Origin of the sequence: Vannielia litorea, from assembly GCF_018424695.1 — a bacterium.
Lineage (GTDB): Bacteria > Pseudomonadota > Alphaproteobacteria > Rhodobacterales > Rhodobacteraceae > Vannielia > Vannielia litorea_A.
The window spans coordinates 1-56,281 of sequence record NZ_QTNQ01000015.1; the positions used below are offsets into that span (position 1 = coordinate 1).

The following is a 56,281-nucleotide window of genomic DNA, read 5'->3' on the forward strand; positions in this document are numbered from 1 at the left end:
GGGCGGCACGCAAACGCGCAAAACGGCCCCGGCGAGGATGTCCGTGAAGACGGGCCGGGGCCGTTCACCCAGGGGGAGGTCCGGGCGCTGCTCGGCGGGGGTTCCGCCTTGCCCCTGCGCCCCATGGGATGACGGCGCAGGGGATCTCAGGGGTGTTACTGCGAGAGGCTCTGGGCCAGCCGCATCAGGTTGACGGCCTCGGCGCGGTAGCCGAACTCGTCAGCGCCCTTCGCGCCGTTGGCCAGTTCGATGGCGTCGGCATAGCTCCAGTCGCCAAGGTAAGCGGAGCCCTGGAGCAGTTGGGCAAAACCGGCGATGGCGGCGGCGAAGCGGGTTTCTTCACTGGCCTCGCCCATGCCTTCGGTGATCGGGAACTCGAGCAGCTCACTCTCGCTCTCGCCCGGCTCTTTCCAGCGCATCCGAAGGAAGGCCAGCTCGGGGTTGTCCTGCTCGGCCTGGGCCGGGGCGACGGAGGCATCGGCGGAGCCGTAGCGCAGCGGGTCGTTCAGCACGGCGGGGCTGCCGACCGGCGTCACCTCGTAGATCGCCGTCACCGAATGGCCTGCGCCGATCTCGCCCGCGTCGACCTTATCGTTGTTGAAATCCTCACGCTTCAGCGCGCGGGTTTCATAGCCGATCAGGCGATATTCGGCGACCTGCGCCGGGTTGAACTCCACCTGGATCTTCACGTCCGACGCAATCGGAAAGAGCGCGCCGGTGAGCTGATCGACCAGCACCTTGCGGGCCTCGTTCAGCGTGTCGATATAGGCGGCCTGGCCGTTGCCGTTTTGCGCCAGCGACTGCATCAGCGCGTCGTTCAGATTGCCCCGCCCGAAGCCCAGCACCGAGAGGTAGGTGCCGCTCTCGCGCTTGGCCTCGATGAACTCTTTCATCTGGTCGGGCGAGGAAAGACCAACGTTGAAATCGCCGTCCGTCGCCAGCAGCACGCGGGAGATTTCGCCCTCCCCGGTCATCTCCTCGGCCACGGCATAGGCCTGCTGGAGGCCCGCCGCGCCTGCGGTGGAGCCGCCTGCGCCGATGTTGTCGAGCGCGTTCAGGATCTTGGCGCGTTCGCCTGCGGGGGTGGGCTCCAGCACCAGGCCGGACGAACCCGCATAGGCAACAATGGCCACCTGGTCCTCGGGGCGCAGCTCGGGGAGCATCAGGCGCAGGCTTTGTTTCAGCAGCGGCAGCTTGTTGGCCTGGTTCATCGAGCCTGAGCTGTCGATGAGGAAGACGAGGTTGAGCGGCGGGCGATCTTCGACCACGGGCATCTCGCCTTGGATCGCCACCGTCACAAGCTGGGTGTCAGGGTTCCACGGGGTTTCGGACACCACCACGGTGGGCTTGAACGGCGCCGGGTCATCCGCCTCGGGGGCGGCGTAGGCATAGGGGAAGTAGTTGACCATCTCCTCCACCCGCACGGCGTCACGCGGGGGCATCCGGCCCGTGTTCAGCGAGGAGCGGACGACGGAATAGCTCGCGGTATCCACGTCGATCGAGAAGGTCGAGACGGGCTCTTCGGAGGCCACTTTCACCGGGTTCTGCTCGGCCTCGGGGAAAGCCTCGGTGTCGGGCTCGGGCTGGGCGACATAGCCATCGGACGCAGGCGGCGCGACAGGCATGTATTGGGTACCCCCCGCGATGCGGCCGAGGGCACCGGTGGCCTCCTTGCGGGCGCGGGCGGGGGCAATGCCGGAGGCCGACTCGGGCGCGGCATCGGCCATGGCGTCAGCCTCCATCGGGGCTTCCGCTGCCGGCTCGGCCTCGGCCACCTCTTCCTGCGCCACCTTCGGCGCGGCCTCGGTCTGTGCCACCTTCGGCGCGGCCTCGGTCTGTGCCACTTCGGGCGCGGGGACCGTTGCGGCGGCTTCATCATCGGCGCGGGTTTCACCGGCGTCGGCCAGTTGCTCGCGCTCCGCCGCCTCGGTGCCATCCCGATCCGCCCCGCCGGGCGTTTCGTTGACAGTGATGACCCCGGGGGTGCCCGGCTCGCGCATCTGCGGGATGATGACGACGGCAGCAAGGCCAGCGGCGACGATCCCGGTGGTGGCGGCGAGGCCCGCCTTTGTGCTCAGCTTCGAAAACATATCTCTCACTCCTTGCATCAGCCCCGCCTTTCGGGGGCCTTCAGGGGTGAGACGTGCGCCCTTTTCCAATCCTTGGCGGGTGGCTGCATTTTCTTCGCGCTGGTCGTCGAAGGCCTGCATGGCAAGAGCCATGGCCGCCTTCTTCGCCTCCGGGTCGGGGGCGGGCGGGGCGGATTTCATCGCCGCTTTCAGCTTGTCGAACTCGTCGGTCATTCTGCCGCTTCCTCGCTGGCCCGGGCGCGGAGGCGCTTTTTTACCTCCGACATGCGCCAGGCGATTGTGCCCTCGCTCACGCCCAGCACCTCGCCGGCCTGGGATTGTGTCATCTCTTCGCCCAGCACCAGCGCGCAGGTGTCGCGCAGCTCTGGCGGCAGGCTGCGCAGGGTGGCGGTGAGCCAGTCCACCGCCTCTGCGGTTTCGGCCAGTTCGGCCTGGCGGGCCTGCTCCCAGTCGCCCCAGCCCTCTGCGGCCCTGGTCTGCGTGGCCGCCCTGCGCCGACGGTCGTGCGCGGCGTTCACCGCCACCCGGTAGAGCCAGGTGGTGAAGGCGGCGCGGCCCTCGTAGCGGGCCAGCTTGGCGGGCAGGGCAAGGCAGATGTCCTGCGTCAGATCCTCGGCCTCGGGGCGCGTGCCGGTGAGGCGGTAGGCGAAGGCAAACAGCCTGTCGTAGTGCCGGGAAAGCAGGCTGGCAAAGGCCTCCCGGTCGCCGCCGGCGGCGGCGAGGGCGAGGGAGTGGTCTGACACCGTCATGCGCATCACGTTGGTTGGACGGGCCCGGGGCGTCAATCCTTGGGCGCGGCGCCGGAAATTTTTCCTGCCGGTTTCACGGCGGGCCTGCGGCGGCGTCCGGTGGCGAGCGCGATGAGGCCGGCGGCGACGATGATAGCGGACCCGACGAGCGTGGCGCTGTCAGGGCGTTCGCCGAAGACGAGGGCCGCCAGCCCCATCGCCACCACCAGCCGGGTGTAGCGGAACGGGGCCACCACGCCCACGTCGCCGGTGCGCATGGCGTTGGTCAGGGCGAAATAGGCCGCCGAGCCCGCCAGCGCGGCGGCGAGGATGCGCAGGGCGTCGGGGCCCGAGGGCATCACGGGCGCGCCCTCGAAGGCGAGGATCACCAGCCCCGCCGGGATCAGGATGGCGCAGCCGTAGAGGCTGAGCTGCATGTGCGAGAGCGCGGGCGGCGCGGCGCGGGTGGCCAGGTCGCGCCCCGCGAAGCCGACCATGCCCAGCACCGAGAGGATCGCCAGCGTATCGAACCCGTCGAGCCCCGGGCGCAACACCAGCAGCACCCCCGCGAAGCCTACGAAGATGGCCAGCCAGCGCGCCGGGCTCACCGGCTCGCGCAGCACCACCATCGCCCCGAGTGCGACCACCAACGGCGCGGCCTGAAGGATCGCCGAAGCGGTGGAAAGCGGGGTGAGCGCGATGGCAAGCGTGTAAAACACCCGACCCAGCATCTCGAAGCTGCAGCGCGCCGCCATTGGCCGCGAGAAAAGCGCCGGGTGCACCAGCCGCTCGCCGCGTCGCAGGCAGAGCATGGCGAATATCAGCGTGCCGATCACCCCGAAACTCGCCAGCACCTGCCCCACCGGCACCGCCCCCGCTGCCGACTTGATGAAGGTATCCTCCACGGCGAACCCCGCCATGGAGGCTGTCATCCAGAGCGCGCCCTGGGCATTTGGGGAGAGGGACATGGGAAGCCTCGCGGGAAGGGTCAGCGCAACTTGCCCGCGTGCAGAGCGAGGTCAACCCCCTGCCCTGCTTCTCATTGCTCGGTAAATATCCCGGGGGGTCTGGGGGGCTGCCCCCCCAGCGACGCCTCGGCCTGGGGCTCTGCGCCCACAGTCATGGCTCGGTGTGAGGGGCTGGTCCGAGCTGCTGCCAGCCCGGCCCCACCTTCGATTGGGGGATCGACCCCATACGAATGGCGCGCCCGACAGGTCATTTTCCTCTCATCCGGTCGGCAAAGACCAACACCAAACCTGAAAGGAACTGAAAAGATGAAACTCACCAAGATCATGGCCCTCCCCGCCCTTCTCGTCGCCACCGCCCTCTCGGGCTGCATCGAGATCGACCCCGGCCTCGTGGAGGACGGCCCGGGCGGCCCTACTGGCCCGCAGAAGAAACCGCTGAATGCGGCCTACCTGAACAACGGCGACACCGTCACCGTGAATGTCACCAAGGATGGCTCGGGCCGCGGCGGGCTGCTGCAGCTCTGCCTGCAAAACCGCGCCACTTGGGACAAGCGCTTCAGCGTGAACGGCGGCGGCTGGGTGACGGCCAAGCGCAACTCCACCCGCTGCACGCAGGTTCAGGCGGCGCCGGGCCAGCGGGTGAACTTCTCGCGGCACACCATCAGCGGATGGATCGACTCGGGCGGCAAGACCTACGACATGACCGACCGGGGCGGCTCGCGGATCGAGCTGATCTGGCTCCAGTAACACGTTGGGCAAGGCGCGCCGGGGGAGACATCGCCCCGGCCGCCCGAGCCCGGTCCCGAGCCGATCGGGGCGCGTCGGCCCGGCTCCCCTGCCGGGCCGGCGGTTTTCGTGGGGACGGGCGGGCTAATCCGCCCTTCGAGGCGTCTTCGCCCGGAGCTGCTGCGAAGAATGGCCGGAGGCCTTGATGAGCTGCCCCGGTGGGCGGCTCAGTGGCGTTTGGGGTCTGCGGGGTAGACGCCGAGGATCTTCACCTCTTCGGTGAAGTGATCCAGCTCATCCATCGCCAGCTGCACGTTGGCGTCGTCGGGGTGGCCTTCGATGTCGGAATAGAACTGGGTGGCCGTGAAGCTGCCGCCGACCATGTAGCTTTCCAGCTTGGTCATGTTCACCCCGTTGGTCGCAAACCCGCCCATCGCCTTGTAGAGCGCCGCCGGAATATTGCGCACCCGGAAGACGAAGGTTGTCATCATGTCATCCGCGCGCCGCGCGCGCTGGGCCTCGGGGGCCATGATGAGGAAGCGGGTGGTGTTGTGGGCGTGGTCCTCGATGTGGCGGGCGAGGATGTTGAGCCCGTAGATCTCGGCGGCGAGGTCGGAGGCGAGCACGCCCTCGTCCCGCGCACCGGAGGCTTGCAGCTCGGCTGCCGCGCCTGCGCTGTCGGCGGCGGCCTCACCGGCAATCCCGTTGGCGGAGAGGAAGCTGGCGCATTGCGGCAGGAGCACGAGGTGGGCGCGCACCTTCTTCACCTCCTCCAGTGTCACTCCCGGCAGGGCCATCAGCGAGATATGCACCCGCACGAAGGCCTCATCGACGATGTGCAGCCCGCTTTCGGGCAGCAGGCGGTGAATGTCGGCGACCCGGCCATAGGTGGAATTCTCCACCGGCAGCATGGCCTGATCCGCGGCCCCGCTGCGCACGGCCTCGATCACATCTTCGAAGCTGCGGCAGGGGATGGCCTCCATATCCGGGCGCGCCTCGGCGCAGGCCTGGTGCGAATAGGCCCCCAGTTCTCCCTGAAATGCGATCCGGCCCGCCATTGCCGCCTCTCCCCTGACACTTCACACAATTTTTGCGCCCTCGGGCGTTTGGTCGCGCCTGATACGTCTTGCAGCGCGGGGTGGGAAGCGCGTAGAAGGCGCCGAGACCCACACCACGGACAGGATGCGACATGTTCGACACAATGACGATGGTCAAGGCATTTGGCTGGCTTTGCGGCGCGCTGCTGATCTACCTGCTCATCAATTGGGCCGGGGAATCGCTTTATGCGATGGATGCCGGAGGCCATGGCGAAGAGAACGCGATGGGCTATGCCATCGAGGTTGCCGAGAGCGGTGACGGCGGCGAGGCCGAGGAAGACACCGGCCCCTCCTTCGAAGAGGTTTTTGCCAGCGCCGACGCTGCATCGGGCGAGCGCGTGTTTGGCAAGTGCAAGGCCTGCCACAAGCTGGACGGCACCGACGGCACCGGCCCGCATCTGAACGGCGTGGTGAACCGCGCCATCGGCGGCGTCGACGGATTTGCCTATTCCGACGGCATGGCGAGCCACGGCGGCGAGTGGACCCCGGAAGCGCTGAGCGCCTTCCTGGAGAACCCGAAGGGCTTCATCAGCGGCACCAAGATGAGCTTCGCCGGCCTGCGCAAGATCGAGGACCGGGCTGACGTGATTGCCTATCTGCAGGCGCAGCAATAAGCGCCGCACCATAATCATCAGGGGCCGCCGCCGGGCAACCGGGGCGGCCCTTTTCGTTGCAGAAGGCTTGGCTGGAACGGAGCGCTGCCCCCATTGGCAGACCCGACGCCGGCGCGCTGGCCTTTGATGGTGCGAAAAGGATCGCACTTTGACCAAACGGGGCAGCGCGGGCGCAAGGCGTTTTGCGTCGAACGGGGCCGCTCGCGCCCTGCTCACGAGGTTTCAACTTGCAAGCCGGGACCGTGGGCATTTAGCTAAAATTAACGATGTTTTGGTGAGCTGCCCAGCGCGGGCGGCCGCCCTGCCCTGCATGAGAGGAGCCACGACTTGCGCCAGAGACCGTTGCCGCCCCGTTCCGCCACCGCCGCCCCGCTTGCCGCCACTGCCGTCAGGGCTCGCCGGCGAGACCTGCTGGCCTGGGGCGCGGGGCTGGCGCTGGCGCTGGTGCTGGCGGCCCTGCCCGCGCTGGCGCAGGAGACCGTGACGCGCCATGGCATCCCGACCTTTCCGGGCGGCGAGCTGAAATACGGGCCCGACTTCGAGCATCTCGACTACGTGAACCCCGAGGCTCCCAAGGGGGGCGAAATGTCGGAATGGGCGTTTGGCGGCTTCGACAACTGGAACCCCTACACCATCAACGGCCGCGCCGGCGCCCTTTCGAGCGCGCCGCTGGAGAGCCTGCTGACCACGACCGCCGACGAGATCGGCGCGGAATACGGGCTTCTGGCGGAAAGCCTGGAATTCCCCGAGGACCGCTCTTGGGTGATTTTCACCCTGCGCGAGGGCATCGCGTTTTCCGACGGCACCCCGCTGACCACCGAGGACGTGATGTTCACCTACGAGGTGTTCCGCGAGAAGGGCCTGCCGAGTTTCCGCAAGGTGCTGGCCGATACGGTGGAAAGCGCCGAGGTGCTGGATGCGCGGCGCATCCGCTTCGACTTCGAGGAAGAGACCGAGAAGCGCGATGCGATCCAGAAGGTGGGTGGCCTGCCGGTCCTCTCGAAGGCGCAATACGAGAGCGGCAACATGGACCTCGAGGCGCCGCAGAACACCCCCTGGATCGGCTCGGGCCCCTATGTGGTGGACCTCGATCGCTCGGAACTGGGCAAGACCGTGGTTGTCACCCGCAACCCGGATTACTGGGGCGAAGACCTGCCCATCAACATCGGGCGCAACAACTTCGATGCGCTGCGGGTGGAGTACTTCGCCGATTACGCGGTGGCGCTGGAGGGGCTGAAAGGCGGGGCCTACATGTTCCGCAACGAGGCCAGCTCGAAGGATTGGGCGACGGCCTACAACTTTCCGGCCGTCGAAAACGGCTGGGTGGTCAAGCGCGAGCTGGCTCACAACGTGATCTCGAACGGCCAGAGTTTTGTTTTCAACACCCGCCACGAGCAGTTGAAAGACCCGCGCGTGCGGGAGGCGATTGGCCTGATGTTCAACTTCGAATGGTCGAACGAGAAGCTGTTTTACGGGCTTTATGACCGGGTCGACAGCTTCTGGCAGAACACCGATCTTGCGGCCACGGGCCTGCCGAGCGAGGCCGAGCTGGAGCTGCTGGAGCCGCTGCGCGCCGACATCCCCGAAGAGGTCTTCACCGAAGAGCCCTACATGCAACCGCGCTCGGATGCTGGCAGCGCGACCGACCGGCGCAACCTGCGCAAGGCCAACAAGCTGCTGGACGAGGCCGGGTGGGACGAGTTCAACAACCGGGGCCTGCGGGTGAAGGACGGGAAGACGCTGCGGATCGAGTTTTTGAACGACAGCCAGACCTTTGACCGGGTCATCAACCCCTTTGTCGAAAATCTGCGCTCTGCGGGCATCGACGCCCAGCACCAGCGGGTGGACAACGCCAGCGCCACCGAGCGCGAGCGCCCGCCGAACTACGATTTCGACATCGTCACCGCCTTCCTGCCCACCGGCTACATCCCCGGCGACTCGATGAAGCAGTATTTCGGCAGCGAGACCGCCGATACCTCGACCTTCAACAAGATGGGGCTGAAGAACCCGGCGGTGGATGCGCTGATCGAGCATGTGAAGGCGGCGCAGAACGAGGAAGAGCTGCGGATTGCCATTTCGGCGCTGGACCGGGTGCTGCGGTCGCTCAAGTTCCGGATCGGCCAGTGGAACAAGTCGGCCTATACGGTGGCCTATTACGATATCTACGAGCACCCCGATGAGCTGCCGCCCTATGCCCTCGGCAACATGGATTTCTGGTGGTATAACGCCGAGAAGGCCGAGAAGCTGAAAGCGGCCGGCGCGTTCTGAGCGGGGCGCGACAAGAAGAAGAATGCAGGCGAAAAGGCTCTAGATGAGCGCATATATCCTCAGGCGACTGTTGCTCATTATCCCGACGTTGTTCGGGATAATGCTGGTCAACTTCGTGCTCACCCAGTTTGTCCCCGGCGGCCCGATCGAGTCCGTCATCGCCCGGATCGAGCAGGGGGACAACGCAAGCGAGAACGTGACCGGCGGGGCCGACGCGGGCCAGCAGCAGAGCGAAAGCGTCGACGAGCGCTATCAGGGCGCGCGGGGGCTTTCGCCCGAGTTCCTCGCGCAGCTTGAAGTGCAGATGGGCTTTGCCCGCGTGGTCTGCGAAGAGGGCTATACGCCCCGCGATGGCGTGGAGATCACCCACCGCGACCTCGACGCAGAGGCCTGCACCAAGGAAGAAATCGGCATTGCCGAGCGCTTCTTCATCATGATGGGGCAATACATCACCTTCGATTTCGGCGAGAGCTACTTCAAGTCGAAGTCGGTGGTGAGCCTGGTGATCGAGAAGATGCCGGTTTCGATCACGCTGGGGCTCTGGTCCACCCTGATCGCCTATCTCATCTCGATCCCGCTGGGCATCCGCAAGGCGGTGCGCGACGGCTCGCGGTTTGACACCTGGTCATCCGGTATCATCGTCGCGGCCTATGCCATCCCGGGCTTCATCTTCGCCATCCTGCTGCTGGTGCTCTTCGCGGGGGGCTCCTACTGGAAGATCTTCCCGCTGCGCGGCCTCACCTCGCCCAACGCGATCTGGGAGCAGCTTACCCTCTGGGGCAAGATCCTCGACTACCTGTGGCACATCTTCCTGCCGGTCCTGGCCAGCTCCATCGCCGGGTTTGCCTCGCTCACGCTGCTGACGAAGAACAGCTTCCTTGACGAGATCAAGAAGCAATACGTGATCACCGCGCGGGCCAAGGGGCTGAGCGAGAAGAAGGTGCTTTATGGCCATGTCTTCCGCAACGCGATGCTGATTGTGATCGCGGGCTTTCCCGGCGCCTTCCTCGGCGTGTTCTTCGGCTCGTCGCTCGTGATCGAGTGGCTGTTCTCGCTCGACGGGCTGGGGCGGCTTGGCTTCGAGGCGGTGGTGGACAGGGATTACCCCGTGGTCTTCGGCACGCTCTTCGTCTTCGGCCTCATCGGCCTTCTGGTGAACATCCTGAGTGACCTCATGTACGTGTTTGTCGATCCGCGGATCGACTTCGAGCGGAGGGCGGGCTGATGGCATTGATCAAGCTGGGGCCGCTCGGCAAGCGCCGGTGGCGGAACTTCAAGAAGAACCGCCGCGCCTACTGGTCGCTGATCCTGTTCAGCCTGCTTTTCGGGTTGAGCTTGATGGCCGAGTTCATCGCCAACGACAAGCCGATCCTTGTGCAGTATCGCGGCGAATACTTCATGCCGATCAAGTCCTTCTACTCGGAACAGGACTTCGGCGGGGACTTCAGGACAGAGGCGAAATACCGCGACATCGAGGTGCGCTGCCTCATTCGCTCGGGCGGGCTGGACGCCTGTTTCGACGATCCGGAGGCGGTTTACGAGGATGCCGCCGACGGGGTGGTGGATGGCGAGCAGATCGAGAAGGGCTGGGCGCTTTGGCCGCCGATCCCCTATTCGTTCAACACGCCGAACGACGATATTGAAGGCGCCGCCCCCTCGGCCCCTGACCGCAACCACTGGCTTGGCACCGATGACGGCAGCCGCGACGTGCTGGCGCGGGTGATCTACGGCTTCCGGCTTTCGGTGCTGTTCACCCTCATCGTTACAGCCGTCGCCAGCATCATCGGCATCGCCGCAGGCGCGGCCATGGGCTACTTCGGCGGCTGGGTGGACCTGTTCTTCCAGCGGATGCTGGAGATCTGGGGCGGGATACCGGGGCTTTACGTGATCATCATCATGTTCGCCATTTTCGGGCGAAGTTTCTGGTTGCTGGTGTTCCTGACCGTGCTCTTCGGCTGGCCCGCCCTCACCGGGGTGGTGCGCGCCGAGTTTCTTCGGGCCCGCAACTTCGAATATGTGCGCGCGGCCAAGGCGTTGGGGGTGAGCGACGGCAAGATCATGTTCCGCCATATCCTGCCCAACGCGATGGTGGCCACGCTGACGCTGATGCCCTTCATCATCACCGGCACCATCGGCGGCCTCGCCACGCTGGATTTTCTGGGCTACGGCCTGCCCTCTTCGGCGCCGTCGCTGGGGGAGCTGACATTGCAGGCCAAGCAGAACCTACAGGCGCCGTGGCTCGCCTTCACCGCCTTCTTCACCTTCGCCATCATGCTTTCACTTCTGGTCTTCGTCTTCGAGGGCGTGCGCGATGCCTTCGACCCGCGGAAGGTGTTCTCGTGAGCGCGGTGCTTGAGGTCAACGGGCTGAAGGTGTCGTTCAACCAGGATGGTGAGACGACCCATGCGGTGAAGGGCGTTTCCTTCACCGTGGGCCGGGGCGAGACGGTGGCGCTGGTGGGGGAGAGCGGCTCGGGCAAATCCGTGACCGCACTTTCCACCGTGAGCCTCCTTGGCGAGAGCGCGCGGGTGGAAGGCTCGGTGCGCTACCAGGGCGCCGAGATGGTGGGCGCGGACGAGCAGAAGCTGATGGAGGTGCGCGGCAACGACATTTCCTTCATCTTCCAGGAGCCCATGACCTCGCTCAACCCGCTGCACACGCTGGAAAAGCAGCTAGCGGAAAGCCTTGAGCTGCACCAGGGGATCAAGCGCAGCGAGGCGCGCGGGCGGATCATCGAGCTGCTGGAGGATGTGGGCATCCGCGATCCGGAGACGCGGCTTGGGGCCCATCCGCACCAGCTTTCGGGCGGGCAGCGGCAACGGGTGATGATTGCCATGGCGCTGGCCAACAATCCCGACCTGCTGATCGCAGACGAGCCGACGACGGCGCTCGACGTGACCATTCAGGCGCAGATCCTCGACCTGCTGGCGGAGCTGAAAGAGAAGCGCAAGATGAGCCTGCTCTTCATCACCCATGACCTCGGGATCGTGCGCGCCATTGCCGACCGGGTCTGCGTGATGAAGGACGGCGAGATCGTCGAGACCGGGCCGACGGCGGAAATTTTCGGCGCGCCGAAGCATGAGTACACCCGCAAGCTGCTGGGCGCCGCGCCGCGGGGCACCCCGCCGGAGGTGCCCGCCGATGCCGAGGAGATCGTGCGCACCGAGGATTTGCGTATCTGGTTTCCGATCCAGCGCGGGCTGCTGAAGCGCACCGTGGGCCATGTGAAGGCGGTGAACGCCGCAAGCCTCTCTGTGCGCGCGGGCGAGACCATGGGGATCGTTGGCGAGAGTGGCTCGGGCAAGACGACGCTGGCGCTGGCGATCATGCGGCTGATCAACTCCGAGGGGCCGATCTGGTATCGGGGCGAGGACATTCAGGGCTGGAAGACGAAGGCCATGCGCGAGCTGCGTCGGCATATGCAGATCGTGTTCCAGGACCCGTTCGGCAGCCTCAGCCCGCGCCTCACGGTGGCGCAGATCGTGGCCGAGGGGCTCGGCGTGCACGGGGTGGAAAAGGGCCAGGACCCGCGCGCGCTGGTGGCGCAGATGCTCACCGAGGTGGGCCTCGACCCGGCGGTGATGGACCGTTACCCGCATGAGTTTTCAGGCGGCCAGCGCCAGAGGATCGCCATTGCGCGCGCCATGATCCTGCGGCCAAGGCTGATGGTGCTCGACGAGCCCACCAGCGCGCTCGACATGACGGTGCAGGTGCAGATCGTGGACCTGCTGCGCGATCTGCAAAAGAAATACGGGCTGGCCTACCTCTTCATCAGTCACGACCTGCGGGTGGTGCGCGCCCTCAGCCACAAGGTGATGGTGATGAAGCAGGGCGACGTTGTGGAGGCGGGTCCGGCGGAAGAGGTGTTTGACGCGCCGAAGACGGATTACACCCGGACACTGATGAACGCCGCCTTCGACCTGCCGGGCACGGTCGAGGCGTGACCGCAGCCGCAGTGCGGCTGGTGGTGATGCCCGGGCTGGATGGCACCGGGCTGCTGCTGAAGGACTTCGCCGAGGCGATGGGCAAGCGTTGCCCGGTCGAGGTGCTGCGCTACCCGCCGGAGATGACCGGCTATGACGCGCTGGCCCCATGGGTGCTGGCGCGGCTGCCCGAGGGGCCGCATGTGCTGCTGGCCGAAAGCTTTTCCGGCCCGCTGGCGGTTGAGGTGGCCAAGGCCCGGCCCGGGGGGCTGAAGGGCGTGATCTTCCTTGCCAGTTTCATCCGCGCGCCGATGCCGGTGCCCGGCGTGGCCGCCGACGTGCTGAAGACCATGCCGCTGAATGCGCCGGTGATGCAGGCGCTGTTGCGGCCCTTCACCACTGGCATCGGGGTGGGCGCGGCGGTGACGGAGGCGTTTCGGGCCGCGCTGGAAGAGGTGCCGCCCGCCACCATCGCCGGGCGGCTGCGGCAGGTGCTCGACACCGATCTGCGCGATGATCTCGCCGCCCTGCATGTGCCCCATGCCTGCATTTCCGCCCGCAACGACAGGCTGGTGCCGCCGGGCCGCGCGAACGAGCTGTGCCGTGGCGCCTGCCACGTGGCGCGGCTGGAGGGCCCGCATTTTCTGGCGCAGGTGCACCCGGAAGAGGTGGCGCAGGCCGTGGTGGCCTGTCTGGAGGCGATGCAGGCGTGGTGAGCCAGACGGGGCCCCGGGATACGGCGAGGCCGCACTGGCAGGACGGGCCCCGCGCTAGGAGAAGGTTGCGTTGAAGGCGAGAGTGACGCGCTCGTCTTTCGTGTCGTTGGGGTAGACCCAATGAGTGAGGTAGGACGGGAAGAGGACGATCTGCCCGGCCTCGGGGCGGATCTTCTTTTTCAGCCGGAAGGGCGGGGCCTTGAGGATGCGCCAGTTGGGCAGGTCCGAGCGGGGATCGAGAAACTCGATCATCCCGGAGTTGCCCGCCTCGACCTCGGGCTGAGACACGTAATACACCCCCGACCAATGGGCGCCGGGGTGGGTGTGGGGCGCGTTGAAGCCGCCGGGCGGGTTCACGTTCATCCAGCCGAAGAGCTTGAATTTCAGTGCCGCGACATCGGCCTTGGCCCCGATCGTGCGGCTCGCCTCCAGCACGGACTCGCGGGCGAGGTCCGCGACTTCGGCAAAGCAGGGCGCCTCCTGGTCGAAGATGTTGCCGGAGGAGTGCCAGCCGCCACGGTTGGACTTGTTGGCCCCCGCATCGGCTTTGCGCAGGGCCTCGGCCTCGGTGAGCAGCGCCGCATTCAGCAGGGCGGCGTCGGGCACGTTGAAGCGCAGGAGCGGGGTGGAAAACAACTTTTCGCTGCGACTGGGCTTGAGCATTGGCGGGGCCTTTCGAGGGTTGGCCTTGGCGCGGGGCCGGTGAAGTTGCGCCCGCCGGGGTGACCGGGCGGGCGCGACGGGGCCTCAGGGGAAGGCCCCGTATGTGATAGACGAGCGATCAGTCTTCGTCATCTTCTCCGTCGTCGTCGCCCTCGTCGGAATCGTCGTCTTCAGAGTCGTCGTCTTCGTCGCTGTCATCATCCTCGTCGTCGTCTTCCTCGTCGTCGTCATCGGATTCGTCGCTGTCATCCTCGTCGTCGTCGGACTCGTCGCTTTCGTCATCACCGTCGCGCTCGTCGTCGTCATCCTCGTCGTCATCGTCCTCGTCGTCGGACTCGTCATCGTCGCTGGCGCGGCGGGCCTCGTCACGGCTCACGGCCCCGTCGCCGTTGGAATCGGAGTGCTCGATGACGCGGGCGGCACCCTCGTCGCCAAAGGCGACGGCCAGCTCTGCCTCGGAGAGCACGCCGTCGCCATTGGTGTCGATGTCACTGAAGCTCTTGCCGGAGGCGGCGGCGGGCAGCGCGAAGGCGGCGGTGAGGGACGTGGTGAGCAGAAGGCGGATGAGTGATTTCTGGGGGGTCATGGTCAGGGCTCCTAGTGCCGGGTTTCGATGACCGGACCCTGCCCCTGCCTGCACCGCAGCCACAATAAACCGGGGGCCAAGGTGGATAAACCTGAGGCCTAAGAGGCGCCAGAAGACCTTACTTTCAGGGGTTTGGCCGCGCGGCTCCCGCTGCGCGGTGCGCGATGTCAGATGGCCGAGCTGTGCCCGGCGCGGGAGAGATCGTAGGCGTCGATCGCGCGGGCGATGACCCGGGTGAGCGGGCGCGCGGCGGGCGGAATTGCGAGGCCGGTCGGGGTGAGGCTCACCACGCCGTCGAACCGGGCGGCGAGGCCGGAGAGCACGGAGCGCACCCAGTCGGGGCGGGCGCCGGTGGCCACGATCTGATCGACGTCGCAGCGGAATTCGCACATCAGCTGCTCGATCATCCGCCCGCGCCAGAGATCTTCCTTCGAGAAGCTGTGGCCGCGCGCGGTGGCGAAGCGGCCCTCGCGCACGTCGCGGATATAGGCGGAGGTTGCAGAGGCGTTTTGCGCGTAGCCCTGCGGGAAGCGCGAGATCGAGGAGGCGCCGAGGCCGACGAGCGCGGTGGCGGTATCGTCGGTGTAGCCCTGGAAATTGCGTCGAAGGCGGCCCTCGGCCAGCGCACGGGCGAGGCCATCGCCGGGGCGGGCGAAATGATCGATCCCGATTTCGTCGTAGCCGTCCCAGCGGAACAGGCGGCGGGCAGTTTCGAACAGGGCGAGGCGTTGCTCGGGGGTGGGCAGCGCATCGGTCGGCAGGAGCGACTGGCGCTTGGCCATCCAGGGCACGTGGGCATATCCGTAAAGCGCCACCCGGTCGGGCGAGAGCGACATGAGTTTTTGCACCGAGGAGGCCATGCGCGCGTCGGTCTGATGCGGCAAGCCGAAGAGGATATCGGCGTTCAGGCTTTCAATGCCGCGCGCGCGGATCATCTCGACGGCCCAGGCTGTCAGCTCGTAGCTCTGGTCGCGGCCGATCACCTTCTGGATCTCGGGGTCGAAATCCTGCACGCCGATGGAGGCGCGGGTCATGCCGGCCGCCGCGAGCGCATCGAGCCGGGCCTCGTCAATCTCGTTCGGGTCGATCTCGACGGAGAACTCGGCGCCGGGGGCCATGGGCACCACGGCCTCGACCGCCGCCGCCAGCTCTTCCATCATCGGGGCTTCCATCAGCGTGGGCGTGCCGCCGCCCCAGTGCATCCGCGACAGGCGGACACCGGGGGCGAGATTTTGGGCCAGCAGCGCGATTTCGGCTTTCAGCACGTCGAGGTAGGCGCGCACCGGCTCGCCCGAGGAGGTGCCCTGGGTGCGGCAGGCGCAGAACCAGCAGAGCCTACGGCAGAAGGGCACGTGGATGTAGAGCGAGATCTTTCCGTTTTCGGGGATCGCGCGCAGCCATTGGGCAAAACGCCCCACATCGACGCCGCCCGCGAAGTGCGGTGCGGTGGGGTAGCTGGTGTAGCGGGGCACACGTGCGTCAAAGAGGCCGTGGCGGGCAAGTTGTGCAGTGGTTTCCATTGGCCTAGATTACGCGGCATGGGCACGGGGGTGCCTTGACCCAGATCAACAGGTAAAAGATGGCCGTCCTCGACATCCAGTTCACGTCACATGACTGCGGCTCCTGCCCGATCCGCCACCGCGCGGTCTGCGCGCGTTGCGACGACGATGAGCTCTCGCGGCTGGAAGAGATCAAGTATTACCGCAGCTTCGAGCCCGGGCAGACGGTGATCTGGTCGGGCGACCAGATGGATTTTCTCGGCTCGATCGTCAGCGGCGTGGCCACGCTGAGCCAGACGATGGAAGACGGGCGGACGCAGATGGTGGGCCTGCTGCTGCCGAGCGATTTTGTCGGGCGTCCGGGGCGGGGCGCGGCGGCCTATGACGTGACGGCGGTGACCGATCTCACGATGTGCTGCTTCCGGCGCAAGCCTTTCGAGCAGATGATGGAGACCACGCCGCACATTGCCCAGCGCCTGTTGCAGATGACGCTGGACGAGCTGGATGCGGCGCGGGAGTGGATGCTGATTCTGGGCCGCAAGACGGCGCGGGAGAAGATTGCCAGCCTTCTGGCCATCCTGGGCCGACGCGATGCTTCGCTGGGCCTTGGGGGGCCGGTGGGCGACGAGATTGCGTTTGACCTGCCGCTGACCCGGGAGGCGATGGCCGATTACCTCGGGCTGACGCTGGAAACGGTGAGCCGCCAGGTTTCGGCGCTGAAGAAGGACGGGATCATCGCGCTGGAGGGCAAGCGCCGGGTGCGTGTGCCGAGCTACGATGCCCTGCTGGCAGAGACCGGCGACGACTCGGATGGTGGCGCCCTGATCTAGGCCGGGCGGCGGGCTTCTTCGCGATGTCATCCTCGGGCCTGCCCCGAGGATCTCCTGGCCGACTGGCAGACCCGGTGGAAAGAGATGCCCGGCTCAAGGCCGAGGATGACGGTTTTGCTCCGGTGCGGCGGTGCGTTCGATTTCAGCGCGCCATGAACACCGGCACCGGGGGCTGCTCCAGCACATCACGGGTTGCCCCGCCGAGGATGGCTTCGCGGAAGCGGGAGTGGCCGTAGGCGCCCATCACCAGCATGTCGGCGCCGAAATCGGCGGCGTGGCGGGCCAGCACATCGGACACTTTGGGCATGGTGCGCGACAGCACCGAGATTTCGCAACGCAACCCGTGGCGGGTGAGCATCTGGCTCAGCGCACCGCCGGGATCTGAGCGTTCGGGGCCGTGGCGGGGCGGATCGATGATGGCGATGTTCACCAGCTCGGACCCGGCCAGAAGGGGCAGCGCCCTGCGGATGGCCGCCAGCGCCTCGGGGCTCTGGTTCCACGCCAGGACGGCGCGGCGCGGGCGGACGGGCGCAGCCGCCCCCTCGGGCATGACCATCACCGGTGCATGGCTGTCGAACAGCGCCGCCTCCAGCGTGACCTCGTATTCCGTTCCCCGCCCCGCACCATAGGGGGCGGGCATGACGACCAGATCGGCGAAGCGGGCGCGGGATGTGACCAGCCCGGCGAGGCTGGCCATCTGGCCCACCGCCGTTTCGACCGACCAGCGCAGGGTGGAGGCCTTCAGGTGCTCGCGCACGCTGGCCTCGATCGCCTGCGCCGTCTCGCGGGCCTCGTTGTAGGTTTCCTGCTGCACCACCGCCGTGGCACCGGCGTAGTAGTAACCGATCTGCGTGCGATCACAGCCGATGCCGATGACTTCGAGGTGCGCATCAAAGGTGTCGGCCAGAGCCTCGGCGTGATTCAGGGCCAGCGCATGGGCACTGCCCGCCGTGAGCGGCTCGAGCAGGGGGGCGAGTATCGTCTTGGGCTCCATCATGGTCATTCCTCGCTGCATTAGGGGCAGGCCGGGCTGCCGTTTCGCCGCTCAGGATGATGTATTCCGGTTCATAAGAAATTGACCTGAATCAAGGACGCTCACGCCGATAACGAAGAGTTTGCGGGCAATTCGGAGGCCGTTCGCGGGGGGATTCCCGCTGCGGCCTCCGTGGGGACACAGAAGGAAAGAGTCATGTGGGACTATGTGAAGATCGTGCTTTTCGGCCTGATCGCGCTGCTCGCGGCCATCGCCGCGAACTACGCACGCGATCTGGCCTATATGGTGCACGCGCTCCTCATCTTCGCCATCGCGGCGGGGATGTTCATCTGGGCGGTGCGCACCACCTGGGAGGAAAAACCGGCCATTGAGGTCAACGCCGAGGGCTACATGGACGGTGTCGTGCGCTACGGCGTTGTGGCCACGGCCTTCTGGGGCGTAGTCGGCTTTCTGGTGGGCACGTTCATTGCCTTCCAGCTGGCCTTCCCGCAACTCAACTTCCAGCTTCTGGGCGACGGCATCGGCAACTTCGGGCGGCTGCGCCCGCTGCACACCAGCGCCGTGATCTTTGCCTTCGGGGGCAACGCGCTGATCGCCACCAGCTTCTACATCGTGCAGCGCACCAGCGCGGCCCGGCTCTGGGGCGGCAACCTCGCGTGGTTCGTCTTCTGGGGTTACAACCTGTTCATCATCCTCGCCGCCACCGGCTACCTGCTGGGCGCGACCCAGTCGAAGGAATACGCCGAGCCGGAATGGTATGTTGACTGGTGGCTGACGGTCGTCTGGGTGGCCTACCTGCTCGTCTTCCTGGGCACGATCATGACCCGGAAGGAAAAGCACATCTACGTGGCCAACTGGTTCTTCCTGAGCTTCATCGTGACGGTTGCGATGCTGCACGTGGTCAACAACCTCTCCATCCCGGTGAGCCTCTTCGGCTCCAAATCGGTGCAGGTGTTCGCGGGCGTGCAGGACGCGATGACGCAGTGGTGGTATGGCCACAACGCGGTGGGCTTCTTCCTGACCGCCGGCTTCCTGGGGATGATGTACTACTTCGTGCCGAAGCAGGCCGAACGGCCCGTCTACTCCTACAAGCTGTCGATCATCCACTTCTGGGCGCTGATCTTCCTCTACATCTGGGCCGGTCCGCACCACCTGCACTACACCGCGCTGCCTGACTGGGCCTCGACCCTTGGCATGGTGTTTTCCATCGTGCTGTGGATGCCCAGCTGGGGTGGAATGATCAACGGCCTGATGACGCTGAGCGGCGCATGGGACAAGCTGCGCACCGATCCGATCATCCGGATGATGATCGTCTCCATCGGCTTCTACGGCATGTCGACCTTCGAGGGCCCGATGATGTCGATCCGCGCGGTCAACAGCCTCAGCCACTACACCGACTGGACCATTGGCCACGTGCACTCCGGTGCGCTCGGCTGGAACGGGATGATCACCTTCGGGGCGCTCTACTTCCTGGTGCCGCGCCTGTGGAACCGGGCCAAGCTTTACAGCCTGCCCGCGGTCAACTGGCACTTCTGGCTCGCCACCATCGGGATCGTACTTTACGCCTCCTCGATGTGGGTCACCGGGATCATGGAAGGCCTGATGTGGCGCGAGGTGGATGCCAACGGCTTCCTCGTGAACGCCTTCGCCGACACGGTGAGCGCGAAATTCCCGATGTACGTGGTCCGGGCTCTGGGCGGGGTACTCTACCTTGCCGGTGCGCTGATCATGGCCTGGAACCTGTGGATGACAGTGCGGAAGGGTGAGGCACGTGTGCCTGCCACTGCCGCTGCTGTCGCCGCTGAATAAGGGGGGCCGGAAGAATGGCACTTCTCGACAAGCACAAGATCCTTGAAACCAACGCCACGCTTCTGCTGGTGGGCTCCTTCCTCGTTGTCACCATTGGCGGCATCGTGGAGATCGCCCCGCTCTTCTACCTCGACAACACGATCGAGGATGTGGAGGGGGTGCGGCCCTACAGCCCGCTGGAGCTGACCGGGCGCGACATCTACATCCGCGAGGGCTGCTATGTGTGCCATAGCCAGATGATCCGCCCGATGCGCGACGAGGTGGAGCGCTATGGCCACTACAGCCTCGCGGCGGAGAGCAAATACGACCACCCGTTCCAGTGGGGCTCCAAGCGCACCGGGCCCGACCTGGCCCGCGTGGGCGGGCGCTACTCGGACGAGTGGCACGTGGATCACCTGATCGACCCGCAGAGCGTGGTGCCCGAGAGCGTGATGCCGAGCTACGGCTTTCTGCTCGACCGGCCGATCGAGGGTGAACACGTGGGCGAGCTGATGGCGACGCATCGGATGGTGGGCGTGCCCTACACCGACGAGATGCTGGAGGCTGCCGCCGCGGATTTTGCCGCGCAGGCGGACCCCGACAGCGACTACGACGGGCTGATCGAGCGCTATGGCGACTCTGCGCAGGTGCGCAACTTCGACGGCCAGCCTGAGCTGACCGAGATGGACGCTCTGGTTGCCTATCTTCAGGTGCTGGGCACGATGGTGGATTTCTCCACCTTCCAGCCCGACGAGAGCCGGTAAGGGGAGGAACGCGAAATGGATACCTATTCGTGGATGCGTGAACTGGCCGACAGCTGGGTGCTGCTTGCCATGTTCGTCTTCTTCCTCGGGGTCGTGGTCTGGGCCTTTCGGCCCGGGTCGCGGAAAGACCACGAGGAGAGCGCCCACCTGATCTTCCGGAATGAAAAGACGCCTGCGGGCGCGGGCCTCGAGGAGGCGGAGAAATGAGCAAGAAACCAACAAAGCTCGAGAAGGACATTCCCACGACCGGCCACAGCTGGGACGGGATCCAGGAATACGACAACCCGATGCCGCGCTGGTGGCTCTGGACCTTCTACGCCACCATCGTCTGGGGCATCGGCTATACCATCGCCTACCCGGCCTGGCCGCTGGTGAAGGGGGCAACCGAGGGTGTTCTCGGCTACTCGACCCGGGCCGAGGTGCAGGCCGAGATCGACAGCTTCGACGCCGCCAACGAGGGCATGCGGCAGAAGCTCGTGGCCGCCGATCTGAACGAGATCAACAGCGACCCCGAGTTGGCCAGCTTTGCCCAGAACGCTGGCGGCGCCGTCTTCCGGACCTGGTGCGCCCAGTGCCACGGCTCCGGTGCGGCAGGGGCCAAGGGCTACCCCAACCTGCTGGACGACGACTGGCTCTGGGGCGGTGACATGGAGGCGATCCACTTCACGATCACCCACGGAATCCGCAACGAGGACGACCCGGAAGGCGAGGCCCGCTACTCTGAGATGCCGCGCTTCGGCACCGACGAGCTGCTGGAAAGCGAAGAGATCGACCAGGTGGTGAACTACGTGATGTCGCTCTCCGGCGAGCCGCAGGATGCGTCGATGGTTGAAGCCGGGCAGGTGGTGTTCGAGGACAACTGCGCGGCCTGCCACGGCGACAATGCACAGGGCGACCGGGAGCAAGGCGCGCCGAACCTGTCGGACGCGATCTGGCTGTACGGCGGCGATTACGCCGATGTGCGGGAGTCGGTTTACAACGCGCGCTTCGGCGTGATGCCCAACTGGAATACCCGGTTGAGCGAAGCCGAGATCCGCGCGGTGGCGGCCTATGTGCACACGCGCGGCGGCGGCGAGGAGCCGGCGGAAGAGGCCAGCGAGTAAGCCATCGGCAGAAAAAGTTCGGGCCGCTCCGGGAGACCGGGGCGGCCCTTTTCATGCACAGGTGTCAGTGGGCCACCATCTCGTGGACGATCTCGTTCGGGGTCAGCGACGAGGGGTAGTAGGTGGGCCAGTTCGTGAGTTCCTCCAGCAGGGCGGCGCGATCATCGCCTCAGTAGAGGTGGTAGTGATCGGCCTTCGCGGGGGCGATCTTGTGATCGAAAAACTGGAAGTAGGCGGGTGCGGCGGCATCCCCCTCGGTTTTGGCGAAGACGAAGCGAACGCCGCGATTGCCCTTTTCGTAGGTCAGCACCTCGTAACCATCGTAGGCATAACGCGCCTGCGCCGGGCCATCGGCGCCGTGAAAGGTGACGGTATCGCCCTCGATCACGATCCGGTCGACATCGGTGGCGTAGCCGGTTTCGTAATAGGCGCGGTATTCTTCCGCGGTCTTGTCACCATGCGCGGCCTTGTGGTCCATCACCTCGTCGAGCTTGCCGGAGGTGTGCAGCGGGTAGACCGATTGCCAGTCGCCCTCCCAGTCCGAGAGGGCGCGGTCGGCGATCTGGCTGTCTTCGAAGTAGCCTTTGTAGATCTGCTCGGCCTCCGCATCATGGCTGTGCGCGTGCTTGGTTTCGGCAAGGGCGGGCATGGCGATCAGGAGGGCGGCGAAGGTGGCGCCGAGGAGGTTGGGTTGCATGAGTGTCCTCTCCGGTTGATTCGTTATGTTATATTATAACGTCGCCATCCTAGCCCGGCGCGCATGGCGCCGCAACCCGATGAGGAAGGACAAAAAGGGCCGCTCCGGATCTTCCGGAACGGCCCATCCACTTTGCGGCTGACCTTTCAGGCGTCGGGGAACGCGGTGAGCCGCGGCAGCGTCAGCCGCCAGGGAGAAATCGGACGCGCGGCGGGCTGTTTGCCCTCTGTCGTCCGGGTGGCCGTGAAAAGGGCCGTTGAAAGAATTTTGAACATCTCGTGCCTCCTTTCTGCGCCACGTCTGCATGTTTAATTGCGCTTTTGAGCCGGAAAGGCGAGGATAATAGAAACACACTCGTAAGCTGGACTAACATATGAACCTGCGTGACCTCCCCCCGCCCGCCACGCTGCGGGCCTTTGCCGCCCTGGCCGATGCGGGCTCTGTCACCGCCGCGGGCGAGGCCCTTGGGGTGACTCATGCGGCCATCAGCCAGCAAATCCGCGCGCTGGAAGGCCACCTTGGCGTGGCGCTGGTGGAGCGGCGGGGCCGGAGCGTGCGCTTGACGGAGGCGGGCGAAGAGCTAGGCGCGGCGGTGACCGGCGGCTTTGCGCTGATCGGGGACGCGGTGGCGCGGATCACCGGCCAGGGCGAGGGGCGGCCGGTGCAGATTACCACCACGCCGATGTTCGCCGCGCATTGGCTGATGCCCCGGCTGGCGGGCTTTCGCCAGCGCTTTCCGGAGGTGGAGATCATGCTGAACCCCTCGCCCCAGCTTGCCACGCTCTCCCCGGGCGGCGTGGACATTGCCGTGCGCCACGGCAAGGGCGACTGGCCGGGGGTGGAGGTGGAAATGCTCATCCCGTCCGATCTGGTGATCGTGGCCGCGCCGGAGCTTCTGGAGGGCCGCGCCATCGAGCACGCCGAAGACCTGCTGGCGCTGCCGTGGCTTCAGGAGGTGGGCACGAACGAGGTGGACGACTGGCTGAAGAGCCAGGGGGTGACGGAGGCGCGGGCCAAGTTACACAGCCACCTGCCCGGTAACTTCCTGCTGGATGCGGCCCGCCGGGGCGAAGGCGTGGCGGCCACCACGCGCGCGCTGATCGAGGAAGATATCGCGGCGGGCACGCTCAGGGTGCTGTTCAGCCGCGGGCCGGTTGCGGAGGGCTACCACATCGTCACCCGGCCCGGCCCGCTGCGCCCGCCTGCGGAGAAGTTCAGAAAATGGCTGCGCGCGCAAAAAAACCGGCAGGGTTGACCCAGATCAATGTTCGCGAGTCGGGCGGGGGCTATAAGGGAGACATAGCGAGCCAAGGCACCCTCCCTTCCGCCAGGGCTCCGCACTTCCGGCTAGACCGGATAGGCCCCGGCCCTCCTTCCTGTTCGCGCGTTTCCTTGGAAGGGTCGGGGCCAAGTGCATTTAAACCCCAGTTCAGACCGCGCGCATAAACCGTAGGGGAGAGTCATCTTTTGATTCAGGTCAAGGATGGCCAGCCCACGACATGACATTCACAATCCGAGATATATGCGCGAAAGGGCGTGAGTCGTGAGTACCACCGAACCTGAAGAGCCACAGAGCCTTTATGCGGCCCGTGAGCCGATCTTTCCCCGGCGGGTGAAGGGCAATTTCCGGAACCTCAAGTGGGTCATCATGATCGTGACCCTCGGCATCTACTACGTCACGCCCTGGCTGCGCTGGGACCGGGGGCCCAACCTGCCCGACCAGGCCGTGCTGGTGGACCTCGCCAACCGCCGCTTCTTCTTTTTCTGGATCGAGATCTGGCCGCATGAATTCTACTTCATCGCGGGCCTGCTCATCATGGCCGGGTTGGGCCTTTTTCTCTTCACTTCGGCGCTGGGCCGAGTGTGGTGCGGCTATGCCTGCCCGCAGACGGTGTGGACGGACCTTTACATTCTAGTCGAGCGCTGGATCGAAGGGGATCGCAACGCGCGGCTGCGGCTGCATCGGCAGAAGAAGCTCGATTTCCGCAAGGCGCGGCTGCGGGCCACCAAGTGGCTTGCCTGGCTGCTCATCGCCATGGCGACGGGCGGGGCGTGGGTGTTTTACTTCACCGATGCGCCGACGCTGCTGCGCGACCTCTTCACGCTGAATGCCCACCCGGTGGCCTACACCACGATCGCCGTGCTGACGGCCACCACCTTTGTCTTCGGCGGGTTCATGCGCGAGCAGGTCTGCATCTACATGTGCCCCTGGCCGCGCATCCAAGGCGCAATGATGGACGAGAACACGCTGACCATCGGTTACCGCGACTGGCGCGGCGAGCCGCGCGGCAAGGCGCGTGACCCCAACGCCGGAGACTGCATCGACTGCATGGCCTGCGTGAACGTCTGCCCGATGGGGATCGACATTCGCAACGGGCAGCAGATGGAGTGCATCACCTGCGGGCTGTGCATCGACGCCTGCGACGAGGTGATGGACAAGCTGGACCGCCCGCGCGGGCTGGTGGGCTATCTCGCGATCAGCGACGAGGCACATGAAACGGCGGGCAACAAACCAAAGAGCGTGTGGAAGCACCACATTTTCCGCCCCCGGACCATGCTTTACACCGCGCTCTGGGCGCTTGTGGGCATCGGTCTGGTGGTGGCGCTCTTCATCCGCGACGATATCAGCCTGACGGTCGCCCCGGTGCGCAACCCGGTTTATGTGACCATGTCGGATGGCACGATCCGCAACACCTACGAGCTGCGGCTGCGGAACAAGCATGGCGAAGACCGGCGCTTTGGCATTGCGATCACCGGCAACCCTGCGCTGCGCCTGAGCATCGAGGGCACGCCCTATGGCTCGGTCATGGCGCCGGCGGATGAGACCATGCTGCAGCGGGTGCATGTGCTGGCGCCCGCAGGCTCGGAGGCTGCCGAGGGCGACCTCACCGATTTCCGCTTCTGGGTGGAAGACTTGAGCAACGGTGACAGGGTATACAAGGACAGCACGTTCAACGGGACGGGCACTGGAGAAGGGTCATAACCATGGGTGAGATAACCGGAAAGCAGGTGTTTGCGGTGACGGCCAGCGCCTTTGCTGTCATCATCGGGGTCAACCTCGTGATGGCCTACAAGGCGGTGAGCACCTTCCCCGGGCTGGAGGTGAAAAACTCTTACGTCGCCAGCCAGGAGTTTGACCGCAAGCGCAAGGCGCAGGAGGCGCTGGGCTGGACGGTGGCGCCGAGCTACGAGGGGGGCGAGCTGGCGATTGCGGTGACAGGCCCCGAGGGACGGCCCGCGCTGGTGGAGGGCTTTGCGGCCATGGTGGGGCGCACCACGGAGCGGCAGCACGACGTGTCGCCGGAGTTCACGTATGACGGCAGCCGCTTTGTGGCCCCTCTGGAGCTGGCGCGAGGGCGCTGGGAGATTCGGGTGACGGCACAGGCGGTGGATGGCACGCCCTTCGAGCAGCGCCTTATCCTCACGGTGAAGGGCTGAGGCGGTGGATGGCAGCGTGGAACGCGGCGGCCTGGCGGCCTGTCCCGCCTGCGCAGCACTGCCCGGCGTGGGTGAGGTGGCCGCAGGCGGCGCGGCGGAAAAGGAACTGCTGCTCTCCTTGCCCGAGATCCATTGTGCCGCCTGTATCAGCGGGGTCGAGCGCGTGCTGGCCGCGCAGCCGGGCGTAGCCTCGGCGCGGGTGAACCTGACGCTGAAGCGCGCCACGGTGGAGGCCGAAGAGGCGGTGGAGCCCGGCGCTCTGGTGGCCGCACTCGTGGCGGCAGGCTTCAAGGCGCAGGAACTGGACGCGGGCCTGCTGAGCAGCACCGAGGCGGACCGGGCGGGCCGCGACCTGCTGATGCGCCTCGCCGTGGCCGGCTTTGCGATGATGAACGTGATGCTCCTCTCCGTCGCCGTCTGGAGCGGGGCCGAGGGGGCGACGCGCGACCTGTTTCACTGGATCAGCGCGGCCATCGCCTTCCCCGCCGTGGGATTTGCCGGGCGGCCCTTCTTTGCCTCAGCTGCCGTGGCGCTGCGCGCTCGGCGGCTGAACATGGACGTGCCGATCACGCTGGCGATCCTGATGGCGCTGGGCACCTCGCTTTACGAGACGATCCATTCGGGCGCGCATGCCTATTTCGACGCGGCGCTGTCGCTCACCTTCTTCCTGCTGGCGGGGCGGTATCTCGACTATCGCACGCGGGCCGTGGCGCGCTCTGCCGCCGAGGAACTGGCGGCGCTGGAGGTGCCCCGCGCGGTGCGACTGGCGGGCGGCGCGGAGGAGGTGGTGGCTGTGGGCGAGCTGGCACCGGGCGACATGGTGCTGGTGCGCCCCGGCGGGCGGATGCCGGTGGACGGGGTGATCGTGGAGGGCACGAGCGAGTTGGACCGCGCCCTGCTGACGGGCGAAACGCGCCCCGTCGCCGCCGCGGTGGGCCAGGTGGTGAGCGCGGGCGAGGTGAACCTGACGGGCCCGCTCACCGTGCGGGTGACGGCGGCGGGCAAGGACAGCTCGCTGCACCGCATGGCTGACCTCGTGGCCGTCGCGGAGAGCGCGAAGAACAAATACACCTCGCTCGCCGACCGGGCGGCGGGGCTTTATGCGCCGGGGGTGCATATCCTCTCGGCGCTGGCGGGGATCGGCTGGTTCGTGGCGACGATGGATGCGCGGGTGGCGCTGAACATCGCCGCCGCCGTGCTGATCATCACCTGCCCCTGCGCGCTGGGCCTCGCGGTGCCTGCGGTGGTCACCGCCGCTTCGGGCAAGCTCTTCCGCAAGGGGCTGCTCATCAAGGACGGCACGGCGCTGGAGCGGCTGGCGGAGGTGAGCCACGTGGTGTTCGACAAGACCGGCACGCTGACGATGGGCACGCCGGAACCGGTGAACCTGGGCGATGTGCCCGAGGCGGCCAGGCGCGCCGCGCTGTCACTCGCCATGGGCTCGGGCCACCCGCTGGCGGTGGCGCTGACCGGCGCGCTGCGAGCAGAGGGGGTGCTGCCGCTGCCGGTAGAGGGCCTGCGCGAGGTGCCGGGCTATGGCACCGAGGCGATGGCCGAGGGCAGGGTGCTGCGGCTGGGCCGGGCGGAATGGGTTGGCGCCGAGGCGGGCGAAGAGACGGCGACTTGGCTTTCGGTCGACGGGGCGGCGCCGGTGGCCTTCACCTTCGCCGACCGGCTGCGCCCGGGCGCGGCGGAGGCCGTGGCGGCGCTGAAGGCGGCAGGGTGCCAGGTTGAGCTGCTCTCGGGCGATGCGCCGGGGGCGGTGGCCCGCTTTGCTGGCGCGCTTGGCATAGAGACCTTCCGCGCAGGCGTGCTGCCCGCCGAGAAGGCGGCGCGGGTGGAGGCGTTGCAGGCCGGGGGCGCGAAGGTGCTGATGGTGGGCGACGGGCTGAACGACACCGCCGCGCTGGCCGCCGCCCATGCCAGCGTGAGCCCCGCCACCGCGCTGGATGCGGCCCGCGTGGCCTCGGACATCGTGCTGCTGGGCGAGAGCGTGGCGCCGGTGGCCGATGCTGTGACCATGTCGCGCAAAGCCGTGCGGCGCATCCGCGAGAACTTCCAGATTGCCACGGCCTACAACGTCATCGCGGTGCCGCTGGCGGTGGCCGGGATGGCCACGCCGCTGGTGGCGGCGTTGGCGATGTCGGCCAGCTCGATCACCGTTTCGCTCAACGCGCTGAGGCTGCGGTAATGGAAATTCTCGTCTACCTCATCCCGATCTCTCTGATTCTCGGCGGCCTTGGCCTCGGGGCCTTTTGGTGGGCCGTGAAGAGCCGCCAGTTCGACGACCCGGAGGGCGACAGCCGCCGCATCCTCTCGGACGAGTGGGACGACCAGCCGAGGCCGTAGCACCCAGAATTTTCGTACGAAAATTCGTTGGCCCGGAATGATTTGCGCCCGGCGGATCACTCCACCGGGCGCGTCCCTCGTTATCTCTTGTGAGCCTCAGCCCTGGCCGGGCTCGAGCGCGGTGCAGGTGGTGCCGCGCGCCTCCAGGCGGGCGCAGGCGAGCCTGGCCTTGTTGGCGGAGAGGCCGACGAAGATCGCCTCGAAGCCGCCTTTGCGGTTGTTCACCTTGCGCAGCGAACCATCGAGCGTTTCCATCTCTTTCAGGGCCGTCTTCAGCAGCACCTTCTCGGCGGAGAAACGCGACGGATACTTGCCCAGCGAGATCGCCCAGAGCTTGCCGCCGGAGGTGGAGGTGCGTGTGATGACAACCGGCTCTTCCGGCTGGATGCGGGCCGGGGCTGCTGCGAGCGCGGCGGGGGCCGCCTCGGCAGAGGCCAGCTGCACGCCCTCGGGTGCGGGGCGGGCCGTGCGCACCGGGCGCGGCTTGGGCAGGAGCGCGGACGAGATGGCGGGGCCACCGGCGGCGGTGAAGCCGCCCGGCTCTTCGGCCACGGCCATCTCCAGATCACCCGCGGAGCCCGGCACCTCTTCGACATCGGCATCCACCACGGGGCGCGCGACGGGGCTGACGGAGGCGAGCGTGAGCGTCTCGCCCGCCTCGCCATCCTTGACGGGCGCATCCTTCAGCTCGGCGAGGGCCTCGGCCACTTGCGCTTCGTTCTCAAGGTCGGCGGCGGGCGCGGCGCTGGCCAGCTTGGCCACCTCTTCTGCGGCGGGCTGCGCAGGCACGGCCTCTGCCACGGCCTCGTTGACCACGGCGGCGACGGCCGAATCGATCTCTTCGGAGAGCGCGGCGAGCAGCAGCTCGTCTGCGGCGTCCGTGGCCGGCGCAGCGGGCTCGCTGCCCGGGCGGCGGCGCGGCCGGAGAGACTTGGCCACGGTGCCGCTGACGCGAATCGTCTTGCCCTTGTAGATGCCTTCGCCGGTCTTGGGCGCGGGCGTGGGCGACTCGAGCTGAGCCGTCATGACAGGCGCGGGGCCGTTGTCATTGGGGGTGTAGGCGGGCTTGGAGGGCTTGCGCGTGGCCACGCGGGTGGGCGCGCGGCGGAAGCCCAGATCGAGCAGTTCCGCCACCTTGGCGTTGCGCGTGGCCGAGCTCCGCCCGCCGAAGACGGTTGCGATGATGCGCTCGTTACCGCGCTCGGCGGAAGCCACGAGGTTGAAGCCGGCGGCGCGGGTGTAGCCCGTCTTGATGCCGTCGGCGCCCTTGTAGGCGGCCAGCAGGCGGCGGTTGGTGTTGTGCACCGTCTTGCCCATGGTCGAGGTGCTCATCCGCGAGAACAGGTTGTAGTACTCGGGGTAGTCGTAAAACAGGTGGCGGCCCAGCGTTGTCATGTCGGAGGCGGTCGACAGGTGGCCCGATTCGGTGAGGCCGTGGGCGTTTTTGAAGGTGGTGCGCGACATGCCCAGCGCGGCGGCGGTGCGGTTCATCCGGCGGGCGAAGGCAGCTTCGGAGCCCGAGATCCCCTCGCCGATGGCGGTGGCGGCATCATTGGCCGACTTCACCGAGGCCGCGCGGATCAGGTAGCGCAGCGCCACGCGCTGGCCCGATTTGAGGCCGATCTTCGAGGGCGGCTCTGCGGCGGCCTTCTTGGAGATGAGGATGGGGGTATCGAGCGTCAGCTCGCCGTGCTCCACGGCCTGGAAGGCCACGTAGAGGGTCATCATCTTGGTCAGAGACGCGGGGTGAAGCCGCGTGTCTGCATTGCGAGAGTGCAGCACCTCGCCGGTGCGTGCGTCGATCACCATGGCTGCGTAGGGCGCCGCGCCAGCGCGCAGCGAAATGCCCAGAAGCGTGATCAGGAATAGTCCGATAAGGAGGCCAAAACGGCCCCTGTGGGAGAGCGTGCTCACGTCGCTTGCCTTTTACTGCCTCAGGCCGCCGGATTTTTCCGGTCGGCAATTTTTGTATTGATTTGATACCACGCTAGCACAGGAATTTTCGTGCGAAAACAGGGCATTTTAGTGGCTTTTTAAGGTTGCAGCGATGCCACATGCGCAACATCTAGCGTGCCGATTGGGGCCACTCCGCTAGATGCACTATCCGATCTCGGCGACCAGCGCCGGAAGTTCGCCCAAGTCTGAAATTTCGCGGAAGCGGGATTGCGCCTTTGGCGGCTCGGCGTGCTCCAGCGCCCAAGCCATCTCGTGCGGCACGAAAACGCCCCAGGCCCCGGTGTCGAGCGCGGGAAGAACATCGGATTTCATAGAGTTCCCCACCATCATCGCCTGGCCCGCGCCGTGCCCCGCGAAGATTCGCGCATAGGTTTCCGGTGTCTTGTGGCTGACGATCTCGACGGCATCGAAGAGATCACCGAGGCCCGATTGCGCCAGCTTGCGCTCCTGATCCAGCAGATCGCCCTTGGTGATGAGGGCGATCCGGTGGGTGCCTGCCAGCGCCTCGACCGCGGCACGTGCGTGCGGGAGCAGCTCTATCGGGTGCGAGAGCATCTCCTGCCCGGAAGCGAGGATCTGGCCGATCACCTCGCCCGGCACCCGGTGCTCGGTGACCTCCAGCGCGGTTTCGATCATCGACAGCATGAAGCCCTTGATGCCGAATCCGTAGTGCCCGATGTTGCGCCGCTCGGCCTCCAGCAGCCGGGCGTCGAGATGTTCGGGCGCGGCGAAATCACCCAGCAGCTCGGCGAATCTCTCCTGGGTGAGCTGGAAGAAGCGCTCGTTGTGCCAAAGCGTATCATCGGCATCGAAGCCAATGGTGCGGAGTGTCTGCGACGTTGTGCCGGGCATTTTGCGTGTTTCTCACGGTGCGCACCCTTTTCAGGGCGGGTTCTGGCCATATATAACGGCCCCGATATCCCTTGCACCACACCAAGACACCGGAGCGCCATGCGCCTTGAGCCCATCACCATGTCGCAAGACGACGAAGACGACGCCATCGGCGGCGATCCGGCGATTGCGCTGAAGACGAAGCCCAAGACGAAGAAGCCGCCGATGTACAAGGTGCTGCTTCTGAACGACGATTACACGCCGATGGAATTCGTGGTCCATGTGTTGGAGCGGTTCTTCAACATGACCCATGCGCAGGCCTTCGAGATCATGCTGGCGGTGCACAAGAAGGGGCTTGCCGTGGTCGGCGTGTTCAGCCACGAGGTGGCCGAAACCAAGGTGGCGCAGGTGATGGACTTTGCCCGGCGGCACCAGCACCCGCTGCAATGCACCATGGAAAAGGAGTAGGGCCACGGCCCTCCCCGCGATGACTTCCCGATTGAAGATGGCGCTCGAAGCGGGCGCAGTCACCCTGCCCGAGGGGCGGATCGCAGTGTTTCGGCCCGGCGCGTGCGAGGCTTGGCTGCCTGAGGGCGCCGAGGTGATCACCGGGTTCTACCCCGATTTCGCCGCATGGGAGGCCCGTGGCCTGCCCGTGGCCCGCGCGCCGGAAGGTGATTACGCGGGCGCCGTGGTTTGCGTGCCGCGCGCCAAGGCGCTGGCGCGGGACTTGCTGGCGCAGGCCGCAGCACTCGGCGGCCCGGTGCTGGTGGACGGGGCCAAAACCGACGGCGTGGAGAGCCTGTGGAAGGCTGCGCGCAAGCAGGGCGAGGCCTCGGCGGCCTTTTCCAAGGCGCATGGCAAGGTGTTTGCCGTCACCGACGGCGATTTCTCAAGCTGGCGGCTGCCGGATGTGAGCGCAGCCGAGGGCGGCTGGGTGACGGCGCCAGGCGTGTTCTCGGCGGACGGGCCGGATGCGGGCTCTGAGCTGCTGGCGGGAGCCCTCCCCGCGCAGATGAAGGGCCGGGTGGCTGATCTGGGCGCGGGCTGGGGCTTTCTGGCCGCCGCCGTCTTGAAACGCGAGGGCGTTACGGCGGTGGAGCTGGTGGAGGCCGAATGGGCCGCGCTGGAGGCCGCCCGGGTGAATGTGACCGACGCCCGTGCGCGCTTCACCTGGGGCGATGCCACGCAGCCGCTGGCCGAGCCGGTGGACCACGTGGTGATGAACCCGCCCTTCCACCCGGCGCGCGCCGCCGATCCGGCGCTTGGCACCGCCTTCATCGCCTCTGCCGCCGCGTCACTGAAGCCGTCGGGCAAGCTATGGATGGTGGCCAACCGGCATTTGCCCTATGAGGCCGCCCTTGCCGGGCATTTCGGCGAGGTCAGCGAGATTGGCGGCGACACCCGTTTCAAGCTCTTCAGCGCCGCGCGGCCCGCTCGCCAAGCGCGCAGATAACCACTAAGCTGCGGCCCCATTGGCCGTGATGAGGGAACCCACATGAGCTTTTCGATCAAGGGCAAGAGCTGCATCGTCACCGGCGCGAGCCATGGGTTGGGCCTTGCGATTGCCCGGCATTTCGCCGCGCATGGAGCCAATGTGATGGCCGCCGACAACAATGACAAGCGGCTGGCCGAGGAGTTTGCCTCCGAGGCCGAGGCCGAGGGCAGCCGGTTGCGCTACTTTGCCGGCGACCTGCGCCAGCGGCTGTGCCAGGCCAACCTGCTTTCGGCGGCGATCGACGCCTTCGACCGGGTGGATGTGCTGGTGAATGCCTACCGCGTGGTGCTGCCCTCCGATCCCGGCGATCCGGACGAGGATGCCGTGGAGGAGTTGATTCAGCAGAACCTGATGACCTCGCTGCGGATGACCCAGCTTGTCGCCAAGCGCTTCGCGAAGCAGGCCGAGGCCGAAGCCGAGGAGACCGACGGCGAGCGGGGCTGTGTGATCAACCTCAGCTCGATCGCCGCCCGGCGCACCCACCCGCGGCTTCTGGCCTATTCGGTTTCGACCGCCGCGCTCGACCAGATGACGCGCTCCATGGCGGTGGCGCTGGCGCCGGAGCGGATCAGGGTGAACGCGGTGAGCTTCGGCTCGGTGCTGACGACCTCGCTGAACAAGGCGGTGAACGAGCACGAGGGCTACCGCGAAGACATCGTGGAACACACGCCGATGGGCCGCATTGCTCAGCCCTCCGAGGTGGCCGAGGTGGTGCAGTTCCTTGCGTCGCAGGGCGCTGGATTCCTGACCGGTCAGGTGGTGACGATGGACGGCGGACGCTCGCTGCTGGACCCTGTGGGCGCCCCGGCACACTGACGCGCCGGACGGGAAACGATTTTTCGTACGAAAAATCGTGGCTCGGGCCTCAGCCGCGCGCAGCGATCCGGCGGTCGATGGCGTCCCAGATGGCACCGGCGACATTGATGCCGTCGAAGCGCTCCAGTTCCTGGATGCCGGTGGGCGAGGTCACGTTGATCTCGGTCAGCCAGTCGCCGATCACGTCGATCCCGACAAAGACCTGCCCGCGCTCACGCAGGAGCGGGCCGATGCGGGCGCAGATCTCGCGGTCGCGCTCGGTAAGTTCCACCTTCACCGGCTTGCCGCCGACGTGCATGTTGGAGCGGGTCTCTCCCTCAAGCGGCACGCGGTTGATCGCGCCCACTGGGTCGCCATCGACGAGAATCACCCGTTTGTCGCCCTTGGAGACGGCGGGCAGGAATTTCTGGGCGATGAGCGGCTCGCGGTTGATGCCGGTGAAGAGCTCGTGCAGCGAAGCAAGGTTGCGGTCGTCCGGGCCGAGGCGGAAGACACCGGCGCCGCCGTTGCCGTAGAGCGGCTTGACGATGATGTCTCCATGTTCCGCCTTGAAGGCCTTCAGCGCGTCGAGGTCGCGGGCGATGGTGGTGGGGGGCGTCAGATCGGGGAAGTTCAGCACGAGGAGCTTCTCGGGGCTGTTGCGCACCCAGAAGGGGTCATTCACCACCAGCGTCTTGCCCCCGATCTGCTCAAGGATGTGGGTGGTGGTGATATAGCCCATGTCGAAGGGCGGGTCCTGACGGAGCCAGACCACATCCATCTCCGCCAGCTGGATCTCCAGCGGCGCCCCCAGGGTGAAATGATCTCCCTGCACCCGGCGCAACTCCAGCGGCCAGCCCTGCGCCACCACGCGGCCTTCCTTCCAGGTCAGCTTGTCGGGTGTGTAGTAGAACAGCTCCCAGCCGCGGGCCTGCGCCTCTTCGGCAAGGCGAAAGCTGCTGTCGGCGTTGATATCGACAGCGCCGATCGGATCCATCTGAAAGGCGACCTTCATCGCGCATCCCTCTTGTTGTCTGCTCTTCTGTCATGGCGGAGCAGGCGGGGAGTTGCAACGGCTCAGGCGGTGAGCGCCCCTTCGAGAATGCGCACCTCACCCTGCGCATTCACCAGGGCGAGGTCAAAGCGCATGGGGGTGGAGAGCGCGGTGGGGTAGCGGCCGACGTATTCGGAGGCGGCGGCCATGATGCGCGCCACCTGCTGCGGCGTCACGGCCTCGGCGGCCATGTCGAAGGTGCGGCTCTGCTTCACCTCGACGAAGACGACTGTATCGGGTGACTCCACCACGAGGTCGATCTCGCCGCCCTCGCCGCGCCAGCGCCGCTCGGTCACGCGCCCGCCGCACGCCTCGTAGTCACGGGCGACGGAGTCTTCGGCCATGAGGCCCGCGTGGTAGCTGCGGCGCCCACGGGCGCGGCGGGCCGGGCTTGGCGCAAAATCGAAGGGCATCAGGCATCTCCATCGCGGCCGGTCAGCGCAAGTGCGCGCTGGTACATCTCTCTCTTGGGCTGCCCGAAGGCAGCGGCCACCTCTGCGGCGGCCTCCTTCACCCTGAGCCGCCCCAAGGCCTCGCGCAGCGCGCCGTCGATGGCCTCGGGATCGGCCTCGGCCTGCGCGGCGCGGCCGATCACCAGCACGATCTCGCCACGCGGTGGATCGGCCTCCACCGAGGTGCAAAGCTCCGCAAGCGTGCCGCGGCGCACCTCCTCGAACTTCTTGGTGAGTTCGCGGGCGAGCGCGGCGGGGCGGGTGCTTCCGGCAGTATCGCGGAGAAGGGTTAGCAAAGCGTTTATGCGTTTGGGCGATTCGAAGAGGATGACGGTGGAGTGCAGCGCCGACACCTCTTCGACGAAGCGTTTCCGCGCCCCGCCGGAGGCGGGAGGGAAGCCTGCAAAGGTGAACCTGTCGGAGGGCAGCCCGGAGAGCGTGAGCGCCGCGATGGCCGCCGAGGGGCCGGGCGCGGTGGTGGTGGGGATGCCCCGCGCGGCGGCTTCGCGGCCCAGTTCGAACCCCGGATCTGCCACCAGCGGCGAGCCCGCCTCGCTGACATAGGCCACCGAGGCGCCTTCGGCGGCCAGTTTCAGCAGGCCGTTGCGCGCGGAGGCCGAAGAATGGTCGTGATGGGCGATCACCCGGCGCCCGGCGAGCGGCACGCCGTGAAGCTCCAGCAGCTTGCGGGCGGTTCTGGTATCTTCCGCCGCGATCACATCGGCGGAGGCCAGCACATCGAGCGCGCGCAGGGTGATATCCCGGGCCGAGCCGATGGGTGTGGCGACAAAGTAGAGCCCGGCGGCGAGCGGGGTCTTGCGCCAGGGGGTTCCGCCCGAAGGCTCAGACATTTACTTGGCTCCCGCAGATGTTAGAATTGGCGGGACCTGGCCGTTGACACCGAGGCCCCGAGGCCCTGAAGGAGTATCCCATGTTTGCGTCGCTGACGACACCCCGCCGCCTGGCGGCCAAGCTCTTTGCCGCAGGTGCAATTGCCCTGCTTGCCGCCTGTGATCCTGCCATGATGGGCGGCGTGGGCGGAAACTCCGGCCCCAAGATCGACGCCACCCGCGCAGTGCCCGTGGCCCTGCTGGTGCCCGCCGGTTCCAGGCGGAGCGGCGACGACGTGCTGGCCAAGACCCTGGAAAACGCCGCGCGCCTTGCCATCGCCGACCTTGACGGCGCGCAGATCGACCTGCGGGTTTACAACACCGCCGGGAACGCGGCCACCGCCGCCCGGCAAGCGCAGGCTGCCGTGGATGCGGGCGCCAAGATCATCCTCGGCCCGGTCTACGGCGAGGCGGCCAACGCCGCCGGTGTGGCCGTCGCCGACGAGGGCGTGAACGTGCTGGCCTTCTCCAACAACCCTGAAATCGCGGGCGGCAACGTCTTCGTGCTGGGCCCGACCTTCGAGAATACGGCCAGCCGCCTCGTCAGCTATGCCCGCCGCCAGGGCAAGGGCAAGATCTTCACCGTGCACGCCCGGTCGGTCGCAGAGGAGATCGGCCGCGATGCCATCGCCTCGGCGATTCGCAGCAGCGGCGCCACCAATGCCGGGTCGGCCTCGTTCGAACTGTCGCAGCAGGGCCTCGTGGCGGCTGTGCCCACGATCGTGTCGCAGGCCAAGGCCTCGGGTGCGAACGCGGTGTTCTTCACCTCGACCAACGACGGGGCGATGCCCTTCCTTGCGCAGCTCCTGCCGGAAGCGGGCCTTTCGCCCTCGAGCACCCAGTTCATCGGGCTGGGACGGCTGGACATTCCGCGTGAGGCGCTCACCCAGCCCGGGCTTCAGGGCGCCTGGTTCGCCCTGCCCGACAACACCCTCTACACCAACTTCCAGAACCGCTATGCCGCGCGCTACGGCGGCACCCCGCACCCCATGGCCGGGCTGGCCTATGACGGCATTGCAGCCATCGGCGCCCTGGTGGAACGCGAAGGCTCCAACGCGCTGACCCGGGGCGCCCTGACCCGGGGGTCGGGCTTTGCCGGCACCGGGGGCATCTTCCGGCTGCGCGGGGACGGCACCAACCAGCGTGGCCTCGCCATCGCCCAGATCCGCAATAACCAGGTGGTTGTCCTTGACCCGGCCCCAAGAAGCTTCGGTGGCGCCGGTTTCTGACCGGCGCGCCACTGACGGCGCTTTCCTGCCCGACCCGATCGCCCCCTCCGGCGTGCTGCTGTGCCCGCCGGAGGAGATCATCGACCCCACTGCCCTTGCCAGCGCCCTCGAGGCGGACTGCGCGTCGGCGGAGGGCGACGCCATGGCGCTGCGCGGCCTCATCACCCGCCGTCTGAATGCCGCCGCGAAAGCCGGGCGCGCGCTGATCGGCAGCGCCTTTGAAGAACAGCCGCTGCGCGCGCGGGAGATGGTGCATGCCTATGCCTACCTGACCGACGGGCTGGTGGTGACGGCCTTCTGGGCCGTCCGGCGCTTCTTGCACCCGCTGCACAATCCCACCACCGCCGAGCAGCTCGCGCTCTGTGCCGTGGGTGGCTATGGCCGCGCCGAGATGAGCCCGCAGTCGGATGTGGACCTGCTGTTTCTGACGCCCTACAAGATCACCCCCTGGGCGGAGAGCGTGATCGAGAGCACGCTTTATATCCTGTGGGATCTGCACATGAAGGTGGGCCACGCCACCCGCACGGTGAAAGACTGCCTGCGGCTGGGCAAGCAGGATTACACCATCCGCACCGCCCTGATCGAGTTGCGCTTTCTTGCCGGCGACAAAGGGCTGGAGGTGGAGCTGCACGATAAGCTGCAGTCAAACCTTTTTGCGAGCACCGGCAAGGAGTTCATCGAGGCCAAGCTGGAAGAGCGCGGCGAACGGCACAAGAAGCAGGGTGGCCAGCGCTACATGCTGGAGCCCAACGTGAAGGAGGGCAAGGGCGGGCTGCGCGACCTTCAGAGCCTGTTCTGGATCGCCAAGTACATCCACCACGTCGACAAGATCGAAGAGCTGGTGCCGCTGGGCGTGTTCACCCCGGAGGAATACTGGGCCTTCGAGCAGGCGGAGAACTTTCTGTGGGCGGTGCGGGCCCATCTGCACCTGATCGCGGGCCGCCCGGCGGACCAGCTGACCTTCGACATGCAGATCGAGGTGGCCGAGCGCATGGGCTATGCCGACAGCACCGGGCGGCGCGGCGTGGAGCATTTCATGCAGGATTACTTCCGCCACGCGACGATGGTGGGGGAGCTCACGCGCATCTTCCTCACCGCGCTGGAGGCGGACCACGCCAAGAAGCTGCCGCAGCTCGTGGGGCTGCTGCGCCGCCGCAAGGTGAAGCCGGGCTACGAGGTGCGGCAGATGCGCCTCGACGTGACGGATGAGGCCGCCTTCCTCGCAGACAAGCTGAACCTGCTGCGGATATTCGAGGAAGCCCTGCGCACCGGATTGCTCATCCACCCCGATGCGATGCGCCTTGTCACAGCCAATCTCGACCTGATCGACGACGAGATGCGCGCCGACAAGGAGGCCGCGCGCATCTTCCTCGACCTGCTGGTGAAGCACGGCAACCCTGAGCGGGCGCTGCGGCGGATGAACGAGCTTGGCGTGCTCTCGGCTTTCATCCCCGAATTCGCCCCGATCGTGGCGATGATGCAGTTCAACATCTATCACCACTACACGGTGGACGAGCACACCATCCAATGCATCTCGCAACTCGCCCAGATCGAGCGTGAGGAGCTGGAGGAAGACCTGCCGGTGGCCAGCCGGATCCTGAAGAAAGGGGTCAACCGCAAGGTGCTTTACCTTGCGCTGCTGTTTCACGACATCGGCAAGGGCCGGCAGGAGGACCACTCGGTGCTGGGCGCGAAGATCGCCCGCGCCGTGCTGCCGCGCTTTCACCTCAAGCCGCGCGAGGCGGAGGATGTGGAGTGGCTGGTGCGCTATCACCTGTTGATGTCGGACATGGCCCAGAAGCGCGACCTCAGCGATCCGCGAACCATCCGCAGCTTCGCCCGCGCGGTGAAGACCAAGAAGCGGCTGGACCTGCTGACGGTTCTGACGGTTTGCGACATTCGCGGCGTCGGCCCCGAGACCTGGAACAACTGGAAGGCCCAGCTGCTGCGCAACCTCTACCGGCAGACCGCCGACGGGCTGGAGAACGGGTTGGAAGACCTGAATCGCGACAAGCAGTCCGCCGAGGCCCGCCGACAGCTGCGCGATGCGCTGGAGCATTGGGACAAGGCGGATGTGCGCGCGGAGCTGGCCCGGCATTACGACCCCTACCTGCAAGGCCTGTCGACGCAGACGCAGGTGATCATCGCGGAGCTGCTTCAGGGGATTGGCGATGACGAGATCCGCATTGACCTGACGCCGGACGACGACCGCGATGCCACCCGCGCCGCCTTTGCCATGGCCGACCATCCGGGCCTGTTCGCGCGCATCGCTGGCGCGCTGGCGCTGGTGGGGGCGAACGTGGTGGATGCGCGGACCTACACCACCAAGGACGGCTATGCGACCTCGGCCTTCTGGATTCAGGATGCCGATGGAAACCCCTATTCGATGAACAAGCTGGACCGGCTGCGCGCGATGATCTCGCGCACGCTTAAGGGCGAGGTGCTGGCCCGCGCCGAGCTGACCAAGAAGGACAAGTTCAAGAAGCGCGAGCGGAGCTTCCGCTTTCCGACAACCATCAGCTTCGACAACGAGGGGTCGGAGATTTACACCATCATCGAGGTCGACACCCGCGACAGGCCCGGCCTGCTTTATGACCTCGCCCGCACCCTCTCGGAGCGGAACCTTCAGATTGCCTCTGCGGTGATTGCCACCTACGGCGCGCAGGCGGTGGACAGCTTTTACGTGAAGGACATGTTCGGGCTGAAGATTCACAGCGAGAGCAAGCAGAAGGCCATCGAGGCGAAGCTGAAGGAAGCGGTTCAGGCGGGCACCGACAGGGCGAACGGGTAGGCTGGCCAAGCGCGGCGCGGGGTGCCAAAAGCGCCCGGCAGCCAGAAGGTGCCCCGGCATGACCCTTACCCAGCTACTCGTTCTCGCCTTCGCAGGTCTTGTGGCCGGTGTGCTCAATGCCGTTGCTGGTGGCGGCACTTTTCTGACCTTCCCCGCGCTTGTCTGGTTTGGCCTGCCGCCGGTGGCCGCCAATGCCACGTCGACCCTCGCGGCGATGCCCGGCTACATCGGCAGCGCATGGGCCTTCCGGCATGACATGCGGGCCGAGGGCACGCTGGGGCTTCGGCCAATCCTTGCCTGCGCGGCCCTGGGCAGCCTTCTGGGTGCGGGCCTGCTGATCGTGACTCCGGGGGAGGTGTTTTCCGGCGCGGTGCCCTGGCTGCTGCTGGTGGCAACGCTGCTCTTCGCCGCCGGGCCGACCCTGCTGCGGCTGCTGCGCCGGAACGGGCGGGGCGACGCCGGGCCGCTGGTGGCCGCCCTCACCCTGATCGCAGTCTCCACCTATGGCGGCTACTTCAATGGGGGCCTCGGGATCATCCTGCTCGCCGCCTTCGGGCTACTCGGCTACACCGACATTCACGGGATGAACGGGCTGAAGTGCCTGCTCTCGGCGGTGATCTCGGTTCTCTCCGCCGTGGCCTTCGCCTTCAGCGGCCTCATCGCCTGGGCCCCGGCCCTCGTCATAGCCATCGCCATCACGATCGGCGGGGTGATCGGCGCGCGCCAGAGCCGCAAGATCAGGCGCACCGGGGTGATCCGGGCCTTTGTCACGCTTGTGGGTCTTGCCATGACGATTGCCTTCTTCGTGACCTGACGCGGGCAATTCCCCCCGGCTGTGCGAAAGCGTATAGTCGCGCAAAACAAACCGAGCAGCGCCATGCAACCCATCCGCCTGATCAAGGGCTTTCTGACCGTCGGACTCTGGACGCTGATGAGCCGCGTCATGGGGTTTGCGCGCGATATCCTCATCGCGGCGCGGCTGGGGGACGGGCCGGTGGCGGAGGCTTTCGTGGTGGCTTTCACCCTGCCCAACATGTTCCGCCGGTTCTTTGCCGAGGGGGCCTTCAACCTCGCCTTCGTGCCGATCTTCTCCAAGAAGCTGGAGGCGGAGGACGGGGCGAAGGAATTTGCGCGGGATGCCTTTGCGGGGCTGGCGGGGGTGCTGATCGTGTTCACGCTGCTGGCGCAGCTCGTAATGCCGTGGCTGGTGCTGGCGATGGCGAGCGGCTTTGCCGAGGACGAGCGGCTGGACCTGGCCACCACCTTCGGGCGCATCTGCTTTCCCTACATCCTGTTCATCTCGCTGGCGGCGCTGCTCTCGGGAGTGCTGAACGCCACGGGGCGCTTTGCCGCCGCCGCCGCCGCGCCGGTGCTGCTGAACGTGATCCTCGTGGGCGTGATGCTCACCGCCTCGGCGCAGGGCTGGGACTTTGGCCTTGCCCTGTCCTGGGCGGTGCCGGTGGCGGGCGTGGCGCAGATGGCGCTGGTCTGGGTGGCGGCTTCGCGGGCGGGATTCCGGCTTGTGCCGCGGATGCCGCGGATGACGCCGGAGCTGAAGCGGCTTGCCATCATCGCGGCCCCGGCGGCCTTGGCGGGGGGCGTGTTGCAGGTGAACCTTTTGGTGAGCCGTCAGGTGGCCAGCTTCTATGACGGGGCGATCCAGTATCTGAACCTTGCCGACCGGCTCTATCAACTGCCGCTCGGCGTGGTGGCCATCGCGATTGGCGTGGTCCTGTTGCCGGAACTCTCGCGGCGGCTTGCGGCGGGCGATGAGAAGGCCGGGCAGGACGGATTTAACCGGGCGACGGAATTTGCGCTGGTGCTCACCGTGCCTGCCGCCGTGGCGCTGGTGCTGGTGGCGGGGCCGATCTGCTCTGTGCTGTATCAGCGCGGGGCTTTCGACGCAGCCGCCGCAGAGGCGACGGCGCTGGCCACCGCCGCCTATGGCCTCGGGCTGCCCGCCTTCGTGCTGCAAAAGGTGCTGCAACCGCTTTATTACGCCCGGCATGACACCCGCCGCCCGATGAACTACGCCCTCGTCGCCATGGTGGTGAACGCAGTCGCCGCCATTGGCCTCGCCCTCGCCTTCGGCTTCGTCGGCGCGGCGCTGGGGACCACGGTGGCGGGCTGGGCGATGGTGGTGCTGCTCTGGGCGGGCTCGCGCGAGATGGGCGCGGCCTCGCAGGTGGATGCCCGCCTGATGCGCCGCCTGCCCCGCATCGCGCTGTCGGCCGCGCTGATGGGGGCCGTTCTGCTGGCTGTTGAGTGGGCGTTGGGTGAGGCGCTCTATACGGCCGGGGTGCGCTACTGGGCGCTGCTGGCGCTGGTGATGGCCGGGATCGTGAGCTACTTCGCGGCGGCCCATGTGACAGGCGCGTTGCGGTTGGGCGAGTTGAAGTCGGCGATGCGGCGCGGCGGGCGCAAGGCGGAGAGTCATCAAGATAACTGATGCCTGGCGTCAAAACTATTCATTTTGGTTGTGGGTCGCGACACCTTAGATAGGGGGCATCCCCTGCAAAGGAACGCGAAATGACCCTTACAGACCTCTCCCCCGCCCGCCCGGCCCTGCCCCGCACGCCCGCCATCGGCTGGCAGGCCGCACCAAGCCTGATCGTCACCCTCGCCATCGGCGTGATGCTGGGCCTCTTCATGGCCAATGCCTCGGATTACGCCGCTCGGCTTCAGGCTGAAGCGCCCGGCTCAGCCACGCTGCCCGCGCCGGATTGGCACGGCAACGTGCGCAGTTCCGCAACGCCGCAATAACAGCGCCGCACCGCGCCCCGCTCAGCTCTCCCGGAACGCCTTGTTGAAGTAATCCGTCAGCGGCTTGACGAGGTAGGCGAGCGGGGTGCGGTCGTCGGTGCGGATGTAGCTATCCACCGGCATGCCGGGGATGATCGTCTTGCCCTCCAGCTTGGCCACCTCGCCCTCGTCCAGCCGGATCTCCGCGCGGTAGTAGGTGGCCTGCGTGCGCTCGTCGGTGAAGGCATCGGCGGAGACCTGAACCACCTGGCCGAAAAGTTCGGGCGTGGTGCGGCTGTCGAAGGCCGGGAAGCGCAGCACCACGGGCTGACCGGCAAAGACCTGGTCGACATGGATCGGCTCCACCTTGGCGGCAATCACCAGCGGCCTGTCTTGCGGGACGAGATAGAGCACCGGATCGGCCGGGCGCACAACGGAGCGCGGGGTGTTGACCGTGAGGCCATAGATCACGCCCGAGACGGGCGCGCGGATGTCGAGCCGGGAGAGTCGGGTGGTCAGTGCCTGGCGCCGTTCCATCAGCTCGGCCTCGCGGGCGCGGATATCGCGCAGCTCGGTGATCGCCTCCTCGCGGCGGCTGGTGCCCAACTTGAGGATTTCGATCTCGATCTCAGTGATCTTGCCCTCTGCCTCGGCGCGCTGGGCCGTCAGCCGCCCGATCTCTCCCGCCAGCCGGGCCTGCTCACGCTCCAGCGTCAGCACCTTGTCGTAACTCACAAGCCCGCGCTCGAAGAGGCCCTGCTGGGTTTCCAGCTCTTTCTCGATGAGTTCGAGTTGCCGGGCCAGCGAGGTGCTTTGCGCGTCGATCCCCTCAACCTGGTTGTCGATCTGGCCTTTGCGGCGCGCCAGTTGCTCGGCCTCGCGGGCCAGCGAATCGTTGCGGGCGGCAAAGAGGCGGGACTGGCCTTCGACCATCTCGGCCACCTCGGGCCAACCTGCGGCGCGGTCGAGCAGCTCCTGGGCAAACTCGATGGTCTCTTCCTCGTCGCGCTCGGCGCGCAGGCGGGCGGCGCGGGCCATGATCTCGAACAGCTGGCCTTCGACGATGGCCAGCTCGGAGGCCAGTTCGGAGGCGTCGAGGCGCAGCAGCACGTCACCGGCGGACACGCTGTCGCCCTCGTCCACCAGCACCTCTTCGACCACGCCGCCGTCGGGGTGCTGCACGACCTGGCGGTTCTGCTCCACCTCGATCTGGCCGGAGGCGACGATGGCGCCGGAGATGTTGGCCAGCGTGGCCCATGTGCCGAAGCCCCCCACCAGCAGCAGGAGCGCGAAGAAGCCCAGCAGCAGCGGGCGGCGGGCGGAGAGCCTCATGTGACGCCTCCCTGGGTGGTGGCCTTGGCGATTTCGGCGTGGTTCTTGACCATCTGCTTGAGCACCTCGTCACGCGGGCCGAAGGCCTTGCGCATGCCGCCGTCGAGCACCATCAGCAGATCGCATTCCTGGATCGCGGCGGGGCGGTGGGCCATGATCAGCACCGATTTCTTCTCGGCCTTCATTGCCCGGATCGCCTTGTTCAGCGCCTCGGAGCCCTCGTTGTCGAGGTTCGAATTTGGCTCGTCGAGCACAAGGATCACCGGATCGCCATAGAGCGCACGGGCCAGGCCGATGCGCTGGATCTGCCCACCCGAGAGCCGCCCGCCCGTCGCCGCCACCGGGGTATCGTAGCCATCGGGCAGCTTGAGGATCATCTCGTGGGCGGCGGCCTTCTTGGCAGCGGCGACCACGGCCTGCGCATCCGGCTGGGCGGCCAGCCGCGCGATGTTTTCGGCGATGGTGCCATCGAAGAGGGTGACGCGCTGGGGCAGGTAGCCGACATAGCGGCCCAGCGTGTCGGGGTCATACTGATCGAGCGCGGCGCCATCGAGGCGGATGCGCCCGCCTGCGGTGTGCCAGGTGCCGGTGAGGGCTCGGGCCAGCGTGCTCTTGCCCGCGCCGGAGGGGCCGATGACGCCCATGGCCTGCCCCGGTTCGAGGCGGAAAGAGATCATCCGCAGCGAGGCCTGGCTTTCGCCCGGGGGCACCACGGTAGCCTGGCTCACATCGAGCAGGGCGCGGGGCGCGGGCAATTCGGTGCGGGGCTTTTCGGCGGGCACGGCGGAGAGCAGGCGGCCCAGCGACTTCCAGCCCTTGGAGGCACGGCTGACCATCTCCCACTGGCCGATCAGCAGCTCGATCGGCGCGAGCGCACGGCCCAACAGGATCGAGCCTGCGATCATCGCGCCACCCGTGAGCTCGCCCTGAAGCACAAGCCAGGCCCCCAGTGCCAGCATCGCCGATTGCAGGAAGAGCCGCAGCGCCTTGGAGGTGGTGCCGAAGCCCCCTGCCCTGTCGGCGGCGGAGAGCGCCTTATCCGCCGCGCGGGTGCGGGCCGCCTGCCATCGGGCGAAGGTGGCGCCGCGCATGCCGAGTGAGGCGATGATTTCGGACTCGCTGCGCATCTGGTCGGCCATCCGCTCGGTGCCTTCGCGCAGCGCTGCCGCCTCCATCGAGGGCCTGCGCGTGCGGCTCTGGTTGAGCAGCGCCACCGTGACCAGAAGCGCCCCGCCACCCACCGCGAGCACGCCGAGGAGCGGATGGAAAATGAAGATCGCGGCGAGAAAGAGCGGCGTCCATGGCACATCGAAGAGGGCCAGCAGCGCGGGCGAGCCCATGAAGCGCTGAACCGAGTCCAGATCGCGCAGGCCGGAGGCGGCCAGCTCGTTGCCCGGGCTCTTTCCCTCGGCGGCCAACACGGCGGCAAAGACCCGGCCTTCCATCTTGTCCTGAAACCGGGCGGCGGCCCGCGCCATGACCCGGCCCCGGGCATAATCGAGCAGGCCCATCATCAGGTAGAGGAAGGCCACCAGCACGAAGAGGGCGACAAGCGTTTCTTCGGAGCGCGAGCCGAGCACCCTGTCATAGACCTGGAGCATGAAGAGCGGGCCGGTGAGCATGAGCAGGTTGACGAAGATCGAAAAGGTGAAGGCCGAGCCGGACAGCCCGCGCGCGGTGGCACGGGCCGCCCGAAGCTCGGCAAGGCCCTTGGCCGTGTCGGACATCCGCATATCCGCCGTTCTCCTATCCTGCCCGTTCAACGCCTTCGGGGCCTGCCACCTTCCGCCGGTTGTGACCAGAGGCTGTGGCGGCTATTCTGCCTCGAAGGCGCGGGCATAGCCTTGCCCGCCCACCATGCGCGCCAAGATACGAAGAACTGGTAGAGAATTCCATTGTTTCATAACGTCCTCTCCCGCAGCCGCGGTGCCGCCCTGATGCTCTCCCTTGCCGCGCTGGTGGCCGGGTGCAGCGCCAACACCAGCGGCGAGGCCATTCATGACCCCTACGAGGCGCAGAACCGCAAGGTGCATGCCTTCAACAAGCGGGTCGACAGCGCCCTGGGCGGTGGCAAGGGAGGCGGTGTGGGCAAGGCCATCCCGAAGCCGGTCACGCAGGGGCTTTCGAACTTCTCCAGCAACATCAGCCAGCCCAGCTACATGATGAACCACCTGTTGCAGGGCAACATGGAAAGCGCGATGCGCAACTTCTGGCGGGCCGCAGTGAATACCACCGTTGGCATCGGCGGGCTGTTCGATCCGGCGACCAAGATCGGGCTCTATGACGATTCGACCGATTTCGGCGTGACGCTGGCCAAGGCGGGTATTCAGGAGGGGGCCTATCTTGAGCTGCCCATCCTCGGCCCCTCGACCGAGCGTGACGTGGCGGGCAAGATCTTCGATGTGCTGCTGAACCCGCTTCAGGGCGTGATCAAGGCCGAAGATCAGAGGAAAATTACCGTCATCAAGGTGATGTCACGCGCCGGTGATCGGGCAAAGTATTCGGAAACCGTCGATTCTGTTCTATATGACAGTGCAGACAGCTACGCGCAGTCGCGGATCATCTACCTGCAGAACCGCAGGGGACAGACCGGAGACACGGCGGCGGCAGAGGCAGAGGCAGACGAGGTTTACGACTCCTATGAAGATTTTTACGGCGGGCAATGACACCGGCACCCTGACCCGGCGCGGGCTTCTGACCGGCGCCGCGGCGCTCACGGCCTCTGCGGTGGCGCTGCCCCGCGGTGCGCTGGCGCTTTCGGCGGGCGCATCGCAGCAGCTTGTGACGGCGGCGGTGAACGACATCAACAAGGTGATCGCATCCGGCAAGTCCGAACGGTCGATGTATGGCGATTTCCAGCGCATCTTTGTGCGCTACTCGGACCTCAACTATATTTCGTTCTACTCGCTCGGTTCCGCCGCGCGGGGCGCATCTCGGGCGCAGATGCAGGCCTATACACAGGCGTTCTCCAGCTACATCGCCCGCAAATACGGCAAGCGCTTCCGCGAGTTCATCGGGGGCCGGATCGAGGTGAAGGGCGCCCGTGCGGTGAAGAGCTGGATCGAGGTGGATACCATGGCGATCCTGCGGGGCAGCGCGCCGTTCGACGTGACCTTCTTCGTCAGCGACAAGAGCGGCAGCCACAAGTTCTTCAACCTGTTCATCGCGGATGTGAATATGCTGCTGACCGAACGCACCGAGATCGGCGCGATGCTCGATCGGCGCGGCGGCAACATCGACGCGCTGATCCAGGATCTGAAACGCGCTTGAGGGGGCTGCGGCTTCTGGCGCTAGCCCTGGTGGCCAGCGCGCCCCCGGCGATGGCGCTGGAGGTGGAGGGCCGCTATCGCGCAAGCCCCGAGGCCGATTGTGAGGCCGGCGACGGGGCGGAGGGCTTTCTGCGGATCGAGGGCGGCGTGTTTTACGGGCTCAGCGGCGAGTGCAAGATGCTGAACCCGGTGAATGTGCGCGACATGAACGCCCAGCTCTTCGACATGGAGTGCAAGGGCGCCAACCCCAACTTTCAGTGGACCGAGCGCGCGCTGTTCATGGAAGGCGCGGAGGGCGGGCTGATTCTGGCGTGGAACGGCTATGCCTTCCGCTACGAGCGTTGCCCGGTGCCCGAAGAGACAGCCCCAGAAGCCGAGACGGCCGAGGCAGATCCGGCCGCGGAAGAGGCGCAACCGGCGGCGGAGACGACCGCCACCGACTGAAGTGCCTCGACTGAATCAGGTCAGTTGCGGCAGCCCAGAAGCCCGCAAAGCACGTTTTCCAGCACACGCTCGGCCACGTCGCCGTTCTGGCGGCGGCGGTTCTGCCGCTCGCGGCGCTCCGCTTCGCGCTGCGCCTGACGGCGCGCGCGCTCGGCGGCGCGACGTTCGGCCTCTGTCTGCTCGCGCGCGGTTTGCTGGGGCGGCTGGGTCTGGCTCACCTGTGGCTGAGCGCGCTGGGGCACCAACATGGGCAGCTCGTTGACCGGCAGACCCTCGTTCACCCGCACCATCACCTCACGCCAGATGTCGGCAGGCAGGCCGCCGCCGGTGACGCCGGTGAGCGGGGTGTTGTCGTCATAGCCCATCCAGACGCCGACCACATAATCGGCGGTGAAGCCCAGAAACCACGCATCCCTCGCGGAATTGGTGGTGCCCGTCTTGCCAGCGGCGGGGCGGCCGATATTGGCGCGGCGGCCGGTGCCGCGCTCGATGGTTTGGCTCATCATGTAGACGAGGTAGCGCGCGGCCTCTTCGGTAATCACCCGTTCGCCCAGCCCGCCGCCCTGCCCCATTAGCGGCTCGTCATCACCCTTCAGGCGCAACTCCAAGATGCCGTAGGGGCTGACGGAGGTGCCGCCGTTGAGGATGCCCGCATAGGCGCCTGTCATCTCCAGCAGGGAAGATTCGGAGGCCCCCAGCGCCAGCGCGGGGCCGGCGGCGAGATCGGACTCGATGCCGAAATCCTCGGCGATGTTGCGCACGTTCTCGCGGCCCACGGCCTCCGAGACCTTCACGGCGGGGATGTTGTAGCTGTGGGCGAGCGCGTCGGTCAGCGTGACACGGCCATGAAACTTGCGGTCGTAGTTCTTGGGGCTGTAGGGGCCGGAGCCGGGGACGTTGATGGTGAGCGGCTCATCCACCACGGTAGCATTCGGCGTGTAGCCCAGATCGAGCGCGGCGGCATAGACGAAGGGCTTGAAGGACGAGCCGGTTTGCCGCTTGGCCATGGTGGCGCGGTTGAAGGCGCCGGTCACCTTGGTTTGCCGCCCGCCGACCATGGCGCGCACCGCGCCATCGGCGCTCATCACCACAACGGCGGCCTGCGCCTCGGAGCCTTCCTTCACCTTGGTGGCGAAGATCTCTTTCATCGCCTCTTCGGCGGCCTTCTGGATCCGCTGGTCGAGCGTGGTTTTCAGCACCACGTCCTCGGTGGTGTCCTTGGTCAGGAAGTCCGGGCCGGTGTCCATCACCCAGTCGGCGAAATAGCCACCCGCACGGGCCTGCGCGGCCTGGCTCAGGGTAGCCGGGTTGTTGGTGAACTCCTCGCGCTCAGCCATTGAAATATAGCCCTGCTCCTGCATCAGCTTCAGCACGGTGGCCGCACGGGCCTGGCTACGCTCGAGGTTGGAGGTGGGGGCATAACGTGTAGGAGCGACCAGAAGGCCGGCCAGCATCGCGGCCTGCGCCGGGTTCAAGTCCTTGGCCGGGATGCCGAAGTAGCGCTGCGAGGCAGCGGCGAACCCGCGCGATGACGCGCCGAGGTAGGCGCGGTTCAGGTAGATCGCCAGCACCTCGTCCTTGGTATAGCGCGTTTCCAGCGCCATGGAGTAGATCATCTCCTTGACCTTCCGCCACAGCGTGGTTTCGCGGCAGTCGGACTCGTAGGCCGCTTCGCTCTCCCATGCCGCCTCGTCATAGGGGATGCCGAGGCAAAGCAGTTTGGCCGTTTGCTGCGTCAGGGTGGAGCCACCGTGGCCGGAGAGCGGGCCGCGCCCCTCGGAGAGGTTGATCTTGATCGCAGAGGCGATGCCGCGCGGGCTGACGCCGAAGTGGCGGTAGAAGCGCTTGTCTTCCGTCGCCACCACCGCGTTCTTGAGGTGGGGCGACACGTTTTCGACCCGGACTGGCCCGCCGTAGGTTTCGCCGCGCCAAGCGTAAACCTTGCCCTCTCGGTCGAGCATCGTCACCGAGCCGCGGGTGCGGGCATCGAGCAGGGCTGTCACATCCTCGGGGAGGGTCGTGTAGAAATAGCCGACGGCGCCGGCGACGATGAGCGCCACCACGACCCCGATCCGCCATGTCACGCCCCAGATCAGCCGCATGAAAAAGCGGGTGACCCGCGCCACCCAGCCGAGCGGGCCCTTCGGCGCAGGCCGCTTGGCGCGCGGCGCACGCTTCTTCTTCGGGGCCTTGGCCTTCTTGGGGGTCGTCGCCTTTGTTGGAGCCGCGCTTGAATAGCGCTTCTCCGCCACCAGGGGCGTCTTCTTTCGTCCGTTGCCGCTCATGCGCGCCTCACTCGCATTTTTCCCTGCACCATAGAGGTGGGGACCGGAAAAGGGGAGATAAGACCACGCGAGAAGCGTGATTTTTCCGCTCGCCTATTCTTTAGGCAAGTCGCCTATTTTGTGCAAAAATTGTGCAACTGCCCGCTGAATCCGCAGGCCGTGTGGGGGGCACTCGCTTGATGCGACGGGGTCAACGGGATGTGACTGACGCCGTAACCCGCCGGGGCTGCGCCTGGCACAATGGAAGGGGACACCTGTGAAACTCATCATTGCAGCAATCAAGCCGTTCAAGCTGGAGGAGGTCCGCGAAGCGCTGACCACCATCGGCGTGCGCGGCATGATGGTGACCGAGATCAAGGGCTTCGGCTCCCAGTCCGGCCACACCGAAATCTATCGCGGCGCGGAATACGCCGTGAACTTCGTGCCCAAGGTCAAACTGGAGATCGTCGTTTCCGCGGCCATGGCCGACCAGGTCGTCGAAACGATCCAGACCACCGCGAAGACCGACAAGATCGGCGACGGCAAGATCTTCGTCCTGGATGTGAACCAGGCCGTGCGCGTCCGCACCGGCGAAACCAACGACGAAGCGCTTTGAGCGCGGACAGATAGGGGACTCTGAAACGATGCAATTCCGCAAATATATCCCGGCCGCCGCGGCCCTGACGGCAGCGATCGCGCTGCCCGTGATGGGTTTCGCGCAGGAGGCCGAAGTCGACATGACGCCGCCGAACGAGGAAATCGGCTACATCCTCACCACCTTCATGTTCCTGGTCACCGGCTTCCTGGTGTTCTGGATGGCGGCGGGCTTCTCGATGCTCGAAGCCGGCCTCGTGCGCCAGAAGAACGTGACCATGCAGCTCACCAAGAACGTGGCGCTCTTCTCGATCGCCTCGCTGGCCTACTACCTCGTCGGCTACAACCTGATGTATCCGGGCGACGGCTGGATTTCCGAGGGCTACCTCGGTGCCTTTGGCCCGGCCGTGCTTGAAGCGGTTGGCCTGATGGATGGCGAGACCCCGGTTGAGACCGACCTCACCTATGCATCCGTCGGCTCGGACTTCTTCTTCCAGCTGATGTTCTGTGCCACCACTGCTTCGATCGTCTCGGGCACGCTGGCCGAGCGCATCAAGCTTTGGCCCTTCCTGATCTTCGTGATCCTGCTGACCGCCTTCATCTACCCGATCCAGGCCTCCTGGAAATGGGGCGGTGGCTTCCTGGCGCCGGGCGCCGAGGGCGTAACCGACTTCCTCGACTTCGCCGGTTCGACGGTGGTGCACTCCACCGGTGGCTGGGCAGCGCTTGCTGGTGCGCTCATCCTCGGCCCGCGTCTTGGTAAGTACAAGGACGGCCGCGTGCATCCGATGCCCGGCTCGAACCTGACCCTCGCCACCCTGGGTACGTTCATCCTGTGGCTCGGCTGGTTCGGCTTCAACGGCGGTTCGCAGCTTTACATGGACACCGCAGGCAACGTGGCTGACATCTCCCGCATCATGGCCAACACCAACACGGCAGCCGCCGGTGGTGCGCTCGCGGCGATGATCCTGACCCAGATCCTCTACAAGAAGGTCGATCTGACGATGGTGCTCAACGGTGCGCTCGCAGGTCTCGTCTCGATCACTGCCGAACCGCTGACCCCCGGTCTGGGCGCGGCAACGCTGATCGGTGCCGTGGGCGGTGTGATCGTGGTCTTCGCGGTGCCGTTCCTCGACAAGCTGAAGATCGACGACGTGGTGGGCGCCATCCCGGTGCACCTCTTCGCCGGTATCTGGGGCACGCTCGCCGTTTGCCTCACCAACGGTGACGCCTCGCTGGGCGTGCAGATCAAGGCCATCGTGATCGTGGGCATCTTCGTCTTCGTGGTCAGCGGCGTGATCTGGTTCATCCTGAAGGCGATCATGGGTATCCGCGCTTCGGAGGAAGACGAGATCGCCGGTCTCGACACCACCGAGCTGGGCATGGAAGCCTATCCGGAATTCGCCAAGGGCTGACCTGCCCTTCCGGAGCCATCTGAAAACAGCCCCGGGCGTGAAAGCGCCCGGGGTTTTTCCATTACAAGGTGCGGGCCATGATGAGGGAGAGGGTGGCGCAGGGGCGGAGCCCTCACGCCTCCGGGGTAACCGGCACACGGCCCTCCCCCGTCACCCGTGCCACCAAGTTGCCCTTGTCTTCGATCACCACAGCCGAGAGCGGCCCGCCGTAGGCCGCTCCGCTGTCGATGTTGAGACGGCTGCCATAGTGGGTGACCGCCTTGACCGGGGTGTGCCCGTGGACAACAAGCACGCCGTGATCCCGGGTATCGAAGAGAAAAGCCTCGCGGATCCAGACGAGATCCTCCTCGACCTGTGCGGAAAGGTCCACGCCGGGCCGGATGCCTGCATGGGCGAAGAAGAGACCGGGCGCGCGCCAATGGTCGGGCAGGCCCTCCAGAAAGGCCTGGTGCGCGGCAGGCACCGCCACCCGCGCGGCGCGCTCGAGATCCGGCGTGTCACGGTAGCGGGTGCCCTCGATGCCATAGGATGCGAGGGTCGTGCGGCCCCCGATGCGGCTGTCGAACCAGTGCAGGTCAGGGCGCAGCGGATCGCTCTCAGACGGGTCGCGCAGGAAATGCGCCATCAGCCTGTCGTGATTGCCCTTAAGGACGATGAAGGGCTGGCCCTCGGCCACCCGCGCCAGCAGCCAGGCGATGACACCGGCAGAGTCGGGGCCGCGATCCACCAGATCGCCGATGTGAACGACGGGCGCGTCAGGGTCGCCCACCCGCGCCTTGTCGGCTGCGATGTGTTGGTGGACGGCCTCGAGCTGGTCGAGGTGACCGTGGATATCTCCGATGGCATAGACCCGCATGGCGCTCCGCCTGCCGAGGTGCCCGGGGCAGCTGCCCCTTTGGCGATGCAGCAAGCCTAGCGCAGGTGTCTCCTCCGCGAAAGCGGCGCGGCTCAGCCCAGCGCGGCCTGCACCGGTACCAGCGACTGGCGGCCGGAGGGCGTGACCAGCGAAACCTCACGGCCTTCTGCCTCGATCACCACGCCCGAGAGCGGGCCGCCGTAGGCCGCCGCGCTGTCGATGTTGAGCCGGTTGCCATAGTGCGTTGCCGCCGCAACCGGGCTGTGGCCGTGCACGATGAGCCGCCCATGGTCGCGCGGGTCCGACAGGAAGGGCTCGCGAATCCAGACGAGATCATCCTCGGTCTGGGCGTTGAAGGGCACGCCGGGGCGCACGCCGGCGTGGACGAAGAAAAGGCCGGGCAGCTTGTGGCAGGTCAGCATGGCGTCGAGCAGGGCCACGTGGGCCTCGGGCACGGCGGCGCGGGCATCATCGTGGATCGCCTCCTTGCCGCGCGCCGGGTCGGTATCCACCCCGTAGCTCTCCAGCGTGCTGCGCCCGCCGATGTTGTCTTGCAGCCAGTGCAGATCGGGGCGCGACGGGTCACGCAGGCGATCGGGCTCGAGGAAGCGGCGCATCATCCGGTCGTGGTTGCCCTTGAGGATGACCCACGGACGGCCATCGGCGAGGCCCTTGGCAAGATAGTCGATGACGCCGCGCGAGTCGGGGCCGCGATCCACCAGATCGCCCACGTGGACCACCACGGCGTCGGGGTCTTTCACCCGGGCCTTATCCTCCTCGATGAAGGCGTGAACGCTCTTCAGCTTGTCGAGATGACCATGGATATCGCCAATCGCGTAAACGCGCATACCGTTTTGACCTTCAACAGAAATACCGGGCGCCAGCATCGCCCTTGCCGCCGGGATAGCATGGCAGCGCGGGGGGTCAACCACCCTTGCGGGAAATTGCCCGGAGCGATGCACGCAACAAAAAGGGCGGCCCGATTGCGCGGGCCGCCCTGTTGAAAGCTTGTGCTCGCGTCAGGAGGCGACGTCGAACTGGAGCGGCTTGATCGACTGGAACAGCGCCGTGTCAGCCAGCTTCTTCAGCACGTCGTCCGGCACCCGGTCATCGACGTAGAGCAGCGCGATGGCATCCTTGCCCACCGAGGAGCGGCCGAGGGTGAAGTTGGCGATGTTCACCCCGTTGGTGCCCAGCGTGTTGCCGAGCGTACCAATGATGCCGGGCACATCCTTGTTGGTGGTGTAGAGCATGTGCGCGCCGATCTCGGCGTCGATGTTGATGCCCTTGATCTGGATGAACCGCGGCTTGCCGTCGGAGAAGACGGTGCCGGCGATGGAGCGCTCACGCTTGTCGGTCACCACAGTCACCTTGATGTAGCCGTCGAAAGCGCCGGACTTGTCCTGGTTGGTGGTGGAGATCTTCACGCCGCGCTCCTTGGCAATGACCGGCGCGGAGACGAGGTTCACATCCGGGTTGGCCTTTTTCATGATGCCAGCCACCACCGAGCAGTTCAGCGCGGGCAGGTTCATCTTGGAGACGACACCGTCGTAGAGGATGTTGATGGCCTTGATCGGCTCGTCGGTCATTTGCCCGATGAAGCTGCCGAGGTGGTCGGCAAGCTTGACCCAGGGGCCCATGACCTTGGCCTCTTCGGCGGTCATCGAGGGCATGTTGAGCGCGTTTTCCACCGCCCCGTCGAGCAGGTAGTTCGACATTTGCTCGGCGACTTGCAGCGCAACGTTTTCCTGCGCTTCCGAGGTGGAAGCCCCGAGGTGAGGGGTGCAGACGACGTTGGGCAGGCCAAAGAGCACGTTCTCGGTGGCGGGCTCTTCGGCGAAGACGTCGAAGGCCGCCCCGGCGACGTGGCCGGATTTCAGCAGCTCGGCCAGCGCGGCCTCATCCACGAGGCCACCACGGGCGCAGTTGATGATGCGCACGCCCTTCTTGGTTTTGGCGAGGTTCTCGGCAGAGAGGATGTTGCGGGTCTGGTCGGTGAGCGGCACGTGCAGGGTGATGAAATCGGCCTTGGCGAGCAGCTCGTCGATCTCCACCTTGGTCACGCCCATCTTGTCGGCCTTCTCCTGGGAGAGGAACGGATCGTAAGCCAGCACCTTCATGTGCAGGCCACGGGCGCGGTCGCAGACGATGCCGCCGATGTTGCCCGCGCCGATCACGCCGAGCGTCTTGCCGGTCAGCTCAACGCCCATGAACTTGCTCTTCTCCCACTTGCCCGCATGGGTGGATTGCGAGGCTTCAGGCAGCTGGCGAGCCACGGCGAACATCAGCGCGATGGCGTGCTCGGCGGTGGTGATCATGTTGCCAAAGGGCGTGTTCATCACGATCACGCCTTTCTTGGAGGCGGCTTCCTTGTCGACATTGTCGGTGCCGATCCCGGCGCGGCCTACGACCTTGAGGTTGGTGGCGTGCTCCAGCAGCTTGGCCGTCACCTTGGTGGCGGAGCGGATGGCGAGGCCGTCATACTGGCCGATCACCTCGGCGAGCTTTTCCTTGTCTTTGCCCAGCTCGGGCATGAAATCTACCTCGATGCCACGGTCGCGGAAAATCTGGACGGCGGTTTCCGAGAGTTTGTCGGAGACGAGAACTTTGGGGGCCATTTTGTTGGTCCTTGGATATGGGGGAACGGTTGGGGCCGACGAGGGCCCCGAATTTTCGTAGGAAATTCGTGGTCAGGCGGTTTCGGCCAGCGCCTCGATTTCAGCTTCGAAGGCCCATTCGAGCCAAGGCAGCATCGCTTCGATATCGGAGGTTTCCACCGTGCCACCGCACCAGATGCGCAGGCCCGGAGGGGCATCGCGGTAGGCGCCGACGTCGAGCGCCACGTTCTCGTCGGCCAGCCGTTTGGCGACGGATTTGGCGAATGCGGCGCCGTCGGTGATGCGGGCATCAGTGAACTTGAGGCAGACGGAAGTGTTGGAGCGCGTGGCCGGGTCGGTGGCGAGGTTGGCGATCCAGTCGCGGCTTTCGCAGAAGTCGAAGATCGCGTGCGCGTTGGCGTCGGCGCGGGCGATGAGGCCCTCAAGCCCGCCCACGGATTTGGCCCAGTCGAGCGCAACGAGGTAGTCCTCGACCGCCAGCATGGAGGGGGTGTTGATGGTTTCGCCCCGGAAGACGCCGTCGATCAGCTTGCCGCCCTTGGTGAGGCGGAAGATCTTGGGCAGCGGCCAGGCTGGGGTGTAGCTTTCCAGCCGTTCGACGGCGCGGGGGCTGAGCACCAGCATCCCGTGGGCCGCCTCGCCGCCCAGCACCTTCTGCCAGGAGAAGGTGGTGACATCGAGCTTGTCCCAGGGCAGGTCCATCGCGAAGGCGGCCGAGGTGGCGTCGCAGATGGTGAGGCCTTCCCGGTCAACCGGGATTGCATCGCCGTTGGGCAGGCGGACGCCGGAGGTGGTGCCGTTCCAGGTGAAGGTGACATCGGTGTTGAAATCGACCTCGGCGAAATCGACGATCTCGCCGTAGTCGGCGGTCTTCACCTCGGCGTCGATCTTGAGCTGCTTTACAACATCGGTGACCCAGCCCGCGCCGAAGCTTTCCCAGGCCAGCATGGTGGCTTTGCGTTCGCCGAGCAGGTTCCACATGGCCATTTCAACCGCTCCGGTGTCGGAGGCGGGCACGATGCCGATGCGGTAGTCGGCGGGGATGCCGAGGATCTCGCGGGTGGTTTCGATCGCGGCCTTCAGCTTGTCCTTGCCAATGGCGGCACGGTGCGACCGACCGAGGGCGGCGTCGGAGAGCTTGTCGAGCGTGAAGGTGGGAATCTTGGCACAGGGGCCGGAAGAGAAGCGCGGATTGGCCGGGCGCGCTGCCGGAGCTTTGATAGCCATTGCTGGTATCCTTACAGATATATGCCTCTCGTTGGGGAGAGGTGTCCCACCGCCGCAGTTAGAGGGGCGCGGGCGGGTCTGCAAGCGGGAAAATGGGCCGGATGCGACCAAAGGGTGGGCAAAAGCGGCGGCGGGCGTTCCGATCGGAAACAGGGGTTAGTCGAGTGGCAAAGCGTCGAGCGT

52 protein-coding genes and 1 pseudogene (1 of these 53 cut by a window edge) are annotated in these 56,281 nt (G+C 66.5%); 30 read left to right on the forward strand and 23 right to left on the reverse strand.

Translation table 11 applies throughout. The annotated features are described in order from the left end of the window. Positions 1–155 precede the first annotated feature (155 nt). Genes DYI42_RS07530 through DYI42_RS07540 form a run of 3 tightly spaced genes read right to left on the reverse strand, consistent with a single transcriptional unit; the run spans position 156 to position 3,786 of the window. Positions 156–2,303, reverse strand: coding sequence for a vWA domain-containing protein (locus DYI42_RS07530; RefSeq protein WP_213545320.1), 2,148 nt, complete (start codon positions 2,301–2,303; stop codon positions 156–158). Further along, positions 2,300–2,839, reverse strand: coding sequence for an RNA polymerase sigma factor (locus DYI42_RS07535; RefSeq protein WP_213545321.1), 540 nt, complete (start codon positions 2,837–2,839; stop codon positions 2,300–2,302). The genes DYI42_RS07530 and DYI42_RS07535 overlap by 4 nt, the downstream gene beginning before the upstream one ends. A 32-nt stretch (positions 2,840–2,871) precedes the next feature. After that, entirely contained in the window at positions 2,872–3,786 is a 915-nt protein-coding gene (locus tag DYI42_RS07540) for a DMT family transporter (protein WP_213545322.1), read from the reverse strand. Positions 3,787–4,092: 306 nt separating this feature from the next. On the opposite strand from DYI42_RS07540, the gene DYI42_RS07545 reads away from it, so the two are divergent. Further along, entirely contained in the window at positions 4,093–4,533 is a 441-nt protein-coding gene (locus tag DYI42_RS07545) for a hypothetical protein (protein WP_213545323.1), read from the forward strand. A 206-nt stretch (positions 4,534–4,739) separates the two neighbouring features. Here the strand turns inward: DYI42_RS07545 and DYI42_RS07550 are convergent, their stop codons facing one another. Beyond that, positions 4,740–5,570, reverse strand: a complete 831-nt coding sequence (locus tag DYI42_RS07550; RefSeq protein ID WP_213545324.1) for a prephenate dehydratase — start codon at positions 5,568–5,570, stop codon at positions 4,740–4,742. 131 nt (positions 5,571–5,701) lie between these two features. Here DYI42_RS07550 and DYI42_RS07555 point away from each other — a divergent pair, with 131 nt between their 5' ends. The 6 genes from DYI42_RS07555 to DYI42_RS07580 all read left to right on the forward strand — a co-directional run bounded on the left by DYI42_RS07555 (position 5,702) and on the right by DYI42_RS07580 (position 13,130). Beyond that, on the forward strand, positions 5,702–6,223 hold the full coding sequence (locus DYI42_RS07555) for a c-type cytochrome (protein ID WP_213545325.1): 522 nt from the start codon (positions 5,702–5,704) through the stop codon (positions 6,221–6,223). Positions 6,224–6,550: 327 nt separating this feature from the next. Next, the gene (locus DYI42_RS07560; RefSeq protein ID WP_440870633.1) at positions 6,551–8,491 is read left to right on the forward strand and encodes an extracellular solute-binding protein; all 1,941 of its coding nucleotides are present in this window, start codon (positions 6,551–6,553) and stop codon (positions 8,489–8,491) included. A gap of 43 nt (positions 8,492–8,534) precedes the next feature. Further along, a complete protein-coding gene (locus DYI42_RS07565; protein WP_213545326.1) occupies positions 8,535–9,716 on the forward strand; it encodes a microcin C ABC transporter permease YejB in 1,182 nt (393 codons plus the stop codon). 8 nt (positions 9,717–9,724) lie between these two features. Continuing rightward, complete coding sequence (locus DYI42_RS07570) at positions 9,725–10,834, forward strand: ABC transporter permease (RefSeq protein ID WP_213545377.1); 1,110 nt, start codon at positions 9,725–9,727, stop codon at positions 10,832–10,834. Next, entirely contained in the window at positions 10,831–12,435 is a 1,605-nt protein-coding gene (locus DYI42_RS07575; RefSeq protein ID WP_213545327.1) for an ABC transporter ATP-binding protein, read from the forward strand. The genes DYI42_RS07570 and DYI42_RS07575 overlap by 4 nt, the downstream gene beginning before the upstream one ends. Continuing rightward, the gene (locus DYI42_RS07580) at positions 12,432–13,130 is read left to right on the forward strand and encodes an alpha/beta fold hydrolase (protein WP_213545328.1); all 699 of its coding nucleotides are present in this window, start codon (positions 12,432–12,434) and stop codon (positions 13,128–13,130) included. The genes DYI42_RS07575 and DYI42_RS07580 overlap by 4 nt, the downstream gene beginning before the upstream one ends. A 54-nt stretch (positions 13,131–13,184) precedes the next feature. Here the strand turns inward: DYI42_RS07580 and DYI42_RS07585 are convergent, their stop codons facing one another. From DYI42_RS07585 to hemN, 3 genes are all read right to left on the reverse strand, one after another. After that, a complete protein-coding gene (locus tag DYI42_RS07585; RefSeq protein ID WP_213545329.1) occupies positions 13,185–13,793 on the reverse strand; it encodes a TIGR02466 family protein in 609 nt (202 codons plus the stop codon). A gap of 118 nt (positions 13,794–13,911) precedes the next feature. Continuing rightward, a complete protein-coding gene (locus DYI42_RS07590; protein ID WP_213545330.1) occupies positions 13,912–14,379 on the reverse strand; it encodes an EF-hand domain-containing protein in 468 nt (155 codons plus the stop codon). Positions 14,380–14,546: 167 nt separating this feature from the next. Then, positions 14,547–15,899: an oxygen-independent coproporphyrinogen III oxidase gene (gene hemN, locus DYI42_RS07595; protein ID WP_213545331.1), complete on the reverse strand. Its 1,353-nt coding sequence runs from the start codon at positions 15,897–15,899 to the stop codon at positions 14,547–14,549. A 59-nt stretch (positions 15,900–15,958) separates the two neighbouring features. Here hemN and fnrL point away from each other — a divergent pair, with 59 nt between their 5' ends. After that, positions 15,959–16,708: a transcriptional regulator FnrL gene (gene fnrL, locus DYI42_RS07600; protein ID WP_213545332.1), complete on the forward strand. Its 750-nt coding sequence runs from the start codon at positions 15,959–15,961 to the stop codon at positions 16,706–16,708. A gap of 142 nt (positions 16,709–16,850) precedes the next feature. On the opposite strand, the gene DYI42_RS07605 is transcribed toward fnrL, so the two are convergent. Further along, positions 16,851–17,705: a universal stress protein gene (locus DYI42_RS07605; protein ID WP_213545333.1), complete on the reverse strand. Its 855-nt coding sequence runs from the start codon at positions 17,703–17,705 to the stop codon at positions 16,851–16,853. A 192-nt stretch (positions 17,706–17,897) separates the two neighbouring features. On the opposite strand from DYI42_RS07605, the gene ccoN reads away from it, so the two are divergent. The 4 genes from ccoN to ccoP are packed head-to-tail and all read left to right on the forward strand — an operon-like array spanning position 17,898 to position 21,357. Beyond that, positions 17,898–19,511 (forward strand): cytochrome-c oxidase, cbb3-type subunit I, encoded by a 1,614-nt coding sequence (gene ccoN / locus DYI42_RS07610; RefSeq protein WP_213545334.1) that lies wholly within the window; start codon positions 17,898–17,900, stop codon positions 19,509–19,511. 14 nt (positions 19,512–19,525) lie between these two features. Then, entirely contained in the window at positions 19,526–20,254 is a 729-nt protein-coding gene (gene ccoO / locus DYI42_RS07615) for a cytochrome-c oxidase, cbb3-type subunit II (RefSeq protein ID WP_213545335.1), read from the forward strand. A 15-nt stretch (positions 20,255–20,269) separates the two neighbouring features. Continuing rightward, positions 20,270–20,461, forward strand: a complete 192-nt coding sequence (locus tag DYI42_RS07620; protein WP_213545336.1) for a cbb3-type cytochrome c oxidase subunit 3 — start codon at positions 20,270–20,272, stop codon at positions 20,459–20,461. Continuing rightward, the gene (gene ccoP / locus DYI42_RS07625) at positions 20,458–21,357 is read left to right on the forward strand and encodes a cytochrome-c oxidase, cbb3-type subunit III (protein WP_213545337.1); all 900 of its coding nucleotides are present in this window, start codon (positions 20,458–20,460) and stop codon (positions 21,355–21,357) included. Before DYI42_RS07620 ends, ccoP begins: the two co-directional genes overlap by 4 nt. Before the next feature lie 64 nt (positions 21,358–21,421). Here ccoP and DYI42_RS07630 read toward each other — a convergent pair. Beyond that, positions 21,422–22,054 (reverse strand): annotated as a pseudogene (locus DYI42_RS07630) (ZinT family metal-binding protein). Positions 22,055–22,200: 146 nt separating this feature from the next. Beyond that, positions 22,201–22,329, reverse strand: coding sequence for a hypothetical protein (locus tag DYI42_RS24460; RefSeq protein ID WP_274608803.1), 129 nt, complete (start codon positions 22,327–22,329; stop codon positions 22,201–22,203). 98 nt (positions 22,330–22,427) lie between these two features. Here DYI42_RS24460 and DYI42_RS07635 point away from each other — a divergent pair, with 98 nt between their 5' ends. The 5 genes from DYI42_RS07635 to ccoS all read left to right on the forward strand — a co-directional run bounded on the left by DYI42_RS07635 (position 22,428) and on the right by ccoS (position 27,841). Beyond that, complete coding sequence (locus DYI42_RS07635; RefSeq protein WP_213545338.1) at positions 22,428–23,309, forward strand: LysR family transcriptional regulator; 882 nt, start codon at positions 22,428–22,430, stop codon at positions 23,307–23,309. 288 nt (positions 23,310–23,597) lie between these two features. Then, the gene (ccoG, locus tag DYI42_RS07640) at positions 23,598–25,037 is read left to right on the forward strand and encodes a cytochrome c oxidase accessory protein CcoG (protein WP_213545339.1); all 1,440 of its coding nucleotides are present in this window, start codon (positions 23,598–23,600) and stop codon (positions 25,035–25,037) included. Positions 25,038–25,039: 2 nt separating this feature from the next. Further along, positions 25,040–25,492 carry a FixH family protein gene (locus DYI42_RS07645; protein ID WP_213545340.1) on the forward strand — a complete coding sequence of 151 codons (453 nt, stop codon included), beginning with the start codon at positions 25,040–25,042 and terminating at the stop codon, positions 25,490–25,492. Positions 25,493–25,508: 16 nt separating this feature from the next. Then, the gene (locus DYI42_RS07650; protein WP_213545341.1) at positions 25,509–27,683 is read left to right on the forward strand and encodes a heavy metal translocating P-type ATPase; all 2,175 of its coding nucleotides are present in this window, start codon (positions 25,509–25,511) and stop codon (positions 27,681–27,683) included. Beyond that, entirely contained in the window at positions 27,683–27,841 is a 159-nt protein-coding gene (gene ccoS / locus DYI42_RS07655) for a cbb3-type cytochrome oxidase assembly protein CcoS (RefSeq protein WP_213545342.1), read from the forward strand. The genes DYI42_RS07650 and ccoS overlap by 1 nt, the downstream gene beginning before the upstream one ends. Positions 27,842–27,937: 96 nt before the next feature. Here the strand turns inward: ccoS and DYI42_RS07660 are convergent, their stop codons facing one another. Further along, a complete protein-coding gene (locus tag DYI42_RS07660; protein WP_213545378.1) occupies positions 27,938–29,650 on the reverse strand; it encodes a D-alanyl-D-alanine carboxypeptidase family protein in 1,713 nt (570 codons plus the stop codon). Positions 29,651–29,941: 291 nt separating this feature from the next. Beyond that, complete coding sequence (locus tag DYI42_RS07665; protein WP_213545343.1) at positions 29,942–30,649, reverse strand: HAD family hydrolase; 708 nt, start codon at positions 30,647–30,649, stop codon at positions 29,942–29,944. A 99-nt stretch (positions 30,650–30,748) separates the two neighbouring features. On the opposite strand from DYI42_RS07665, the gene clpS reads away from it, so the two are divergent. The 3 genes from clpS to DYI42_RS07680 are packed head-to-tail and all read left to right on the forward strand — an operon-like array spanning position 30,749 to position 32,942. Then, positions 30,749–31,096: an ATP-dependent Clp protease adapter ClpS gene (clpS, locus tag DYI42_RS07670; RefSeq protein ID WP_213545344.1), complete on the forward strand. Its 348-nt coding sequence runs from the start codon at positions 30,749–30,751 to the stop codon at positions 31,094–31,096. A gap of 19 nt (positions 31,097–31,115) precedes the next feature. Then, positions 31,116–32,084, forward strand: coding sequence for a class I SAM-dependent methyltransferase (locus DYI42_RS07675; RefSeq protein ID WP_213545345.1), 969 nt, complete (start codon positions 31,116–31,118; stop codon positions 32,082–32,084). A gap of 42 nt (positions 32,085–32,126) precedes the next feature. Further along, positions 32,127–32,942, forward strand: a complete 816-nt coding sequence (locus DYI42_RS07680) for an SDR family NAD(P)-dependent oxidoreductase (protein ID WP_213545346.1) — start codon at positions 32,127–32,129, stop codon at positions 32,940–32,942. Between the two features lie 49 nt (positions 32,943–32,991). Here the strand turns inward: DYI42_RS07680 and gshB are convergent, their stop codons facing one another. The 3 genes from gshB to rsmI form a co-directional block, all read right to left on the reverse strand. Then, entirely contained in the window at positions 32,992–33,936 is a 945-nt protein-coding gene (gene gshB / locus DYI42_RS07685) for a glutathione synthase (protein ID WP_213545347.1), read from the reverse strand. A gap of 62 nt (positions 33,937–33,998) precedes the next feature. Then, positions 33,999–34,388 (reverse strand): YraN family protein, encoded by a 390-nt coding sequence (locus DYI42_RS07690; protein ID WP_213545348.1) that lies wholly within the window; start codon positions 34,386–34,388, stop codon positions 33,999–34,001. After that, positions 34,388–35,278 (reverse strand): 16S rRNA (cytidine(1402)-2'-O)-methyltransferase, encoded by an 891-nt coding sequence (gene rsmI / locus DYI42_RS07695; RefSeq protein WP_213545349.1) that lies wholly within the window; start codon positions 35,276–35,278, stop codon positions 34,388–34,390. The genes DYI42_RS07690 and rsmI overlap by 1 nt, the downstream gene beginning before the upstream one ends. Positions 35,279–35,358: 80 nt before the next feature. Between rsmI and DYI42_RS07700 the strand changes: the two genes are divergently transcribed. From DYI42_RS07700 to DYI42_RS07720, 5 genes are all read left to right on the forward strand, one after another. Beyond that, positions 35,359–36,546, forward strand: coding sequence for a penicillin-binding protein activator (locus tag DYI42_RS07700; protein ID WP_213545350.1), 1,188 nt, complete (start codon positions 35,359–35,361; stop codon positions 36,544–36,546). After that, complete coding sequence (locus DYI42_RS07705; protein ID WP_213545351.1) at positions 36,506–39,337, forward strand: [protein-PII] uridylyltransferase; 2,832 nt, start codon at positions 36,506–36,508, stop codon at positions 39,335–39,337. The genes DYI42_RS07700 and DYI42_RS07705 overlap by 41 nt, the downstream gene beginning before the upstream one ends. Positions 39,338–39,395: 58 nt before the next feature. Then, entirely contained in the window at positions 39,396–40,151 is a 756-nt protein-coding gene (locus tag DYI42_RS07710; RefSeq protein ID WP_213545352.1) for a sulfite exporter TauE/SafE family protein, read from the forward strand. Positions 40,152–40,214: 63 nt separating this feature from the next. Next, positions 40,215–41,786 carry a murein biosynthesis integral membrane protein MurJ gene (gene murJ, locus DYI42_RS07715; RefSeq protein ID WP_213545353.1) on the forward strand — a complete coding sequence of 524 codons (1,572 nt, stop codon included), beginning with the start codon at positions 40,215–40,217 and terminating at the stop codon, positions 41,784–41,786. Between the two features lie 80 nt (positions 41,787–41,866). Further along, positions 41,867–42,100 carry a hypothetical protein gene (locus DYI42_RS07720; protein WP_213545354.1) on the forward strand — a complete coding sequence of 78 codons (234 nt, stop codon included), beginning with the start codon at positions 41,867–41,869 and terminating at the stop codon, positions 42,098–42,100. Positions 42,101–42,121: 21 nt separating this feature from the next. Here the strand turns inward: DYI42_RS07720 and DYI42_RS07725 are convergent, their stop codons facing one another. Further along, positions 42,122–43,411: an HlyD family type I secretion periplasmic adaptor subunit gene (locus tag DYI42_RS07725; RefSeq protein WP_213545355.1), complete on the reverse strand. Its 1,290-nt coding sequence runs from the start codon at positions 43,409–43,411 to the stop codon at positions 42,122–42,124. After that, a complete protein-coding gene (locus tag DYI42_RS07730; protein ID WP_213545356.1) occupies positions 43,408–45,144 on the reverse strand; it encodes a type I secretion system permease/ATPase in 1,737 nt (578 codons plus the stop codon). The genes DYI42_RS07725 and DYI42_RS07730 overlap by 4 nt, the downstream gene beginning before the upstream one ends. A gap of 162 nt (positions 45,145–45,306) precedes the next feature. Here DYI42_RS07730 and DYI42_RS07735 point away from each other — a divergent pair, with 162 nt between their 5' ends. The 3 genes from DYI42_RS07735 to DYI42_RS07745 are packed head-to-tail and all read left to right on the forward strand — an operon-like array spanning position 45,307 to position 47,124. Next, entirely contained in the window at positions 45,307–46,077 is a 771-nt protein-coding gene (locus DYI42_RS07735) for an MlaA family lipoprotein (RefSeq protein ID WP_244867711.1), read from the forward strand. Beyond that, positions 46,052–46,681: an MlaC/ttg2D family ABC transporter substrate-binding protein gene (locus DYI42_RS07740; protein WP_213545357.1), complete on the forward strand. Its 630-nt coding sequence runs from the start codon at positions 46,052–46,054 to the stop codon at positions 46,679–46,681. Before DYI42_RS07735 ends, DYI42_RS07740 begins: the two co-directional genes overlap by 26 nt. Before the next feature lie 29 nt (positions 46,682–46,710). Continuing rightward, entirely contained in the window at positions 46,711–47,124 is a 414-nt protein-coding gene (locus DYI42_RS07745) for a hypothetical protein (RefSeq protein ID WP_213545358.1), read from the forward strand. 20 nt (positions 47,125–47,144) lie between these two features. Here the strand turns inward: DYI42_RS07745 and DYI42_RS07750 are convergent, their stop codons facing one another. Beyond that, a complete protein-coding gene (locus tag DYI42_RS07750; RefSeq protein ID WP_213545359.1) occupies positions 47,145–49,409 on the reverse strand; it encodes a transglycosylase domain-containing protein in 2,265 nt (754 codons plus the stop codon). A gap of 256 nt (positions 49,410–49,665) precedes the next feature. Here DYI42_RS07750 and DYI42_RS07755 point away from each other — a divergent pair, with 256 nt between their 5' ends. Both DYI42_RS07755 and DYI42_RS07760 read left to right on the forward strand, forming a co-directional pair. Then, a complete protein-coding gene (locus tag DYI42_RS07755; RefSeq protein WP_213545360.1) occupies positions 49,666–50,004 on the forward strand; it encodes a P-II family nitrogen regulator in 339 nt (112 codons plus the stop codon). A gap of 28 nt (positions 50,005–50,032) precedes the next feature. Next, positions 50,033–51,397 carry an ammonium transporter gene (locus DYI42_RS07760; RefSeq protein ID WP_213545361.1) on the forward strand — a complete coding sequence of 455 codons (1,365 nt, stop codon included), beginning with the start codon at positions 50,033–50,035 and terminating at the stop codon, positions 51,395–51,397. A 112-nt stretch (positions 51,398–51,509) separates the two neighbouring features. Here DYI42_RS07760 and DYI42_RS07765 read toward each other — a convergent pair whose 3' ends face one another. The 5 genes from DYI42_RS07765 to DYI42_RS07785 form a co-directional block, all read right to left on the reverse strand. Next, on the reverse strand, positions 51,510–52,253 hold the full coding sequence (locus DYI42_RS07765; protein ID WP_213545362.1) for a metallophosphoesterase: 744 nt from the start codon (positions 52,251–52,253) through the stop codon (positions 51,510–51,512). A 92-nt stretch (positions 52,254–52,345) separates the two neighbouring features. Continuing rightward, the gene (locus DYI42_RS07770) at positions 52,346–53,101 is read right to left on the reverse strand and encodes a metallophosphoesterase (protein ID WP_213545363.1); all 756 of its coding nucleotides are present in this window, start codon (positions 53,099–53,101) and stop codon (positions 52,346–52,348) included. 171 nt (positions 53,102–53,272) lie between these two features. Beyond that, positions 53,273–54,871 carry a phosphoglycerate dehydrogenase gene (gene serA / locus DYI42_RS07775; protein ID WP_213545364.1) on the reverse strand — a complete coding sequence of 533 codons (1,599 nt, stop codon included), beginning with the start codon at positions 54,869–54,871 and terminating at the stop codon, positions 53,273–53,275. Between the two features lie 72 nt (positions 54,872–54,943). Continuing rightward, positions 54,944–56,098, reverse strand: coding sequence for a phosphoserine transaminase (locus tag DYI42_RS07780; protein ID WP_213545365.1), 1,155 nt, complete (start codon positions 56,096–56,098; stop codon positions 54,944–54,946). Positions 56,099–56,254: 156 nt separating this feature from the next. Continuing rightward, positions 56,255–56,281, reverse strand: the 3' portion of a protein-coding gene (locus DYI42_RS07785) for an L-lactate dehydrogenase (RefSeq protein ID WP_213545366.1). The gene runs 909 nt beyond the window's last position; the window shows 27 of its 936 coding nt (coding positions 910–936); the start codon falls outside the window, past its right edge — the gene reads right to left on this strand; the stop codon is at positions 56,255–56,257.

Coding starts and splice junctions, on each gene's coding strand:
- DYI42_RS07590 (WP_213545330.1), bottom strand. CDS start 14,379: ATGACCCCCCAGAAATCACTCATCCGCCTTCTGCTCACCACGTCCCTC.
- DYI42_RS07535 (WP_213545321.1), bottom strand. CDS start 2,839: ATGACGGTGTCAGACCACTCCCTCGCCCTCGCCGCCGCCGGCGGCGAC.
- rsmI (WP_213545349.1), bottom strand. CDS start 35,278: ATGTCTGAGCCTTCGGGCGGAACCCCCTGGCGCAAGACCCCGCTCGCC.
- DYI42_RS07760 (WP_213545361.1), top strand. CDS start 50,033: ATGCAATTCCGCAAATATATCCCGGCCGCCGCGGCCCTGACGGCAGCG.
- DYI42_RS07765 (WP_213545362.1), bottom strand. CDS start 52,253: ATGCGGGTCTATGCCATCGGAGATATCCACGGTCACCTCGACCAGCTC.
- hemN (WP_213545331.1), bottom strand. CDS start 15,899: ATGGAAACCACTGCACAACTTGCCCGCCACGGCCTCTTTGACGCACGT.
- DYI42_RS07725 (WP_213545355.1), bottom strand. CDS start 43,411: ATGAGGCTCTCCGCCCGCCGCCCGCTGCTGCTGGGCTTCTTCGCGCTC.
- DYI42_RS07770 (WP_213545363.1), bottom strand. CDS start 53,101: ATGCGCGTTTACGCGATTGGCGATATCCATGGTCATCTCGACAAGCTG.
- murJ (WP_213545353.1), top strand. CDS start 40,215: ATGCAACCCATCCGCCTGATCAAGGGCTTTCTGACCGTCGGACTCTGG.
- ccoN (WP_213545334.1), top strand. CDS start 17,898: ATGTGGGACTATGTGAAGATCGTGCTTTTCGGCCTGATCGCGCTGCTC.
- DYI42_RS07565 (WP_213545326.1), top strand. CDS start 8,535: ATGAGCGCATATATCCTCAGGCGACTGTTGCTCATTATCCCGACGTTG.
- DYI42_RS07750 (WP_213545359.1), bottom strand. CDS start 49,409: ATGAGCGGCAACGGACGAAAGAAGACGCCCCTGGTGGCGGAGAAGCGC.
- fnrL (WP_213545332.1), top strand. CDS start 15,959: ATGGCCGTCCTCGACATCCAGTTCACGTCACATGACTGCGGCTCCTGC.
- DYI42_RS07540 (WP_213545322.1), bottom strand. CDS start 3,786: ATGTCCCTCTCCCCAAATGCCCAGGGCGCGCTCTGGATGACAGCCTCC.
- DYI42_RS07660 (WP_213545378.1), bottom strand. CDS start 29,650: ATGGTGATCGACGCACGCACCGGCGAGGTGCTGCACTCTCGCAATGCA.
- DYI42_RS07585 (WP_213545329.1), bottom strand. CDS start 13,793: ATGCTCAAGCCCAGTCGCAGCGAAAAGTTGTTTTCCACCCCGCTCCTG.
- DYI42_RS07780 (WP_213545365.1), bottom strand. CDS start 56,098: ATGGCTATCAAAGCTCCGGCAGCGCGCCCGGCCAATCCGCGCTTCTCT.
- DYI42_RS07550 (WP_213545324.1), bottom strand. CDS start 5,570: ATGGCGGGCCGGATCGCATTTCAGGGAGAACTGGGGGCCTATTCGCAC.
- gshB (WP_213545347.1), bottom strand. CDS start 33,936: ATGAAGGTCGCCTTTCAGATGGATCCGATCGGCGCTGTCGATATCAAC.
- DYI42_RS24460 (WP_274608803.1), bottom strand. CDS start 22,329: ATGTTCAAAATTCTTTCAACGGCCCTTTTCACGGCCACCCGGACGACA.
- DYI42_RS07740 (WP_213545357.1), top strand. CDS start 46,052: ATGAAGATTTTTACGGCGGGCAATGACACCGGCACCCTGACCCGGCGC.
- ccoO (WP_213545335.1), top strand. CDS start 19,526: ATGGCACTTCTCGACAAGCACAAGATCCTTGAAACCAACGCCACGCTT.
- DYI42_RS07675 (WP_213545345.1), top strand. CDS start 31,116: ATGACTTCCCGATTGAAGATGGCGCTCGAAGCGGGCGCAGTCACCCTG.
- DYI42_RS07545 (WP_213545323.1), top strand. CDS start 4,093: ATGAAACTCACCAAGATCATGGCCCTCCCCGCCCTTCTCGTCGCCACC.
- clpS (WP_213545344.1), top strand. CDS start 30,749: ATGCGCCTTGAGCCCATCACCATGTCGCAAGACGACGAAGACGACGCC.
- DYI42_RS07620 (WP_213545336.1), top strand. CDS start 20,270: ATGGATACCTATTCGTGGATGCGTGAACTGGCCGACAGCTGGGTGCTG.
- DYI42_RS07710 (WP_213545352.1), top strand. CDS start 39,396: ATGACCCTTACCCAGCTACTCGTTCTCGCCTTCGCAGGTCTTGTGGCC.
- DYI42_RS07635 (WP_213545338.1), top strand. CDS start 22,428: ATGAACCTGCGTGACCTCCCCCCGCCCGCCACGCTGCGGGCCTTTGCC.
- DYI42_RS07555 (WP_213545325.1), top strand. CDS start 5,702: ATGTTCGACACAATGACGATGGTCAAGGCATTTGGCTGGCTTTGCGGC.
- DYI42_RS07680 (WP_213545346.1), top strand. CDS start 32,127: ATGAGCTTTTCGATCAAGGGCAAGAGCTGCATCGTCACCGGCGCGAGC.
- DYI42_RS07690 (WP_213545348.1), bottom strand. CDS start 34,388: ATGCCCTTCGATTTTGCGCCAAGCCCGGCCCGCCGCGCCCGTGGGCGC.
- ccoP (WP_213545337.1), top strand. CDS start 20,458: ATGAGCAAGAAACCAACAAAGCTCGAGAAGGACATTCCCACGACCGGC.
- DYI42_RS07730 (WP_213545356.1), bottom strand. CDS start 45,144: ATGCGGATGTCCGACACGGCCAAGGGCCTTGCCGAGCTTCGGGCGGCC.
- ccoS (WP_213545342.1), top strand. CDS start 27,683: ATGGAAATTCTCGTCTACCTCATCCCGATCTCTCTGATTCTCGGCGGC.
- DYI42_RS07530 (WP_213545320.1), bottom strand. CDS start 2,303: ATGACCGACGAGTTCGACAAGCTGAAAGCGGCGATGAAATCCGCCCCG.
- DYI42_RS07605 (WP_213545333.1), bottom strand. CDS start 17,705: ATGATGGAGCCCAAGACGATACTCGCCCCCCTGCTCGAGCCGCTCACG.
- DYI42_RS07665 (WP_213545343.1), bottom strand. CDS start 30,649: ATGCCCGGCACAACGTCGCAGACACTCCGCACCATTGGCTTCGATGCC.
- DYI42_RS07645 (WP_213545340.1), top strand. CDS start 25,040: ATGGGTGAGATAACCGGAAAGCAGGTGTTTGCGGTGACGGCCAGCGCC.
- DYI42_RS07720 (WP_213545354.1), top strand. CDS start 41,867: ATGACCCTTACAGACCTCTCCCCCGCCCGCCCGGCCCTGCCCCGCACG.
- serA (WP_213545364.1), bottom strand. CDS start 54,871: ATGGCCCCCAAAGTTCTCGTCTCCGACAAACTCTCGGAAACCGCCGTC.
- DYI42_RS07700 (WP_213545350.1), top strand. CDS start 35,359: ATGTTTGCGTCGCTGACGACACCCCGCCGCCTGGCGGCCAAGCTCTTT.